We start from the raw sequence: 57,671 nt of genomic DNA on the forward strand, positions 1-57,671 counted from the left end.
GTAGGGCATACGGGAACTCTTGGGCTAGACCCAATAAACGCTTGGGGAGAGAAGACCTCTACTTTCTCAGAAGTAATTCTGTCTAAGCAAGTAATCTCCGTGAACCAAGAATCCCCGTACCTTTAGGTCGGGGAGTGTCAACAAATTAAGGAAAGATTTAAGATAAATCCAGGTAAAACCTCTTCTCCGGATAAGCTGGCAGGATTATCTAAAATTTGTTTCTCTTGTCCCTGACGATAAACTTCTACTTGACGGTTTTGGGGGTTAATGAGCCAACCTAATCGGCAACCATTATCCATATATTCCTGCATTTTCTCTTGTAGGGGTTTTAAGGAGTCGCTGGCAGAGCGCAGCTCAATGATAAAATCAGGACACAGGGGTGGGAATTTCTCTTGCTGTTCTGCGCTCAAAGCTTCCCATTTGGCTAAAGGTATCCAAGACGCATCCGGGGAAAAAGTCGCCCCTTTAGGGAGCTTAAAGCAGGTGGAAGAATCAAACCCAATTCCAGTGCCATCCCTATCTGTCCAATTGGCGAGTTGTTGAGCAATTTTTAAATTGCGGTTTCCCGTTCCTCCTCCAGTCGGTGGCATAATGATGAGGTCTCCTTTTGCCGTTCGTTCTAGTCGCAAGTCACGGTTAGCTGCACAAAGTTGATAAAATTGTTCATCGGTAATGGAGGCGGTTTCGGGATTGTGCAAAATCAATGCAGTCATAGTTTTGTACAGCGCTTTGCGCGGTAATGGGTTCTCTTAAAAGTCCTCATTTATAAGGTTTATTCTATTCGGTAATGAGTGCGTGACTGCAAACCAAGGAGTGCGAGCATCTTGCTCGCTGTTATCTACCCTAGGGAGTGGAGAAAACCAAGGAGTACGAGCATCTTGCTCGCTCTTATCTACCCTAGGGAGCGGAGAAAACCAAGGAGTGCGAGCATCTTGCTCGCTCTTATCTATCCTAGGGAGCGGAGAAAACCAAGGAGTGCGAGCATCTTGCTCGCTCTTATCTATCCTAGGGAGCATCTTGCTCACTGTTATGTATCCTAGGGAGCATCTTGCTCACTGTTATGTATCCTAGGGAGCATCTTGCTCACTGTTATGTATCCTAGGGAGCATCTTGCTCACTGTTATGTATCCTAGGGAGCGAGACGCTCGCTGTTATGTATCCTAGGGAGCGAGACGCTCGCACTCCCAAAAACCTAAAGTCTAAATCCCTAGGGCGAAGCGCTATAAATAGCGACTAGCCAACTGCATTAAATCAGCAATATCAATATCTCCATCCCCATCTGCATCGAGTAAGCGACTCAAAACGGGGTTTTTTTCCGCTTGACTGGCTCCCATTTCCACCACTTTTAGCACTAAGGGCACGGCGGTGGGTAAAACTGATTCAATGGTACTCGCGGGTAAACCGGTTTTATCTGCGGCTACCTGAATTAAACTTTGCAGTTGGGGCAAACTGAAGAGCGCTTGCACTGCTAGGGGATTGGCAGAAAGTCCGCTATACTGATTGACGAGATTCTGGGCTTGATCTGGTTCTTGTTCTTTCAAGGCGGACTGGGAAAAGTTGGCAACGACGGAAAGGAGCGATCGCATCTGCCCTTCATCTGCTCCAGTATCATTGGATAATTGCTGCACTGTATTCACCAGTCCACCGAGCTGCCCTAAACCGCCCTGCTCGCTGACTGCACCCACCACCTGATTCAACCATCCCATAATCCTTTCCTCCTAAACTTGCTACCCTAGACGTATTCCCCTACCCTACCAAGGAACAGGGAGTAAGGTAATTTGATTTTTAATTTTTAATTTTTAATTTTTAATTCCTAATGCCCCTGCCTCGCCTCCTGATTCTGATTGTCGGTATTACACTGGTCTTAGGGCTGATGCTGTGGTTCATTGATGCCCTACGCTGGTTTTACCTGCAAATTTCCTATACGTCCCCGCTCTTGGGAACGGTGGTTTTATTGTTGATTGTTGCCCTGTTGGGGGTGTTACTGACAGGTGTTGTTTATTATGCCTGGATGTTCCAAGGGGGCAAAACCACCAAAAGCCGCAGTCAAAGGGTGGTGAAAGTTCCAACGGAGAAAAAGGAAGCAGCAGCCGAAACCCTGAAGGCGGTTAGGCAGCAGATGGATAAGATTCAGGATCGGGTGGCGCGGGAAGCCTTACTGGAGCGATCGCGGCAAATTGAATCGAGTCTCCAGGGTCGTAATGTGCGGGTAGTTGTCTTTGGTACGGGGTCATCAGGGAAAACTTCGGTAATTAATGGCTTGTTGGGGCAAATGGTGGGTCAAGTACAACCCACTATCGGCACGACGCAAGAGGGGCACACTTATCATTTACCCTTGAAGGGATTAAACCGGGAAATCTTAATAACGGATACCCCCGGCATCCTGGAAATTGGGGAAGCGGGGAGCGATCGCGGGCAAATGGCTCGCCAGTTAGCCACCCAAGCGGATTTACTGCTATTTGTGGTCGATAATGATTTACGGCAGTCTGAATATGAACCCCTGCAAGCCTTAGCCCAAATTGGCAAGCGTTCCTTATTGGTGTTTAATAAGACCGATTTATATACGGAGGAAGACCGGGAGCGCATCTTAAGCGAACTGCGACACCGGGTACAGGGACTGATGAGCAGTGGTGATGTACTGGCGATCGCCGCTAACCCCCAAGCCGCCGTTCTACCCTCCGGCGATTTAGTGGTTCCAGACCCGATTATTTTACCCCTAATCCGCCGCCTAGCCGCCGTTCTCAGAGCCGAAGGCGAAGATTTGGTTGCCGATAACATTTTGATGCAAGCCAGCGCCCTAGGGGAGGATGCGCGGCGGATTTTGGACACCCAGCGCAAACGGCAAGCCGATCGCACAGTGGAACAATTCCAATGGATCGGAGCCGGGGCGATCGCCGTCACCCCCCTACCCGTCGTCGATCTCCTCGCCACAGCAGCCGTCAACGCCCAAATGGTGGTCGAATTAGGGCGCATCTACGGCTGCGAATTAAACATGGAACGGGGACGAGAATTAGCCCTCTCATTAGCTAAAACTCTCACCAGTTTAGGCATCGTAGAAGGAGCGTTAAAATTAGTCACCACCGCCCTCCAACTCAATGTCGCCACCTTCATTATCGGCAAAGCCATTCAAGGAGTCACAGCCGCCTATTTAACCCGCATTGCTGGGAAAAGCTTTATCGAATATTTCCGCCAGGATCAAGACTGGGGAGACGGAGGAATTACGGAAGTTGTGCAGCGTCAATTCAAACTCAACAAACGGGATGAATTTGTCAAAGCCTTCATTCAAGATGCGATCGAGCGCGTCGTCCATCCCCTAAGCCAAAGTGAATCAGAACCCTCAGAATACAACGATTCTACCGCTCCTTGGACTCCCCCCGTCTCTATCGTCAAAGCGCCCGAAGCTCTCCCCCCCAATTTCCCTGAAGGTGATGATTGGGCTGAAGATTCAGTATCAGAACAGGATTGGTAAGATCTCCTTGACACCATAATTAAAAATCTAGGGAATAATTAAAAATCTAGGGAATAATTAAAAATCTAGGGAATAATTAAAAATCTAGGGAGCGAGACGCTCCCACTACAGCGTTTTGCACTGTAACAGGTGCAACATGGCATCAACTAGGCGATCGCGCTCCATGGGCATTATTTCTTTACCCTGGAGCATCTCCTGCACAATCATATAGTGTACTAATGCCCCGATCCAAATCCGAGCAGTAGCTTCAGGATCGGGTAAATCAAGCTCCTTAAAACTGGATAATTGGCGGGTGAGGGTTTCGATTCCCGGTTTGGCTAAGTGCTGGGCAAAGGTTTGGGCTAACTCTGGAAAGCGCCCAGATTCGGCAATCATGAGGCGGATAAAGGCTTGATAGTCGCTGTCGTGGATTAGATTGTCGAGCATCGTATGGGCCATATGTTCTAACACTTCCCGTAAGTTATGGCTGGGGAGCTGCTCAGGAGAAATGAATAAACGAGCAAATTTTTGTTGCGCTAACCGTTGCACTAGGGCCGCAAATAATCCCTGTTTGTCGCCGAAATGACTGTATACTGTGGCTTTCGAGACTCCTGCCGTTGCCGCTACCCGATCCATGCTCGTGCCCGCATAGCCATTAACTAAAAATTCTTGCATCGCTCCCTTGAGAATCTGCTCGGCTTTGTCAGATAAGGGTTTGGCCGGGGTGGAGTCGGTGGACATGATGGGAATTTCCTCCAAATCGGGGATCTAAGACTTGATTATACTACTCCGTTTAGTCTATACTAAATTCAGGCTAAACTAAACCGTTTAATCTAGGAGTTCGGATCATGGTACGAGCAGAAATGGGTACAGAATCGGCAAAATCTCGGAAATTCGCTCTTTTGACGACGACTCTTCTCGCGGTTGGGAGCGTCGCTGGGTATGCCTTAGTCTCGCAAAAATCGTTTATATCCCAACCTGAACCGGTTGCCACCCCGATCGCCACTGCTCCAGAACTGCAAACCGTAACCGCCGTGGGTTGGCTCGAACCCAAGGGCGAAGTGATCCAACTTTCAGCATCCGAAGCCGCTCAAAGCAGCCGAGTTGCTGAACTGCTGGTAGAAGAAGGAGACTGGGTAAATCTTGGGGATGCGATCGCCATTTTAGATAGCCGCGATCGCCTGCAAGCCGCCCTAGAAAGCGCCAAAGCACAGGTAGCAGTCGCCGAAGCGGGACTCGCACAAGTCCAAGCGGGAGCCAAAACCGGCGATATTAGCGCTGCTTCCGCCCGGTTTAGCCGCACCCAAGCGGAGCTTGAAGGACAAATCAGTACCCAACGGGCGGCGATCGCCACATTAGAAGCCCAACTCGAAGGCGAAAAACAAGCCCAACAAGCCACCATCAACCGCATCGTCGCCGAACTCAAAGACGCTCAAACCAACTGCCAGCGCTACCAAAGCCTACACGCCGATGGAGCCGTATCCGCCCAAGATCGCGATAGTGTCTGCCTCCAAGCCGACACCACCCAACAACGGCTCCAAGAAGCCCAAGCCAACCTCAACCGCATCATCACCAGTCGCACCGAACAAATCAACGAAGCGCAAGCCAACCTCAACCGCACCATCAACACCGTAGAACGGCAAATCGAAGAATCCCAAGCCAGTCTCCAAGCCATCTCCGAAGTCCGTCCCGTAGACATCCAACTCGCCCAAGCCGAACTCAGCAGCGCCCAAGCCGCCGTTCGCCAAGCCCAAGCCGACTTAGAACTCGCCTATGTCAGAGCCACCCAACCAGGGCGCGTGATTGAAATTCACACCCATCCCGGCGAAATGATCGATCCCCAAGGGATTGTCGAACTCGGACAAACCCAAGAAATGAGAGTGATTGCCGAAGTTTATGATAGCGATGTCCTCAAAATTCGCCCAGGACAAACCGTTAACATCACCAGCGACGCATTGCCCGAAACCCTACAAGGAACCGTTGAAAAAATCGGCTTAAAAGTGAAACAACAAAGCGCCCTAGAAATCAACCCGACTCAAAATGTCGATGCCAGAGTTGTTGAAGTGGAAATTGCTTTAGATCCCGCGTCTAGTGAATTAGCTGCTGGTTTGAGTAATTTACAAGTTTTAGTAGAAATTGAACTGTAGCACTTCGTGCGGTGGGGGAATGGGGGGATGGGGAGATAGGGAGAGATTTATGGATACGAATCAGCAACAAAGCCGAAAACTGTTGATTAAAACTCATGAAGACTTGGAGGTTTATCAGATGGCATTTAATGCAGCAATGAATATTTTTGAATTATCTAAACAATTTCCAAAGAAAGAAAGATACTCATTAACTGACCAAATTAGACGCTCTTCTCGCTCGGTTTGTGCGAATTTAGCAGAAGCTTGGCGTAGAGGACGTTACCAAGGCTCTTTTCTCTTGCGTTTAAATGATGCTGAAGCCGAAGCCGCAGAAACTCAAGTCTGGCTAAAATTTGCAGTCAAATGCCAATATCTCAATATAGACACAGCCAGAGACCTTTACCGTCAATACAATCGAATCCTAGCCTTAATTGTTACCATGACTAATAATCCTCATAAATGGTTATTAAAAAACAAATAACTCCCCCATTCCCCCACTCCCCCATTCCCCCACTCCCCCACCTCCCACTCCCCCACCTCCCATTCCCCCAAACAACCATGTTACGCTTCCTCAAAAACCTAACCCGCCGAACTCCCCTTGGATTTCTCCAACTGAGTCACGATAAAACGCGCTTGTTAATCGCCATTTCCGGCATCGCCTTTGCCGATCTCTTAATCTTTATGCAACTGGGATTTCAAGCGGCACTTTATAACAGTAATACCAGACTGCATAATGCCTTAGATGCTGATATTGTCCTGATTAGTCCCCAGGCAAAAAATTTAATTGATTTAAGTACCTTTACCCGTCGTAGATTATATCAGGCAATGGATGTGCCTGGGGTGGCCGATGCTCAACCCCTTTATGTCAATATTGCTGACTGGAAAATTCCTGGAAGTGGTCGTGCGACTAAGATTTTAGTGTTAGGCTTTAATCCCGATCGCCCCCCCTTCAAGATCTCTAGTTTAAATAAATACAGCTCTCTCATTAAATTACCGGATACCGTCGTCTTTGACAAATCCGCACGGGGCAACTATAGCTACGCCATAGACCGAGTTCTAGCGGGTGAAACGGCTACAACAGAGGTAGAAAATCATCAGATTGAAATCGCGGGATTGTATCAAATTGGCGCATCCTTTGCAGCAGATGGGACGATTATGACCAGCGATCGCAATTTTCTCCGCATCTTTTCCCCTCGTCGGGATGCGGGAGGAGTCAATGCAGGGTTAGTTTATTTAGAACCCGGAGCCGATCCGCAAGTCGTAGCCGATCTGCTGAAAAGCCGCTTACCCGAAGATGTACAGGTGTTAACCCATGAGGAATTTATCGCCTTTGAAAAAGAATATTGGTCAACCAATACCGCCATTGGCTTTGTGTTTCGCGTCGGCGCAGTCATGGGCTTTTTAGTCGGCTTAATTATTGTCTATCAAGTGTTGTCTACAGATGTGGCCGATCACTTGGGAGAATATGCCACATTCAAGGCTATGGGTTACCAACAAACCTATTTATTAGGCATCGTCTTTGAAGAGGCTATAATTCTAGCAGTAATCGGCTTTTTTCCCGGTTTAGTCGTTTCCATGGGCTTGTACCGTCTCACCCGTCAAGCGACCAATTTACCCATGTATATGACCCTTTCGCGAGCGGTATTTGTCCTGATTTTAACGATTGTCATGTGCAATTTGTCCGGAGCGATCGCCACCCGGAGACTAGAAGCAGCCGATCCAGCAGATTTGTTTTAGTGTGATGGGGGAATGGGGGGATGGGGAGATAGGGAGATGGGGAGATGGGGAGATGGGGAGGAGTGCGAGCATCTTGCTCGCTAGGAGTGCGAGCATCTTGCTCGCTCATTACCCATTACCCATTACCCATTGCCCATTACCCATTACCCATTACCCATTACTCATTACCCATTACCCATTACCCATTACCCATTACTCATTACCCATTACTCATTACCCATTACCCATTACCCATTACTATCATGTCTAAACCTTCTGTAATTACGATTAAAAATCTTGACCATTATTTTGGTAAAGGTCATCTACGCAAACAAATCTTATTTGATATTCAGCTAGAAATTAAGGCCGGTGAAATTATCATTATGACTGGGCCTTCCGGATCGGGAAAAACCACCTTATTAACCTTAGTGGGAGGGCTGCGATCGGTGCAGTCGGGAAGCGTGGACGTTTTGGGCGAAGAATTTTGTGGCGCATCTGCGCGTAAACTGACGAGAGCGAGACGCAAACATGGGTATATTTTCCAAGCTCATAACCTGCATCAAAGCTTAACGGCGCTGCAAAATGTGCAAATGGGGCTAGAAGTGCATGGAAAATGGTCATCACAGGAGATGAAAGAGCGATCGGCAGCCATGTTAGAACGGGTAGGATTAGGAGAGCATTTACACTATTATCCCGATAATTTATCCGGGGGACAAAAGCAACGGGTGGCGATCGCCCGCGCTCTGGTTAGCCATCCTCCCCTGGTGCTTGCTGATGAACCGACTGCTGCCCTCGATAGCCATTCTGGACGCGCCGTAGTGGAGTTAATGCAGACCTTAGCCCAAGAACAACACTGTACCATTTTGATGGTCACCCACGATAACCGGATTTTAGATGTCGCCGATCGCATCATCCACATGGAAGATGGACGGTTGTCAGATGGCGATCGAACCAGTATATTAGAGACGGGTTAATGGGTAATAAAAGCTTTTATAGTTACATAAGAGGTTCTAGAAGATGATTTCTTTTTTGATTAATTTATCTAAAGGAGTCTTTCACAATCGCCCGATTTTAGATGTTCAACTATCCTCACCAATTCAGGAACCTTAACCGTTGAAAGTATTTGACCAACCCATCCCCCAAGAAAAACTAGATATCTTGTCTAAAACCCGGTCTAATCCTTTCACTTGGCGCGGTCAGTTTTCCCCTCAACTTATTGAAGTAATTTTAAATGCCTATTGCTTGCCGAATTCGATGATTCTAGATCCATTTGCTGGGAGCGGAACCGTTCTGCTAGAAAGCACGAGGTTTCACGGTCAAGCTTACGGTTTTGACGTTAATCCGGCCGCTTATATTTTGAGTAAAATCTATGAACTTATTAATCTAGAAAATAGAACTAACTTAATCAAAAGAATTAGATATATTATCGATCGAGAATTTACCTTTAGAATATTTGAGCATCATGAAATTGAAAATTTAGAGAGCAAGTTAACAGAGATCAGAAGTGAATTAGACCCAGAAATATTGAAAATATTTGATGCCCTAGTCATTTTATTAGATGTGGCTAACCATAAAGTCACTCATGAGTTGATCCAATCAAAATTTAATTATTTAGTCGATGTAATTGAAAAACTACCTTACTCCGATCGCCCCATAAACGTGGGTTTATCCGATGCTCGTTCTCTTCCGATTCCCGACAAATCTATTGATTTTGTTATCACCTCTCCACCGTATATAAATGTCTTTAACTATCATCAAAACTACCGAAAGTCAACTGAACTTTTAGGATGGGATTTATTAAAAATTGCCAAGTCAGAAATTGGATCAAACAGAGCGAACAGAAGAAACCGATTTTACACCGTGGTTCAATATTGTCTCGATATGGCTGATACCCTGAGAGAAATTTCGAGAGTCACCCAATCTCAGGCTCGAATTGTGTTTATTGTCGGACATCAATCCAATGTTCTTGGCATACCTTTCTATAATGCTGACATCATTGAAAAAATTGCCGTAAGATCTAAGCTTTTTCATAAATGTTTAAGGCAAAAAAGAGAGTTTAAAAATAAATTCGGCAAACTGATCCGAGAAGATATTATTAATTTTTACAATCTCAACTCTAACCTTAGCCAGCCAACCCTTGAAGAAATTGCGAGAGAAGTCGCTGATGAAATCTTAAATCGTAATCTTCCTTTGGTGTCCTGCCAAAACAAAAAATTACTTGAACAGGCCATCGATCAAGTGCATCAGATCAGCAGAACGCCAACTTTAGACCCCCAACAACTATGTGTACTCCCCCGCTCAAAAGAGTTAAGACTTAATCACTCACGTTCAATCTATGCCTGAATTTTCTCGACCTCATTATACTAAGTTAACGGCTTGTCTGCATAACCGTCGCTTACCTGATTCAGATCGAGAACGGTTAGAAGAGGCTATTAGACAGTATCATCAATGGATATCGGCAATGGAATCTATTGAAGGAGGTCAATCGGATGTCGTCGAAAGATTAGTGGAAGTGACAAATCGATACAAGCGATTTATCGAGCTAGATTTAATCTTTGATAGCTCAGAAAATTTTTTATATCGACAAAAAGGACAGCTTAAACTAGATAACACCATTCTAGAAGAGTTTTTGCCCCAAGTTATTTTCCGGAGTTTGCGGGAAATTGATGATTCTTTTGAGTTGGGGCCAAGAAATACCTTCGCTGGACTGAGTTTTTTATCTTCTTTAGGTAATCCAGGTCAAGGAGGTGAACCGAGTATGAGAACGAAAGACCAAGATTTTATCTTGGGAAAGAAGTTATACTTAAAATCATCATTTAATTCAAATTTTGAAGATCATAAACACCTGGAATCCTATCTCGGATATGTTTGTGCAGAATGTAAAACCAATCTCGATAAAACGATGTTTCAGGAGGCTGTAGCTACCAGTCGAGACTTAAAAATAGCAGTTCCTGGATCGTTGTATTTTCTGGTTTGCGAGTTTCTAGATATGACTCCAGTCTCCATCCTCTCTACTCAGATTGATGATGTTTTGATTGTCCGCAAGACTAAGCGTATGTCTTCAGCTATGCGTCAAGAATATCGAACTCCATCAGAACGGCAAATTCATCGACAGGAGTATGTGGATTTTTTGGATGCATCTCAATACTATGCTGATGTATTTCAAAGAATGATCGATAAAATTCAAGCTCTGATCGATCAAACTAAACCCTCTATTGAGAATGTTCTCAATCAAGGTCATTTTTAAGAACTGGATACCTGGAGCCGAGTTTAGCTAAGATAGGGATCAGAAGACTCGATTGATAAACTCGTAATCATTCCCTAATCAGTGTTGAACCGTTCTCCAGCTTTTTCCTTATTCCTCATTCTAGTGGCGATCGCCCCTTTGACTTCCTGTGCGAATAGCTCTGGAGGGCAAAGTGTAGAGCAACTGCTTGCACCCGATCCCCAATTGCAATCAACTCCCGCAACTCCTGCTCCCCAACCTTCTCCCCAACCTTCCGTACCTCCGGCTCCCGTTTCTGCGATCGAGCTTCCGGAGGACTTTCCTGCTGCAATTCCCCAATATGCCAACGCTACCCTAGAATTGGTGTCTCCCCTCACCTCTGGAGAAGAAGGGATGATTACCCGTTGGTTTAGTGCTGACTCGACGACGCTCGTTAGACGCTATTACCAACAGCAGTTACAGGAGAATAATTGGGAAATAACGAGCGCTCCTGATGCATCGGATCTGGCTGCACGTCGGGAGGGGTTGCAACTGACTCTGAGCTTTGCTCCGCCGACTTCTGGACAAACGACTTATACTTTGACCTATCGTCTGGATGATACGTCAACGGCGATCGCCACTCCATCCCCTTCTCCCTCTCCATCCCCTACTTCCTCTCCCAGTGCGGCTCCAGTTTCCTCCTCTCTCTCCCCAGAAGTGCAACAATTGATTACCCTGGGAATTACGGGTGATGCCTCGATAGAAGCCTTTCAAGCCAATGAAATCATTACTCGTCGAGAGTATGCTCGCTGGTTAATCAATGCCAATAATCAGATCTATGCTGACGATCCGGGTAAACAAATTCGGTTAGCCTCTTCGACGGGAGAGCCGGTATTTCAAGATGTCCCGAAAAGTGACCCAGATTTTCAGTATATTCAGGGATTAGCGGAGGCAGGGTTAATTCCCAGTAGCCTGACGGGAGAGGCAACAGAAACTCGATTTCGTCCTGATGCTCCCCTGACAAGGGAAAATTTAATCGGTTGGAAAGTGCCGTTAGATACTCGATCCGCTCTGCCGAAAGCGACGATAGAGGCGGTCAAAGATACTTGGGGATTTCAAGATACGAGTAAAATTAACAGCCAAGTTTTACCGAGTATTTTGCTGGATTTCCAAAATGGCAATAATGCTAACATCAGGCGCATTTTTGGCTATACTAGACTGTTTCAGCCGCAAAAAACGGTGACACAATTGGAGGCAGCAACGGCTTTAACGTATTTTGGTACACAGGGAGAAGGGCGATCAATTAAAAATTAAAAATTAAAAATTAAAAATTAATTATGGTAATGGCTAGGGAACAACAGATCTCCGTATCCCCATTCCCCCACTCCCCCATTCCCTCACTCCCCCATTCCTTGATATGCCTCTCGATCCATCCTTAATCTTATCTTTGCTACAAGTGAAACGCTCGGAGTTTAAGGGCTTAGAGTCCCAAGTTTTCGAGAAACTTCGGCCCTATCGCCAGGCGCTTTTGCACGGTTCTAGGGAGGTGATAGAGGGAGTAAAAACGGTTGAATTAACTGATGAGTATGATTCTATTTATGCGGAACCTTTGGAAAAAGGCGATCGCGGTTGGATTGTGAAATCTAATTTAGTTTGGCAAAATCGAGAACAAAGCTTACAGTGGGTGCGCGATCGCCTCACGGGAATTCCCACCTTTGCCGTTGATGGTTCCCAAATCTATCCCAGCAAAGACTTTTCGATTCCCATCGCCGTGATTCAAATTGGCTGGTTTGAAAACTTCCATCGCGGGGATGGAGACTATGAAAAAGATGTCGCCGTAGATTTAATTACCCCCAATCAATTTGCCGCTCTCGGAAAAGGGGAATCCCTCGATCGCCTCGTTAACCGTCGCCGTCTAGAACTCGAAGTGCGCCGCATCATCGACTACATGCAAACTCACAGCCATCAATCCTCCCGTCTAGCCTTCTATGATGGCTCCCTCATTGCCAGTTTTGCCGAAACCTTCGATCGCCCCACCTATGAATGCTATCTCAAAACCCTGCGTCAACTCCTTAAAAGCAGTCAACAGCATCAAATTCCCCTCGTTGCCTATATCGATACCAGTGCCGCCGAAGATACTACGCAAATGCTGCAACGGGTGTTAGGCTTGCCCCCCATTTCCGGAGTAGGCGATCCGCAATTGCTCAATCCGCTCATGGAATGGGGCGATCGCACCCTTCTCTGTCGCTGCTGTCGTCCCGGTATCCTCAAAGACTACCAAGAACAAGCCAATCAAGTCACCTTTACCTATCTCAAAACCCATGCCGGATACCCCGTACGCCTCGAATTACCCCTCTGGATCTTTGAAGCAGGGTTACTCGAACAAGTGATTGACTGGGTACGCGCAGAAGCCATTATTGGACGCGGCTATCCTTATGCGATCGAAACTGCCGATCAAGTCACCGTCCTCCGCAGCGAAGACCGTAAACTCTTTTACCGAATCCTCCAAGATTGGGCAGAACAGGAAGAAATTCCCTTTCGACTCTCCCGGAAAATGGTCAGCAAAGCTCAACGGCGTTAAGATTCCTCTCCCCAACTCCCCATCTCCCCAACTCCCCAACTACCCTCCTGGCGATGGGTTGCTCTATCATGCCTTTGTCTACTGCTTTGACGATCAACTAGAATTTAAACTATTCCCACTCTCCGAACCCAATTAAGTTCATGTACGTTTATTGCACAGATCAAGTTCAGCAGAAAGCCAAGCAGCATAATTTGCAGAGCCACATTAATCGATTCTGTGATGAACTATGGCCTCAGAGTGTCGATCAAGCCCAAGCTCATTTTAAGCGCCTGTATCCTTATCTCAAGCGTAAGGTTGACCATAACTATCGCTTGATTGCTCGGATGGTGCGGGTGCAGGGGGAAAGCCTAGGGGATGGTGTGGATATTTTGGCGTTGCTCGACATCCTCAAGCGCGGATCGAAGGACTATGAGCATTTTCTCAGAGACCGGGAAGGGTTTGGGCAACAGTATCTCGATCCTCAGATTCAGCCTGGGGAATTAGAACATTGGGTTGTAAATCAACAAAACTTAGCATCTGTTCCCCATCCGGTGCGGCCATTGGTGCAGGAAAACCCGGATTTATTGCCTTGGTTAGAACCTCCAGGATGGAAACGGGAAAACCAGGGGCCGTTGATTTATGAGAGTGAAATTTGGGCTGGGGAGTTAAATAGTGCTGCCATGCGATCGCACGCTTCCCAGTATACCCAATTGGTAGAGGTCATTCAGAGTCCCCAACCGACTGAACAGAGGACGCAGTGGCCGGGGGTGTTATTGTATGGAGAAGGCGATCGCTACATTCTCTTTAGCCGTATTCTCTCTTCCGAGCGCTCTCCATCGATTCTTTTTTTACTCTGTCCCTTTTCCCATTATCCTACACCCGAAGATATCACCACCATTGGCGAGCGTACCTATCTCTATAATCAAAACGCCAATTATCTCAATGGTCATTTTAACCTCAATTCGATTACAGCCCTAGCTCGTCGAGCCTATCCCAATTATTTACTCGCCCATGAAGATTGGTTGATTCTTGAGGGTTCCCCCAAGGTCAATTTAGCCCTGTCTGCGGAAGAGGAGAGCTTATTAAACTTCGTCTCGACCCCCGGAAATCATGCCCTACCCTTGTTTTTAAACGGACAAGCAGGAAGCGGAAAATCCACCCTACTCTTCTATCTGTTCGCGGACTACTGCTATCGCAAATTCTATTATTATGGCGATCGCCTCTTACCGGGCAATCCCCTCTTCTTAACCTACAATGAGCGCCTGTTAGAAGTTGCCAAAGACCGAGTACAAAAATTATTAAAATTCCATCATCGGTTTGTTTCCCAGCAAACGGATAATACACCTATCCCGAATATTGGGCACTTTTTCAAACCTTTTCAGCGTTTTTTGCTCAATCTTTTACCCCCAGAATATACGGAAAAATATGCCTTAGACCGCTATATTTCTTTTCATAAATTTAAAGTCTTATATCAGCACTGTCCCCTACCTATTGCCCAATCCTATTCTCCAGAACGCTGTTGGCATGTAATTCGCACATTTATCAAAGGATATGGATTAGAAGAAATGACCTTAGAGGACTACGAGTTTGAAGTCCCTCGTAAGGAAAGAACGGTTCCCATTCAGGAGTTTAAAGATATTTATACCATTTGGCAAAATTGGTATCAGCGAAAAGCAGAAGAATTAGGATATTGGGACGATCAAGACCTAATTAAACAAGTTTTACAATTGCCCCTGGATTTGGCCCGCTATACCGCCATTTTCTGTGATGAATCTCAGGATTTTACGCGAATTGAGCTACAATTAATTTTAAGGCTCTCCATTTTTTCTCGCTACGATCTGGGCTATCAAACCCTAGAAAACTTCCCCTTTGTATTTGCGGGCGATCCGTTTCAAACCCTTAATCCTACGGGGTTTCGTTGGGATAGCTTTAAGGCAGCTTTTTATAGTGAAGTGGTGATTCAACTCGATCCAACGCGCCAATTGGGTCTAGAAATGAATTTCCAAGAATTAGAATGTAATTATCGATCCTATGCCCCAATTGTAAAGTTTAATAATTTGATTCAGTTCTGGCGCTATCTCTTGTTTAATCACCGAGATCTTAAGCCCCAAAGAGTGTGGAGACAAGGGCAACTCTTACCGGAAAAGTTTATCTTAGAAGATAACTTGGAGAGGGAAACCTTTAAGGAGTATATCCAAAATACGATTATTATTATCCCCTGTGAAGAAGGGGGAGAAATTGCCTATATTCAAAAAGATGAAGTCTTGTCTGAAGTCGTTGAAGGATGGAGTGAAGGGGAACCGCCGAAAAATGTTTTGAGTGCGATCGCCGCTAAAGGTCTAGAATTTAAGCGGGTGATTTTGTATAAATTTGGTGAAGCCTGTCATAGCCGCTTCTGGACTCTTCTAGAAGCCGATCATCCGGAATTGAGCATTGAAGTCGAATACTTCTTTAATAAGCTCTATGTGGCATCAAGTCGCGCCATTGAGCGGTTATTTGTGGTCGATACTCCCTTGGGCGATCGCACCCTATGGCATCAAATCAACAATCCTCAGCAAGTAGAAACCCATTGGGAACAAGTAAAAAATGCTTCAGAATGGCAACAACGGATGCAATTTTTGCAAACTGGAACCGATGAAAGTGCTAAAGAGTTACAAGAAGATGATCTGCCTTCCATTGCCCTAGCGTTCCAAACCCAAGGCTTAAATGCCCAAGATCCTAAGCTCCTACGACGAGCTAAACAATATTATCAAACCATTGGCAATTTAGAAGAAGGCCATCTCTGTGAAGCTTGGGCACTCAAATTTGAACAGCAGTATCAAAAAGCCGGGTCAGAATTTTGGCAACTCGGAGAAGAAGAAGAAGCCTGGGATTGTTTTTGGCAAGGCTCCTGTTGGACAGATCTGTATCAATGGTATCAAGATGTGGCCGATCGCCCAGAACTCGGCGATCGCCATAGCCTCGAACAACCCCTCATTCACTTCATGGTCTCAGCATTTGATCCAGAAGCCATACAAACCCTCACTCAAGCCCTACAAGTCTATCACCATAACCAGACCCAAGTTTTGGAACAACATCGCTTTAGTCCCCAGTGGACAACTGCGATCAAAACTTATCAGCAGAAAATCGAAGAAATAACCGAAGAAACAACCCTACAACCCGCCCTCTGGTATAGCCTTGGTGAAGTATTACAAGCCTTATCAGATGCTGGATATCCCAATTTACTGACGAGCGCTGGACTCTGTTTTTATCGCGGAAAAGCTTATCAAGAAGCCGTAGATTGTTTCACCTCAGTTGAAGCAACAGGACAACGGGAATATTATCTTGCCAAAGCCCAATTAGTCGGATTTCCTGAAGGCTTAGAATATCTGAAACTGGCCTCTAATAGCCCACAATCAACCCAAGCCAAAATCCCTAGCGATTTAGAGAATCTAATATTTAAAGCTTGGCAGGAAGCCGGAGCGCCCAAAGATTCTGCTTGGTTACGCTATGTAGCCCCGATTTTGGAAAACCAGAACGCTTACCATCATGCCTTTATGACCTATCTGTATTTAGAAGATACAGAAGCCCTAAGTCGCTGTTTTGACCAGATCGAAAATACCAGAGAACAACACCAAGTTTTACCCCTATGGCTACAATATTTGATCCGTCGGGAATCTTGGTCAGAATTAGCGACAGTTTTTGAACAATGCACCCGCCAGTTATTAACCGATGAAGTAGAAAAGACTCAAGTTTTGTCATTAATTATTTATGACTTAGCCCATTCTAATCTCCGCCCCGATCGCCTTTCTATCTCCGATCGCCAACGCTATGAATATTTGATTAAAGAGCAATTCCTCAACCAACCTAACTGGCAAAATTATCTGTTAATGGAACAGGTGGGTATTGCTCTGGAAAAAATTGGCGGTTTGGGAGTCACCCTAGAATTTTATCAAACCTTCTGTGAAGGAAATTATCCCACCAGTACCCAACAATTTGCCCGCACTCGTTGGTTAGCCACCAAGAAAAAACAGGAAGACTATTACACCACTAAAGGTAAAACCAACCGTCTGATCCGCATTCGCTCCGAACTCGCGCAAAAATCCCGGAGTTGGAAAATCTCTCTAGATAGTCTTTCTGCAACCCCTCCCTCTCCTCCCCAACATCGTCCTTCTCCTCCCCAACCCCAGCAGAAAAACCGCCCTCTTATGCCAGAGTTGACTCCTACAGAGGCTGAACCCGAATCGATTGGAGTATCCTTAGATACGCTTCCTACTGCCAATCGTCATCAGCACAAAGTTCAGATTTTCGGGTTACCCAAAGATGTACAGGTGAGGCAAATTAGCCATGGGGTGCTATGGTTCCCGATTAAAAATCTGGTGATCAAGGTGAATCCGATCGTAAAACAAGTATTGATTGCGGATACCCTCAGTGGCGATCGCCTGCGGGTGGATTTGATCAACTTTACCCTATTATTCAAAACCATTGTGATGAAAGGCACAGGCAAGGAACCCCTCCTCTTTAGCTGCTTTAATGCCAGTTATGAAGGGCGTTTAGAACCTGGCGATGATCCCCAACTATTCCTCAAAATTGCTGAACATCAAATTCGCTTAAAATTTTGATGGATCAATTACAGGGCTTCGCGCTGTATTGGGGGAATGGGGGAATGGGGGCTGTAACCCAAAAAAATCCTTCTCTAGAAAATAGAGAAGGACTAGGGTGAAGAAAAGGTTAATCTTTTAACAGTGACGTTATTTACGGATAGGAGTGCCGCAAGGATATGTTGCCACTGGAGCAGTCGCACTGATTGCTTTTGGTGCAGCGACGATAGGAGCCTTTTGTTGTGCCTGATAATCGGCTTTCAGGTGGTCTAAAAGTTCCTGACGGCGATCGTACAACCGTTTCAGGGGGCGAGGGGTAGATTGTTTACTCACATAGGAGCTAATCAACGGTAAGGCGATCGTGCTATCGGTATAGCAAACAATACTATTAGGCAATTCATTCGGGTCTACTTTGCCCCAACTCACCGCTTCTGAAGGGGTGGCTCCCGATAATCCACCCGTATCGGGGCGAGCATCGGTAATCTGGATAAAATAATCATGACCCCGCTCTTCTAAGCCCAAAACCTCATGAATCTGCGGTTGGGTTTGTAGCAAGAAGTTTTTCGGCGAACCTCCCCCAATCATCAACGCTGCACTTCTACCTAGAACATCTGGAATCCCCGAATTGCGAGCGCCATAGACAATAGCAGCCGTTTCATTCACATCAATGGCTGGATCGAGCATTAACTCCGATCCTTCTAAAGCCAAAGCTGCCACATTCATCCCAATCGAACTATCTCCAGGAGAAGAGGTATAGATGGGAACGCCACATTCATAGGCAGTCGAGAGTAAGCAAGGATTTTCAATGCCTAAACGCTGTTCAATTTCCCAGATATACCGCCCCAAATGATAATGAAATTCAGCCGTTCCCATCCGCTTCTGGAATTCGGGCGCTTTCAAGGTTTGGCGGATAAAGGCATCGGTTTCTAACAGCACATCGTAGTCGAATACGATGTCATAAATGCGGATATGCCCCTCTTCTCGCAATTTCACATCATCTAAAAAGGGGCTGCCTGCATAGAGGCTCATGCCCAAGCCATAATGCAAATCGTGATATAAATTAGCTCCCGTGCTAATCATCCAATCAATATAGCCTTGCCGCATTAGGGGGGCAAGAATCCCAACTCCAAATCCGGCGGGAGTCATGGCTCCAGAGAGACTTACACCGACAGTTACTCCTGGTTGGATTACTTTCTGGGTGAGCAAGTGGCAAATTTCCCGCAGTCGCGCTGAATTGTACGCGGTGAAGTAGCCATCAATCAAATCAACGACACTAATTTCTGTGGGTAAGGGCGCGGGAGCAATTTTATTTTTGAGTAAGCGGGACATGATGGATTCTCCTATTTTTAAATCGGCTTGATAGGACAGCAGTTCTCTGTTACTTCATGGAATCGAAATGATCGAGAATGGCTACACAAAATGAGACCCCGCCAGGTTTTTTTTCTGACTGAAAACTGACCCAAGCAGTAGTGTCTAGCCATGAGCTTCTAGATTACTCTGGGTTGCTTTCCCTGGGTTTTATAAGGATCTTCAAAGTTTATCGAGTTGGAATTTTAAGCAACTCAATAACTATCGACTAACGTTGGACTTTTTGCCCAAGAGGTCATTTTCAGAACTTATTGAGCTGATTGACCGGCCCAGTTTGCCTATGTTATTTGAGGATAAGGCAAACCTAAATAGTTACAGACCGGTCAGATCAGACTAGGGGGTTCACAGCCATCCACCCAGGAGATTGTAGGGTCACACTTACGTCTACGTTTGAGTTGAATTTCCAGATACCAAAAGCCTTGCCAGGGGTATCCAGTCAAGGGAGGATAGTTCAATTGTCTTCTTTACACCTATTAGAGATCGCTATTTCTAATGGTAGCAGAAATTAAAGAAAATTGTCGATTTTTTAAAGTTTGTTGTCTCGATCCCTAGGTAGGGGTGATTTAGGGAGTATGGAGCAGGGATAAGACGGCCATAGATCCGGATAATTTTTACCAAGATTGAGTCAAAATTAGGTTAAGAACGGGTGAATCTTTGAATAGATTAAGTTTACCTTCTATGAAGGTAATCACGCTTATTTTCCAAATTTCAGGGCGATCGCCTGTTTCGGAGTAAAGACTTTCCGCACGGCGATCGCGATCCGACTCAGATCCTGATCGAGCAACGGCGGCCAAATGACACCTGCTTGTTTATATTGCATAAAAGCTTGGCGAGAATCCATAGCTAATAGATGCAGGGCGCAAACCAAGCGCCGATCTAAGTGTTGCTGCTCCTGGGATTGTTCAGCAATAATACTGAGTGCCAATAACAAAGACGTGACTTGTCCGGGAACGGGGGGTTCTCCTGCTCGCAGACGGAGCAAAAAAGCATCAGGATTTTCGCCCGTTGGTAACCCCTGGGCGATCGCAAACTCACAGGCGGTTTTATAGTCCATCAATCAATACTCTCCGAAACGATAAATTTTGATATCAACATCTCACCCACTCCAATGATTTGCCACTTTCTATCCCTTAATGCCAAACTCGGAAAAGACTAAACTTGCGATTTTCCTTAGCGAATGAACCCATCCTCTGCAACCATTCCCTTTGTGGATCTCTCGATCCAACACCAGCCCCTGAAAACTGAGTTCGATCGAGCCATGTTAACCGTCCTTAGACAAGGGGACTTTATTATGGGGCAAGCGGTCAAAGACTTTGAAAGCGCCTTTGCCGAAAGATCTGGGGTTAAGTATGGTGTTGGAGTTGCTTGTGGAACCGATGCGATCGCCCTCGGCTTAAAAGCCTGTGGCATCCAACCCGGAGACGAAATCATCTTACCAGCCAACACCTTCATCGCTACCCTAATCGGCGTTCTCCACTCAGGAGCAACCCCCATTTTAGCCAACTGTGACCCCCAAAGTGCCCTGATCGATCTACAAGCTGCCCAAAAGCTCGTCACCGCCAAAACCAAAGCCATTCTCCCCGTTCATCTCTACGGTCAAATGGTCTCCCCCGAAGCCCTCCTAGACTTTGCCCAAACCCATAACCTATTTATCTTTGAAGATGCTGCCCAAGCGCATCTCGCCCATCGAGAAGGTTATAAGGCGGGTTCTGTCGGTAAAGCCGCAGCCTATAGCTTTTATCCCAGTAAAAATCTAGGGGCATTTGGGGATGGGGGCATGGTCTTAACCCACGATCCAGAGGTAGCCCAAACCCTGCAAACCCTGAGAAACTACGGAGCGCCTCGCAAGTATTACCACACTGAATTGGGAACCAATAGCCGGTTAGATACTATCCAAGCGGCGATTCTGAACATCAAATTACCCCACCTGAATACCTGGAATCAACAGCGCAATCAAGCGGCGCAAGAATACGATCGCCTGCTTGCTCCCTTAGCTCAATCCGGACTCGTACCCATTACCAACTTCAGTGGCTCCGGCCATGTTTATCACCTCTATGTGATTCGCCTCTTAGAAAACTGTGCCATTAATCGGGATACCCTCCAAGAAAAACTCCAATCCGCCAATATCCAAACCGGCATTCACTATCCCATTCCCTGCCATCTCCAACCCGCTTATAGCCATCTGGGTTATCATGCGGGGGACTTTCCTGAAGCCGAACAACTGTGCGAGTCAATCCTGTCTCTACCCATGTTTCCAGGGATTACCTCAGAACAAATTCAGCGAGTTGTTGAGGCGATCGCCTCAGCAATTAAGACAGACTAACCCTATTCCCTAGAAAACCATGACCCAACCCTCCTCCTTCCCCAGTTCCATCCCCAAATCTTGGGTAAACTATGCCCTCCTAGCCCTCTTTATCCTTCTGTATGCGCCCCTACTCTTCCATTGGTGTGACGGCTGGATTCATAAAAGCATTAGTATTGAACATGAATATTTTAGCCATGGATTAATCGGCCTCCCCTTTGCCCTCTATATCGCCTTCTGGGAAAAACGGCAGCAATGGACAGAACTCCCAGACACTTTCCATCCCCTAGGAGGCTTTTTCCTCGGACTTGGTGGAGTGTTTTACATGACTGGATTACCCGATTTGGTTAATCTCTCCTTTCCCCTGATGCTGATTGGGGTCTGTCTGTGGTTAAAAGGCATACCTGGACTCAAACTACAAACCTTTCCCCTGATTTTAGTTGCCCTAGCCACTCCCACAGAAGTACCCTATTTAATCGAGCCTTATATTCTCCCCTTACAAAGCTTTATTTCGACCATGGCAGGATTTCTCCTCTCTGGTATCGTGGGAATGGATGTCACGGTTAACGGCATTTATCTCTCCACGGGAGGAAGACTGGTTGAAGTGGCTCCCCACTGTGCGGGCTTGAAAATGCTGTTTACAAGTCTCTATGTAGCCTTGATGCTACTTTACTGGACGGGTGCGATCGCCCAGAAGCGTAAAATTATTGCCTTATTAGCCGGATCGATTGTCATTAGCGTGGTGGCCAATATTATCCGCAATGCCCTACTCACCTATTTTCATGGCACAGGCAATGAACCCATGTTTGATTGGTTACATGAAAGTTGGGGCGGAGACCTCTATTCCGCAGGTATGTTAGGTTTGGTGGTGCTTCTGTTGAACTGGATCAATCGTGATGACTCTTTAGAATCAGAAGAAACGGATGAAACCCTTAAATCCCTCAACTCCGATGAATGATGCCCCCCCTCCCCAGATGAGAAAATTGTCTTGGCCTCTATGGGTATTACTGGCATTTTTGTTGCTCCTTTTGGCCCTAGGTGCGATTCCAGGATACCTGAAGGGGTCATGGGAATGGCGATCGCCGCCCAAAGTCGTAGCATTAAAAGAATTGCGACAAGTCCGCAAAACCGGATTAACCCTCTCTGGTTGGGAAACCCTTGAGCAGATGGAGATTAATCTGGGGGGTCATCGCTGGTCTTATCAGCAACTTCAGGGAGACGGGGAAAAACCAGCGATTCTGTTGTTTTTGATCCAAAATTCTGACCTAGACCAACCTAGGGTGGAATGGGTAGATGTGAATGGGTTTGTGCAACAGATTTTTAGCAATTGGAAAACGGATTCTCACCAAATCAAAACTTGGGAGGTCAAGACGGATTCTAATCCAGGGGTGAAAGTGCGATCGCGATTTTTTCGCGGCTGGAATCCCGTGCAAACCTATGCTCTGGTGCAATGGTACGCTTGGCCCACTGGGGGAGATCCGGCTCCGGTGAACTGGTTTATCGCCGATCGCCTAGCCCAAACAAAAGGCGATCGCGCTCCTTGGATAGCCGTGTCTCTCCTCATTCCCATGGAACATCTGGGAGATTTAGAAGACGTTGAAGATATTTCCCAGTCTCTGGTGCAAACCATCCAAACCACCCTCATCGAAACCGTCTTTAGTCAGTCCCCTGTGCAATAAACTCCCTATGGCTAACTCTCCGCATTTGCGTATTACCATCAGTTTGACATTAGGTATGGGATTGTTCCTCCCTTCCCAAGCCAAGGGACAACTGCCCCCCATTAATGTGGATCAACCCACCTCCGTCGATCAACTCCTCGAAGACGCAAGAGAGAGACTCAGGAATCGAGGGGAAACTCTAGAACTCGACAACGAATTGCCCACCGCTCCGGCTCCAGAATTTGACGTTTATCGCCTAGGCCCCGGAGATTCAATTACGGTTAATGTCAGCAATTTTCCTGACCTCAATTTTCAAGCTCTCATTGATTTAGACGGAAATATTATTGTCCCCTTAATGGGACGATTAGCAGTTACAGGCTTAACCCTACCTGAACTAGAGGAAAAAATCCGCTTTGGTTTAAATCAATTTGTCATTGAACCCAAAGTCTTAGTCACTCTGGGGAATCGTAGAGCGGTAGAAGCGATTATTACCGGTGAAGTCTTTCAGCCCGGAACCTATGCCCTAGGTTTTGCCCCTTTCCCTGTAGTCTCAGATGCTCTCGTATTAGCCGGTGGAGCGACCCAATCGGCTGACCTGCGAAATATTATCATTCGTCGAACCTTAATCGATGGTTCAGTCCTAGAAGCCTCCGTCGATTTGCTCACTCCCCTGAAATATGGGCAACGAGTTCGAGACCTACGCATTGAAGATGGAGATGTGATCATTGTCCCTAAACTTGACTTTCAGGATCTCGACTACGATCATCAGTTAGCCGCAGAATCCAATTTATCTCAAGCCACGATTAATATTGATGTAGTGCGCTATACGACCAACAATGTAGGGTCAATTACCTTACCCAATGGTAGTACCTTTGCTGATGCAATTGCGGCGATCGGGCCCAATTTTGAAGAAGCAAGATTGAGTAAAGTGGGGATCATTCGCTTCGATCAAGAACAAGGACGAGTGGTGACCAAAATTATTAATGCTCGCAGTGTGATGTTAGGGGATATTTCCCAAAATGTTCGCTTGCTAGATAATGATATTATCGTGGTCAATCGGAACCTATTATCGAGACTCAGCGTAACCCTCACCCGCATTACCAGACCCTTCCAAGATGTCCTCACCTTCATGCTCTTTTGGCGACAATTCCGAGATAATGTCAACGATGTTTTTACGGTGGATACGAACCTTAATAATTCCTCACCCTCCCCCTCTCCAACTCCTACTCCCACCCCAGGAACGACTCCCAGCCCAACGCCGGGAACGACTCCGAGTCCAACACCGGGAACTACCCCATCTCCCTCTCCCTCTCCCTCTCCGAGTCCATCCCCTGCACCCTCCCCAGCGCCTGCACCCTCCCCCTCTCCCAGTCAGTAAGATTGACGATCGCTAATCCTTTGAATACAATCCCCTTAAACAATAGCATTTAAATTCAATGTAGCTAAACCTAACTCATGCCACATTTAATTACTAATCGTGCCCGACAACATAATTTTATGAAAGACTACCCTGCCGGACACCTACATTTTGCTTGGGAATCAGTCAATGCCATTCTTTACATTGTAGGTGGATTAGCTTTTATTGTGGGCAGTGTTTTCTTTTTGCCAGTTTATGAAAGACTAGCCAGCACGGGAGTATGGATTTATTTTTTTGGATCTTTCCTATATTTGATTGTTACCCTTCATGATTTGCTTGAATCCATCAATCATCTGAGAAGCCAGAACCCTGTTAAGGGGATGGATTTATGTGAATTTTTTTCAGCTATGGTCTACACTAGCGGCACATTCATGTTTATCCTAGGGTGCTTCTTCTTTCTTCCACAAATTGATTTAATGGTATTGGCTGCTTGGTGTTTCATCATAGGCAGTATATGCTTCTTGATCGGGGCTTGTATTAATGTGTTACAAATCATTCAAGCTGGAACCTTATTGAATCTACAGTTATTGAATGCAACTGCCATATGTTTTGTGGTGGGATCTACGTTATTTCTTGTGGCATCAATCCCCTACCTCTGGAAAATTGTAGATCCACAAATTCAAGTTGAATTGTTCACCTATATGGCTTGGGAATATATTGTAGGAAGTTTTCTCTTTTTCCTGGGTGGAATATTTAACTATTATCGAATTATTAAGGTTACAATGCACTACAAGAAAATCGCTTTTATGACAGGAATATAATGAAGCGTCGATCGCGATCGATCGGCAAGTAAGGGATGTGCGAAAAGGCCCGGATGGGATACTCTATGTACTGACAGACAGATCAAAGAGCCAACTCATCGGCCGCCTGGAGCCTGATCGCTAAGGTTGGGGATGGGGAGAGCTTTAGCCATCATTTCCATTGGCCTAGGTTAAAGTAGACATATGGGAATTGTTTTGTAAGTAGCCTGGATAGAACCATGACTTCACCCCTGATCAAAAAATATAAACTTGCCTTTGAGAAATATTGGTTAGCGATTCCCATTGGCCTGATGGTAGGGGCGCTTGGAGGGGGAGGATTTGCCGTACTTCAACCCGCACCGGGTCTTCCTAGCTATAAGTTTCAATCGGTCTTACAAATTACTACTCCTCCCGTAACCATTTCAGAAACAGGAACGGCAATCCAAGCCCAAAGTCAACAACTAGAAAAGAATGCCCAAGAGTTGCTCTTAACCGGTGATGTGTTACAAAAAGTGGCAGAGCATCCGAAAATCAGGATCAATCCTAGGGAATTACAGCAACAGGCTTCAATTCGGGATAACTCGAAAACGCCTTCTCTTTTATTTCTCTCTTTAACTTGGGATACTAAATCTCAAGGGCAACAAATTACTGAATTGTTAGTGCAAGAGGTGATTCAACAAAGTCGTAGCCTGAATACGAGTCGCTTGCGATCGATTATTGAAACGTTGAATCAGCGTTTACCCAAGGTGGTGGAAGAGCTACGCAAGGCAGAAAATGAGCTAGAAGTTTTTATTCGCCAAACGGAATTTGCGGAAATCAAACGGACTCAGTTGCCCGGTGCAATTACACAAAATGAACAGCAGCAGCGACAGTTGGAATTGCAAATTGAAACGGTGGGCACTCAGATGTCGAGTCTACAACGGCAGTTAGGTTTGAATCCCGATCAAGCCTATGCTTCAGCCGCTTTAAGTGCCGATCCGATTATTCAGAGGTTGCGGGGTCAGTTATATGAGTTAGAGTCTCAAGAATTGTTGCTCAGTCAAACCCTGCGCCCGGATAATCCGCAAATGGTGGAGTTAAGGCGACAGTTAGCTTCGGCAGAGAATTTATTAACGGCACGAGCGGCTGAGGTGATCGGGGGTGATGGTATGGCGGCTCCGTTGCAAAGTGGCGAGCAAATTCGTAAGGATAGTAGCCTCGATCCAGCTCGGCAGGCGATCGCCCAAGAATTGGTAGGTCTAAAAACTCAGAAAGAAACCTTAGAAAAAGAATTGGCAGTGGCAAAAACTATTGCGGCAGAATTGAAACAGGAATATGCGGGATTGCCCAATACGCAAGCAGAACGGGCGAGATTAGAGCAGCAAGTGGTATTGACCAAACAGTTTTATGACACCATTCAAGCCAAACTGATTGATGCCCAAACTGCTGAAGCGGAAACCGTAGGTAATTTGAATATTGCCCAACCGCCTAGATTAGCTGAAACCATTACTCCCCCAGCTCCTTTACCGATTTGGTTGCTCCTACCTGCTGGAGCTATTGGTGGTACAATTTTGGGCGCTGGAGCGATTTTTGGCTTGGGTATAGTATTTGCGACTACGATGCAAACCCTGGAAGATATTCAAGCTTTTGTCACCGAACGGGAAGTACAAATTTTGGGAATTTTACCCTGGGTAGAAGAGTGGGATGCCTCCGGAGCAGAAGTGCCCCTGATGCTCTCTAGATATTCCCCCTATTTGGATACCTATGAAAAGTTCCGATCTACTTTGCGCCAAGTCGAGGAAAAACCGAAAGTGGTATTGGTGACCAGTTGCGATCGCCAGGAAGGAAAAAGTGTCACCGCCTATAATTTGGCGATCGCCTCCGCCAGAGCTGGAAAACGCACCCTCCTAATTGAAGCCGACTTACGCAACCCCTCCAATGCCCACACCCTCAAAATCCTTCCCGATCCCAATTCTCACTTAGAACCCCTACGCTACTATAGCCAAATTAGCGACTGTATTCGCCTGGTTCCCAACATTGAAAACCTCTACATCGTCCCCAGTTTCGGCCCCTACGAATATGCAGCCGCCGTCGTTGAATCCGCAGAAATGCGCCTTCTACTCCAAGATGCCCGCAAACGATTTGATTTTGTCGTCGTTGACGCTTCTGCCCTCAACCTCTGTAACGATCCTCTCATCCTAGAACGCTATACCGACGGCGTAATCCTCGTCACCCGCGCCGGTTATACCATCAGCGACCATCTAGCCGATAAAATTGACCTCCTAGAAGAATCCGAAGACTACAGTCTATTGGGCATCGTCATCAATGCCGAAGAACTCAACATTGGGCCCCTACCCCCGCCCCCCATTGTAGAAACCCCCGATCTCAATAGCGAAACTGACTCCGAACCTATCCTCAACGGTCAAAATGGTTATGCCCCCCAGAATAACGGGCATAACGGGCATAATGGGCATAATGGTAATGGTAAAACACCCATATCAAAGCCTGGGCGAAAAACGACCCAACCCTAACCGATGACTCAGAGCCAGCGCATCTTCATCTGTACCCTAGTCGCCCTAGCCTCCAGTGGCTTCGGTTTTGCTGCGGGAGGCAATTTGCAATTCCAATCTCAAATGAAAACTTGCCAGGACTATTCTTGGCCCTTCAAAAACCTCTGTCAACTTTGGGTCGGGCCAACCGCTTGGCTACAAGGGAGTACCACAGGAGCATGGGTTGGCATGGTTTTAGGAGGGTTTGTTGCTGGTTTAGCCACCGCTAAAAAAAGCCCACAACAGCAACCTCAGTCACTTGAACCAGCCAATCTCGAACAAGTCTTATCCTCTCTAGAAACACAAATGCCTGAAGTTCATCAGTTAAGTGACAGAGAACGACTCATTTTAGCTTTAGGGATGCAATTGAGCCAAAGTGAACCAACAGAAGCCCTCAAGTTACACGCAGTTAAGCAACTCGTTGCCAGTTTGGAGCCAAGTCTAGAGTCCAGGAAAATGGAGATCTCAGAAGAGGATCAAGACGAGATCGGTCGATGATTGCTCACCTCATTTTATCGATGTTAATCACCGTTGCTCTAGCCATTCTGGGCATTTGGTTTGCAGGACTACCCGGTTATTTTGTCGTTTGGCTCTCCCAACCCTTTATTCGGCTTTGTTTTGGCCAAAGGGCGCTCTCCAGCTTAAATGCTGAAGAAAGTTTTGCCGCCGTTTTTCTGGTTTCTTTATTTTGGGGATTTAATGTTCTCCCTGGCTATTGGGTGGCGTTTGTTTGGTTTAAGGACTTTTCCCTAATGAGTCAAATTCCAATTTTTGTGGGTGTGGTGTATGTAGGCAGTATGATTGTTGCTCTAGTGAGTTATGGTTGGGTGATGGGAAAATAACAGCTTTTACCACTTAAATTCCTCAATTTGGGCAAAATGTTCCTGAATGAGTTGATGGGGAAATTGATAGCGATCGCCACTTTTCTGGATCAATGCCTTACTACTGGCATAATTCAGAAAGCGCTGATAATCCCAAGGCATCAGATCTTCTCGATAGAGGCGATAGCGCAGCATGAATTTGGGCAATAACCGCAAGCTAAAACTTAAAATCCCGATCGCCGCCAAAACCGCACCGACGATTAACCCCATCATTAAGCCTAAGCCTAATCCTTCGACTAAAGCCGCAATGCACCCGCAGATAATGCCAAATAACAAAGCGGTGGCACTACCGAGTCCTACTTGATAATCTCGATTTTGTTCCAGAGTTTGAAAATAACCCCTATTCACATCAGAGATGACAAAACTGGTGCGATTTTCCTTTTGCATCCATTTAGCCAAAGCGATTAACCAATGTTTGGTCTCTTCCGGTTTGGGCTGTTCCTGGGAACGATACCATTGTCGTTGGTTCTGGGGAATTTCTTGAGCTAACAGGCGACGTAGATAGGCATTGAAAAGATAGCGATATTGTTGCTCTGAATCAGAAATTCTTGCCCAGGCATGGATTAAAATTTCTTCATCTGCTAGGGTCATGAGATTTAAAAATAAAGGGGTTTTGGCTAACATCATGAGGGACTTATCTTCGCTCAAGTTATGCCATAATTCTCTGCTTCTGGCCTGGAATAAATACTCTTTGATCTGGGTGGCGTTGAGCGGTTTTAACCAAACTGCTCCCTGAAGTTTAAGCCGAGTAGGACAGCGCTTATAGGAATCAATTCTTGACCCTAAAACGAGATTCAGCGCTTCTTGAGTATTCGCCCTGAGTTCCTTAATCGCTTGTAGAGTTTGATTTTGGCGATCGAAAGATAGGGTATCTAGATTATCTAATATCGCTAGAATTTTACCTTGATAAAACCATTTTTTAGCTAATTTACGAGGTAATTCATAGTGTATAAAACATTGATCAATTAACCAGGTATTTAAGGTATTTTTTTGCCATTGAGATAAATCAAAGATCAAGGGAATAGGTTGATGGCTATAGGTTTGGGCCCTAGCAACTGCTTCATCTGCCAATTCTAATAAGGTAGTGGTTTTGCCACTGCCAATATTGCCCAAAACCACCCAAATGCCCCCTGTTCGATCAAAGAGGTTAAATAGGCTGGTGGTGGGGTCTAACAGGGTAGTGGGTGAACCACTCAGTTTTACCTGAATATCCCCCGGCCGTCGGACTCCTGACGGGTTCGGTTCATTGCTCAAAGTAGTGAGTACCTGATGATGCAAAGACTGGCTCAACTGAGCCTGAACATCATGGCGTACCCTAAGAAGAAGCTTATGTCGAATCCGAGTCTGCTGGCGATCGCCAAAAGTCATGATCTTACTAAGGTGTCGCAAAGACAGCGATAGGTTTTAGTTATCCTACCAGGTCTAATATCAATTACCTGTCGGAATACCTCAATCAAGGCCATCACTTGAACGGCCGTCAAGAATCTGAATTTGAGTTTTGATTATCCCCTATCGGCCGATGACCATTGGGAAGGATGGTTGTCCGATCGATAATAGCATCTGTAAGATCGCTATTTTCTGCCCGAAATAAATCACACCGCTCTAAACTGGCCCCCTGGAATTGAGCCGATTTCAGTTTTGCCCCTCGAAGGTTCACCGCGTAAAGATTCGCTTCCTGTAGATTGGCATAGGACAAATCTGCATTTTGCAGGTTAGCATAGGATAAATCCGCACATCTTAAATCCGCATAACGAAGATTAGCCCTAGACAGATTAGCCGATCGCAGTCGAGCATGAGATAAATTAGCCCCATGAAGTTGAGTATCGCTCAATAAGCTCCCTTCTAGATCAACTGACCCTAAATTAGCTTGGCTTAAATTACTATAGGGCAGGTAAGCTTGAGTTAAGTTACTCCCTTGAAAATTAATTTTTCTTAAGTCAGCATCAAATAAGTTCAGTTGCTGTGCCTCAATGCTTTCAAAATCCCGTCTTCCCTGTGCATATTCTTTGAGTAGAGCGTCTGAGCTGATTTTCTCCATATTGGTTGTTATCTTGGAAACAGTGCATGATTTACTGCTGGATTCTAGAGAACCCTAAATTAATAAGTAAAAATGCTTATTGAATTGCTAAAATAACTTACCCTGGTTCTGTGGAAATCTTAAGGTTTCATAACTTTTTTTTAAGATTTGTAACATAAATTCCATTCCTGTTTAAGATTACCTCACCAACAACCGCCCATGTCTCAAACCAACTCTTCTAGCGACTCCATCGCCAAACACTATCATCAACGCACCAAATACGACCCCGAAACCATTAGTCAGAAAAGCCAGGGACTCAACTGGGAAGATCAACCCATTCCCTTCAAAGAGTATAAACTCGGAACCTCCATTGACCTCAAACCCTATCTAAGTCCGGATACCCCAGAGCGAGAATGGCAAAATCTATCCCGGTTTCTCCTCTGTAGCTATGGCATTACGGCTAGGGTTCCCACACTTATGGGTGAATCCTTCTACCTCCGTTCCTCCCCTTCTGCCGGGGGATTATATCCAGCCGAAGTGTATCTGATCTCCCAAGGCTCATCCCGACTCAAACCCGGCCTCTATAACTATCAGTGCAAAACCCATAGTCTAGTACACTATTGGGACAATCCAGTTTGGGAGAGCCTACAAGAAGCCTGTTTTAACCATCCTGCCCTCAATCAAACCTCTGTTGCGATCGCCCTCACCGCCATCTTTTACCGCTCTTCCTGGCGCTATCAAGACCGAGCCTATCGCCGAATTTGCCTCGATAGCGGCCATCTCCTCGGCAACATCGAACTCGCCGGAGCCATGTACGGATACCGCCCCTATCTCATCGGCGGATTCACCGACAATCGCATCAACGAACTCCTCTATCTCGATCCCGAAAAAGAAGGAACCCTCGCCATTCTTCCCCTAGTTCCCTACCCCAAACCCGACATTCCGCCCCCCTCTCCTCCCAGTGCCCTACCTTCTGAGATCCAAACCGACTATCCTCCCCTTCCCGAAGGCAAACTCTTAGCATACCTCCATCAAAGCACCCGTATTCCTGACAACCCTCCCCGCAAAGCCGATCCTACCCCCCTAGACTTAGAGGATAAATACAACTTTCCCTTTTGCTTAAAAGTCTCCACCCTCAGCCTTCCTCTCAACCTCGGAGACTTAGGCACTACCCCCCCTCGTGCCACGGATGACACCCCTTCCCTAGAAAACACCATCCTCCAGCGTCGCTCCACCCGTTCCTATACTGGAGCCGACCTTTCCTTAGCGGAATTACAAGCGCTCTTAGACTTTACCTATCAACCCCAACACTATCAAGAGCAGTTTCTCGATCCGACTCCCGACTATTTCGATCTCAGTTTATTAGAAACCTTTATCGCTGTTTCTGGGGTGAGTGGGTTAGAAGAAGGTTGTTATTATTATGCGCCCAGAGCGCAAGAATTGCGGCAAATTCGCTTTAAGAACTTTCGCCGAGAACTGCATTATCTATGCTTAGGACAAGACTTAGGTCGAGATGCCGCCGCGATTATTTTTCATACGGCCGACTTAGGGAAAGCCGTGGCAAAATATGGCGATCGCGTTTATCGTTACCTGCATATGGATGCTGGCCATCTCGGACAACGGCTCAACCTAGCCGCTATTCACCTGGGCTTAGGAGTCAGTGGTATTGGTGGATTTTTTGACGATCAAGTGAATGAAGTCCTAGGCATTCCCGTAGATGAAGCGGTCATCTATATCACTACTCTAGGCCGTCCCCGGCGATCGGGTTAACGATATTACTACAGATAGCCGAGTGGATGCGTAGCTAACCGTAGGGGCAGGTTTCCACTTCGTGGACATGAAACACCCAGGTTTAGGAATCCCCACCATGCGATTAGTGAACCTGCCCCATTCCCCTTTGCATCCTGGTGGGGGGCGGGTTTAGGAGAGCGATCGTTTTTTTCCTAAATATTGGTGAAACCCGCCCCTACAAATATCGATCATTGGATTAGGCATACAGTAATTGATTTCTAATCTCATCGGCGGTTAAAGCTTTGACTAAAACAGAAATCCTTTGGGCAACTTCATAGGGAATTTTCTGAGGAATAACGATAATCCCACTATGGGTTTGATCATTTTCCATATACTCAAGATGCAATCGCTCAAAATCAACACGATTATGGGTCAAAAGACATCGATTTATTGAGGTGGCAAATTCGAGTTGTTCGCGATCGCTTTTACCTAGTGTACCTTGTTCGGGAACTGTCGTCACGTCTAGCTCTTGTGCTTTCAACAGTATCGCCACCATTGCAGACATATCTTCATCGGTGTACAGTAAGGCAACAGTAGTCATTAGATATTCAACTGGGATCTGACCACTGGATGTACATAGTCATCAGGGACTTGATTTTTCTCAATATACTCATCAATTCCTGCTCGATGATCGCAGTAAAAGCTTAAAGCATCAAAGACTTGAGCTAACGTCAGATGAGGCAAATGATCTAAGATTTCTTCAGGTTGAATATTCATCTTCCAGAAACCAACGATAGCCCGCACGGAAGTCCGAGTACCGATAATAATTGGCTCTCCCCCTAGAATTTCAGGGTTGCGAGTCACGTAGCGTGAAATGGTTTGAGTAGACATAGGATGATTCATATTAATTTATAAGTTTACCATATTTGTATCCTGGTGGGGGGCGGGTTTAGGAGAGCGATCGTTTTTTTCCTAAATATTGGTGAAACCCGCCCCTACAAAACCCGATTTAATTGTGTTCTATACCGTAGTTTCAAGCGACACTCACCGAAGAAACTCAACAGTGTTTGCTGCCTTTCTCTAGGGAGCAAGATGTTTGCACTCCCGGACATCTAATACACCAAATTATCTGTAACAGTCTACTACTCTCAGATAGAGTGTTAGCAATTCACCATCGATTCCTCAATTACAAACTCCAACATTTGCCCTTGGGAACTGCCAAACTTAATTCTTTCCCCTGATTTTAAGGGAATTTCTTGGTGGTGAATTTTTTGCCAATTACCCGATCGCAACACCAAAGTTCCAAACCGAGAAAAATCCCGTAACCAATAAGTGGCGCTTCCCTGGTTCGACTCTAACGGTTCTCGGCGAATAATTTCCGCGTGCCGTTGAGAAACCCACCGTTCACTAATCACAATATCATTCTCTTCCCGTCGCCCCACACGCATCAGCCCCCCATGAATTTGCCAAACCTGTGTCGTTTCTTCTACTGAACGCAAAGAGGCAACCGTGCGGGTTTTTTCATGCCAAGTGACCGCCGTATCAGGTAATTCCGTAATCCCTTCTGGGGCAGGGACTAATAATTGCCCATTAAACTCTGGATGCATATATAACACCGGCAGCGTCCAAGCAGGTTGATTATACTTATAGAGTGTAATTAACCGTTGACGGGCTACTGCCGTTGCTTCATCGATGGGTAGACGCTTGGCTAAAGCTTCAGCAAAAGCTTCAATGAAACTCAAGGCTTCGCGATCGGCGATCGCCTCCCGCATCCCCAAAACCGCCGGAATTCCATGATGGAGCAGCACCTCCGCCAAACTACTCCGAGGCAAAAGACGATGAGCCATTGTATCCCCTGAACTCTGTTCATCCGTATCTCCCTTAGCACTCCAACAAGTATTCAAAACCGCTAACGTCACCTGTCCCCGTACCAAAACATTAGCAAATTCCGTTCCACTCAGAGTCGTTTCTGGCTGCAAATACAACAGTCCCCCATCCGGAGATGGCACACCATGGCCCCCATAAAAGACAATATTGTAAGTCTTCGTTTCCAAAGCAGCGATCAACTGAGCAGCATCCGGTTGAATCAATGTATCCACATAACAGGGAACCGATGAAGCAATAATACTGGGCAAGGTTTGATCCGGATGACTACAATTTTCCCAAATTCTCGCCAAAGTATCCGCCTCTGCTTCCAATTGCAGATGCTCATCCTCCAACCATTCAGAAGCAACAGCATCCGCACCCACGGTTGCCCCAAAAACCAATAAAATATTCAGTTCTCGATCCGTTCGTTGAGGAGGAAGGGGATCAACATCACTGGTAGTGCGGCTAAACAACAGGGTAGGAGAAACCGAGATCGCCTGTTTTCCCGCCGATTGTTGCATAATTTCCCAAGGTAATGGAATCAGATCTGGGTCTCGGATATCCAAGCGCACCCGTAAGGGTTTATTTTGTCCTAGAGCAATCCCTTGGCTTTGGGATAAACAACTTTGAATCGGGCCATTAAAGATCCATTGCCACAAACTCATCCCCAATTGCTGCATCAAACGACTACTATAAGACCCTTTTTCCTCTGGAGGAAAGGGCAAAGTATCCATGTTGGGTAAATTAGACTCTACCGCAGGAATGGCTAGAGAATAGGAGGGTTGGGAGGGAATTTGAAAGAGATCTTGCCATCCTTCCCAAGTGAGAGTCAGAGTATAGGGCCAAATGCAGTCATGATGAGTATATCCTCCTGGATAGGAAGCCCGAATCACCCAAATGGCAAAATGGGCAGATGGGTTTTCATCCGGAGCATGAGACTTACCACTGCCATCTGTGGCTGAACAACCAACTAAGCGGGCAATGGCAATACTGAGACAAGGACAGTCAATAGCAGACATTTAAGAGCCTTGATATCACGGGTTGAGTGTATCCCATTTCTTCTAGTTTATCGGATTGCATGGGGAGATGGGGGGATCGACTATTCCCTATGGGCCATAATTTTTAATTGTTCGTGGGACTGGGACTAGAGCTGGGACTAGGAGAATTAAGGATTGGTGTTGGGGGAAGGGTTTGGGGAGGGGTCGATCGCCTCAATAAGGGCCAGAAAAAATACCCCATCACTGCTCCCAAAGTCAATAAGATCGTTATTCCCAGTAATAATCCAGGAATAGAAATTCTTTTGTTTGTGGGGTTTGAAGTTGAACTGCCTTGGGTTACTCGTGTGCCTACAGTAAGCAATTGGGTCTTCATGGACTCCTTGGCAGAAGATTTAGAGGTTTGATTCATCTTAGTAATGGGATCAAATAATTCTGTTAAGGGTTCAAGGGTGATTTCATTAGCCTTGACTTGATAATGGATCAGGCCGATGGTCACATTGTCATGGCCATTGAGGGTATTGGCTAACTCTACTAATTTACTCGTGGCACTGGCCACATCTAATTGACCGTCTAAAATGGGTAAGAGTTGGCTTTGCCAATGATGTTCGACGCGATCGCCATCACTGAGACCATCGGAGCAAAGTAACACAATTCCATCTTCATCTAAAATTAATCGTCCTACAGTTGGATGTAAGTGGTTTGACTCTGCCATCCCCAAGGCTTGCACCAGCGCACCCGCAGCCCGATTTTGCAGTGCTTCACGATATAAGCGATAACCTAGACGCACTTCGCGAGAGGCTAAATCATCATCTAAGGTAACTTGATGGCATCCCTGCCGGGTGACCCAATAGATCCGGGAATCTCCCACATGGGCAATATAGAGTTCATGGGCCCGATCTACAGGAGGGGGAACGACTGCCATGACTAGGGTAGTCCCCATGCGCTGCCGTTCGTGGCGATGTTCTTGGTCGTTGCGATCGCTAATGACCGTATTGGCATGACGAATAAGCCGCTCGAGTAGATCGGTGATTTGCTCAACTCGATCCGGGGGACTCTTTTGGAGGGAAATCTTGTCCCAGTTTAAAGACTCTAAAATACTTTCGATCGCCTGTTGAGAAGCCACTTCTCCCCCAGCATGACCCCCAATACCATCGCAGACGATCGCCGAGAGGGGAGCAGAGTTACTTTCTGAGGAAACCGTTTTCCCTGGGGGAGGTTGCACTGGATAACAGGCATCTTCATTATGGGAGCGACTGGGCCCCTTATCTGTGGCTGTGCATAGGGTAAAGTGGGTGGTTTGAGACTGACTACAATAGCTTAAGGCGCGATCGAGTTCGGCGATCGCCCGATCTATGGCAAAAATTTGTCCATCACTCAAACTTTGAGCTAAATCTTGTAAAAAGCGCCCGATCAGGGGATTGGCCTGTTTAGCCAAGGGTAACCACATTTGCCCTAACTGGGATAAGTCCATAGAATCTTGGGGATCGGCCCGCAATTCTCGAACCCGCACAACCGGCCCTTCAACTCGCAAGAAGTGATGATCCAGTAGAGAATTGGCTACTCCCAAAACCTTGAAGGGTTGCCAGAGATGGGCGATTTGCCATAACCAATGGAGTTGACGCATGGCAGAGGCAGCCTGCCATTGCTGTTTGAGCATTGGCATTAGGGGGGGGTTCAGGAGAGCTTGAGACAAGAGCGATGGGTCGATGGGCGCTCCTTCTAGGAGAAGTACGGGGGGTACAGTCGGCTTTAGGGTTAAGAGTTCGTAGGGTTGGGGGAGATGGAGTCGATAGGGAAAGAGTTTGAGGTAGGTTTGTACGCAGGTGGAGATTTCTGAGGGGATAGGGGGGGGAACCCCTGGTTTGAGATCGAGGAAAATCTGATTACCTTTGTAGAGATAGCGATCGCCAATTCGTTTCCCTGCTTCTAGGAAGTCTAAAGCTTGGCCCAAAGGTCGCAAGTCAGGAGAAGTTGCCCACAGATACCGCTTGATTAACCGAGTGCCGCAACTGTGGCAATATTGAAGATCTTCTGAGTTAACTGCCTGACAAGGGGGATGGGAACAGTGAAGAAATGCGGTGTCGGTTGGCATAGGAAGTCCTCGCGCCTGTAAATGGAAAGACAGTGTATAGCTCTACCACTGCGGTTCTGGCCCAATCGAGGGGTTCAGAATAGAGCTAAGGCCGATCGCCTAGAGCGATCAGCCTATCCAGCACTGCCTGAGAAGCAAACCCAAATAGCTATAATTCTAGTTTAGTGAAGACACCCTGAGTAATTGGTATTTGGCAAAATACCTGACAAGAAAAGTAGGTTTGACTTATATTCTGCCTATAGGATCTTGCAAGCTTTTCTCAAATTATATGACTATTTCTGCGACTCAAAGGGCCAATTATCCGGTTGATCCGGTGGAATATCTGAGCTGGAACTGGCGCGGATTACACATTCGTTATCAGCACACAGGTCAAACGGGGCCGGCGGTGTTGCTGATTCATGGATTTGGGGGATCGGTCGATCATTGGCGTAAAAATCTCCCGGTTCTGGGTCAATCCTGTCGCTGTTATGCTTTAGATTTAATTGGGTTTGGGGGTTCGGCGAAACCGACTCCAGGAGCGGAAATTGAGTATACCTTTGCCACCTGGAGCAAGCAAATTATCCAATTTTGCCAAGAGGTGATTGGTGAGCCGGTGGTGTTGGTGGGCAATTCCATTGGCTGTATTGCGGTGATGCAAGCGGCGGTGGATGCTCCAGAGTGGGTTAAGTCTGTGGTTTTGCTGAATTGTTCTTTACGGTTATTACACGATCGCCGCCGAGAGAATTTACCGTTTTATAAGCGCTATGGTGCGCCCTTGGTACAAGATCTGCTTAAGATTAAGGCGATCGGCCATTGGTTTTTCGCCCAAATTGCCAAACCCAAGGTGGTTAAACAAATTTTAGAACAAGCTTATGGGCGATCGCAAGCCGTCACCGATGAACTCGTCGATTTACTCATCGCTCCAGCCTTCGATCCCGGTGCAGCCGATGTCTTTATCGCCTTCACTCGCTATTCCCAAGGCCCCCTACCCGAAGACCTCTTAGCCACCCTTCCCTGTCCAGCCCTCATGCTCTGGGGAACCGAAGACCCCTGGGAACCCATCGACCAAGGACGCAAATTAGGCGAATTTCCATCCGTAAAGCAATTTATTCCCCTCCAAGGAGTCGGTCACTGTCCCCAAGATGAAGCCCCAGAATTAGTCAATCCCCTGATCCTCAATTGGGTATTAGAGCATACATATAGCGCTTCGCGCTAGGCAAAAGGCAAAAGGCAAGAGGCAAAGGAGGCTTCGATCTTTCTGAATATCCTGCTGTGCGAGCATGGCTCGATCGCATCTCCACCCACCCCCGTCATCTTACCCTGTCTTAACTGTATCTATAAAAGGGACAAGTAGCGATCGCTGATAATGACATCTATCTATAATTGCATGGAAAGCCCAAAAATTAACCTTAAAATTGGCATAATTGATGCATCATGTATCCTCATAAGCTCAATTTATTTAAAACGTTAATATAATCATGGCTATTCCTGATTTTCAAGCGATTCTCCTACCTTTATTAAAACTGGCGGGCGATCAAAAGCGTCATTCTATGCAAGAAGCGATTCAGTACCTTGCTAATACTTTTCAGCTTACGGATGAAGAGCGTAAGGAATTGCTCCCTAGTGGAAAACAAGCGGTTTTTGATAATCGAGTGGGTTGGGCTAGGACTTATCTGAAAAAAGCTGGACTGTTAGAATCTCCAGCCCGGTCATTTTTCCAAATTACTAATCGAGGGGTGGACTTACTCCAGACCAATCCGAGTAAAATCAATACGGCGTTCCTCAAAAAGTATCCAGAATTCCGAGAATTTAAGATGGGGAATTCTTCAAAAGATAAATCTGCTTCAGATAATGATACAAATCTATCTATATCTGAAGGAGAAGATCAGGGTTCTAATCAACAAACGCCTGAAGAGATTTTGGAGTATTCTTATCAAGAGCTTCGCAGTGCTTTAGCTCAAGAACTTTTAGAGAAAGTCAAATCTTGCTCGCCTTCTTTTTTTGAACGTCTTGTGGTTGAACTGTTGGTTAAAATGGGGTATGGTGGCTCGATTAAGGAAGCGGGACGAGCGATGGGTAAAACTGGGGATGAAGGAATTGATGGTATGATTAAGGAAGATCGTTTGGGATTAGATCGGATTTATATTCAAGCTAAACGTTGGCAAGATTCAGTGGGTCGGCCAGAGATTCAGAAATTTGTTGGTGCTTTAGCGGGTCAAGGGGCGAATAAAGGAATTTTTATTACCACTTCTAAATTTACGGAACAAGCTAAAACTTATTCGCCCAAAAATGACACGAAAGTGGTTTTAATTGATGGCGCAGAGTTGGCGGAGTATATGATCGATTTTGACTTAGGAGTATCTACGGTCTCAGAGTATAAACTGAAGAAAATAGATACGGATTATTTTGAGGCTGATTAATCCAAAACTGGGAAAAACTTAACTCACAGCAAACCCATTATAGGGACGTATGAAGGGTTCATGATAAGCCAAAACAATGCGATCTTTGGGGATTCCCCGTTCTGTGAGTTCATTGGCGACTCCAACTTCAGTACCATCATACTCAATCCAAATTTTGCCGTTTTTAATGTCAATATGAATCAATGCACCATAAACGCGCCGTTTGTTCATCCATCCTGTCCGCACGACTTGATAGCGATCGCGCTCTACATCAAAGATAACGCCAATTTCTACTGTGCCAAAGATTGGCTTAACCTGACTATGGCGCAGTAAAATCTCTTGAACAATTTCACGGTAGGTTTCTATTTTATCCATTGCACAATCCTGATCTCTTCTACGTTATAAATAAGCAAATGTAGTTGATATTCGCGTACTCCCTCTTCAATAAATCGGAGACGAAAGAATTCATCATAGGTTGGATGGGGTACGGCTAAATATAGGGTGCGAGAGGGATCTTGCACTCTCAAAGCTCGCCGATAATTGAGATATTGACCGACGGCTGTGTGAAATTCAGAGATTGCAGAGGGGTTGATAAAACTCTTCACCTCTACAGCAATTTTCTCCCTATCTCGTTCTGCCGCCAAGAGGAATTCAGCACCCAAGTCAATTTGCATTTGTACCTCTCCATACTCAAGAGGAAATGGATCGTGGGTAATTAGCCACCCTTGAGCAACTAAGGCATCTTTTACCACAGAGTGAAAAACATCTCTAGCCATAGCAGGGTTTTGTCTTACTCTTCGAGCTTTCTCTATATAGTAATAATAGCACTTCATTGAAGCTCAATTTGAGATGAAGCACTATTACTTTTTGCTTTAAATTGAGCCGCTTACTTCATCGGAGGAAGTCCATTCTAGAGTGTCACCAATTTGTTCGCCGGTGTGGTAAGCAGCGAGGAGAATTTCTGAGGTTTTACCCCAGGCAATTTGACCGGTTTTGTCAATTCCGATCGCCCCTAAATCCCGTTGATTGGCTTTAGATTCGCTCATGGTTTTCTCAAAAGCCGCAGCTAAGGACATGCCATCGGTGACGCGGACGACGATACGAGCGGCGATACATTCGTTGATGATGTCTTCGCCAATGCCGGTACAGCTAATTCCTGCATCAGAGGTGGCATAATTTCCGGCAGGCATAGCCGAATCACTGACGCGCCCAATATATTCAAATCCTTTGCCTCCGGTGGAGGTTCCAGCCGCAATTTTGCCTTGATTATCGAGGGCGACTACGCCAATGGTTCCGGTTCCGGGAGCGGGACTCGCCAGTACATTAGCCATACTGCGTCTAAAGTTATCTTTGCGGTCTTCTAACCATTCATTTAAGCGCAAATCGGTTAAGGGATTATGAATGGGAACTTGCAGTTCTCGCACCAGTTCCATGGCTCCAAAATCGGAGAGAATGCGATCGCTCTTTTCTTGCAGAACTTTAGCTAAATCAATGGGATTTTTCACCCGCGAAACGTTGATGACACCACTAAAGGTTTGCGTCTCTCCATTCATCAGAGAGGCACTCATACGGATTTGACCATCAGATTGCAAAACAGAGCCAGTTCCAGCATTATAGCGGGGATCGTCTTCGAGTAAATGACAGCCTTGAATCACCGCTTCTAGGGCTGGTGTTCCCGCTTCTAAGCTGGCATAAACTTGTTTGAGAATTTCATAGAGGGATTGGCGGACGGCTTCAACGCCTCCTTTACCTTGTAGGGAGCTGCCTGCACCTCCGTGAATGATCAGTTTGGGTTGAGTCATAGGTAATGGGGATAGGGGGATAGGGGGATAGGGGAAATGGGAGAATAATAATTTAGAGTGTCTCAATTCTCCGCATTGCCTCATTTCTGATGCTACTACCGCGTATAGCTTTAGCGATCGCGGCGACAGCGTTCAGAACAGTATTTTACCTCATCCCAACATTTAGCCCATTTCTTGCGCCAGGTAAAGGGGCGATTACAAACAGGACAGATTTTGGTGGGCAGATCGGATTTTAATCGATGACGAGCCATGGTAATATCAATTAAAAATTAAAAATTAAAAATTAAAAATGGATTGTAGTACACCTTTAAGCATGTCCAATTAGCTTACTATATTAACGGATGAACGATCGCTCCCATCTATCAGCCATTAAAATCATTTTAGTCGAGCCATCTGGCCCCCTAAACGTGGGATCGATCGCCCGGATCATGAAAAATATGGGCTTAAGTCAATTGGTGCTAGTTAATCCCCAATGCGATCCCCACAGTCCAGAAGCGAGACAAATGGCGGTTCATGCTCAGGAAATCTTGACTTTTGCCCAGGTAGTCGGGACTCTACCCGAAGCCTTACAGAGTTGTCAAAAAGTAGCAGCCACCCTGGGACGCACCATCAAGTTACCGACAGCATTGGAAACCCCCCATACCTTGCTTCCTTGGCTTCTCGGTGGTGAAAGTGCCCTAGTTTTTGGACGCGAAGACCGGGGATTAACCAATGACGAACTGAATTTAGCCCAACGCTTTGTGCAAATTCCCAGTCATCCCATTTATCCATCCCTGAATTTAGCCCAATCGGTAGGTATTTGCTGTTATGAACTTTATCGGTGTACCCTGGAAACGCAGACTCAGGATTTCAATTCTGGGGCTGGCGATCTGGCCTCACGGCAGGTTCTAGAAGCTTATTACAATCATTTAGAATCCCTGTTATTACAGATTGGCTATCTTTATCCCCATACCGCTCACCGACGGATGGAAAAGCTCAAACGATTTTACAATCGTGCTTATCCCACAGAAGCAGAAGTGGCGATGCTCCGGGGAATACTTTCTCAGGTAGAATGGGCGATCGCCGACAGTTCCCTATCCCAGGGTTCATCAGGAGAGACTTAAAGAAGATCTCCAGGGTGGGTTTAAAGACAATCACAGACAACGTAGAATAATCCAGGTTTGCTATTTTTGACGAGTGGGGTAGCCAACAAGCAAGGAAATACCCCGATCGCCAGCGAAAGGAACAAACCCTATTCCCGGTCTGAATCAAGTAAAATCAGCAACAATTCCATGGATGCTTTGATTGTGGTGGGTTCATTTACATTTATGATCCGTGTGACAAGGAGTCGTTGATGGCGAAATCAGGAGAAAGAAAGGGAGTGCGTCGCACTCAACGTCTCGGATCTGCTCAAGGTGCAACGCCTCTACCGAAAGGGGGAGCGAGTCAGCCTCAACGAGCTGTAGCTCTGCCAAGGCAAGGGAAACCGAGGTTGAAACGCAAACGGCGATCGCCTTTGCCAAGAGTCGTTTTATCCATTTTGGATCGGATATTACCCGGCGGTAAGAGCGATCCCACAAGACACAAACCGACTAGAAATACAAGGCAAACAGGGCGATCGTCATCAAGCTCTGCACCGCCAATCCCACCCTTGACAGTAGACCGCAAACTAGACCGTAATCCCTTGGTTTCCCGTTTGCAGTCGGGCAAACCCCAACCCAAATCCATCAGTTGGAGAAAGGGAAATTTATCTTCAGCAGCCCCCAGTACCTCGGCTCGCATCTCTTCCGATCCCAAACGTTCCCTAGGGAACAAGCTAGGACAGAAGACTCCAGCGAACCCAAACCCAGTGCGACTGTCTCAACCGGTACGCAAGCGTCAGTCTCGATCGATTAACCGTCCACAACCCCGTCCGATATCGCCTTTAGTTTATGCCACCCGATTTTTAATTCTCGGTGTGGGGATCTGTGCGATCGCCGGAACTCTACTCTCAGCCTCCGATCCCGAAAGTATGACCTTTTTAGGACTCAAATTAGCCTCCAACGAGAGCCTCTCGAATCCAACTAACCAACCTGGTGATACCACGGATGCCTTATTACGGGAAAATCTATCTAACCCAACCTCCTCACCCATAACTCGCCCAGCTCTTCATTTAGAAACAGAATTACAAGAGCTGAAAAGCAACATTCAAACTTTAGCCAGTCAAAGCCCCCAGTTTAAACCGGGAGTGTTTGTTTTAGATTTGGATACGGCTAGTTATGTCGATATTGAGGGGACGACTGTTTTTTCGGCGGCTAGTACCATTAAACTCCCTATTCTCCTAGCCTTTTTTCAAGCCGTCGATGCCGGTACAATTCGACTCGATGAAACCTTCACTCTCAAAGAAGAACATCGAGCTGAAGGATCGGGGAGTTTGCAATACGATCCCGTAGGGACTCAATATACGGCCCTAGAAGTCGCTACTTGGATGATGACCATTAGCGATAATACGGCCACTAATATGATTATTGAGCGTTTAGGGGGAATCCCTCAAGTTAATCAAAGCTTTAGCCGTTGGGGACTTCAGCAAACCGTCCTGCGGGATTGGTTACCGGATTTAGAGGGTAAAAATACCACATCACCGCGTGAGTTGAGCCAGGTGATGGACATGATTCATCAAGGGGATGTGGTGTCCTTAAAATCCCGCGATCGCATGATCGATATTATGCGCCAAACCCAAACTAGCATCCTCCTCGAACAAGGGTTAGGAGCAGGAGCTTCTATTGCCCATAAAACCGGCGATATTGGTAAACTCTTAGGTGATGTCGGTCTCATCGATCTACCCAGTGGCAAACGGTATATTGCTGCCGTCCTAGTCGAACGCCCCCATAATGATTATGGAGCAGCCGATCTCATTGGTGAAATTTCTCGACTCACCTACGAACAAATGAAAGTGCCCACCATAACCCCCAGTGTTAACCCTGGCCCATTAGAAGAACTCCCCGTTGAGTTCCCTGAAGCTACCGCTCGGCGCTATCGGTAATCTTGCTACTGCCATGACACAGCTAAAATAGTGCCTTAGCGTAGGGTGGGTTAGGCGGCTAAAACCTAGACTCTGACAGCAATCTATCAATCCGCCGTAACCCACCATTTTAGGGTTTTCACTACGGTGTTGTCAAAAGTAACATTTTTACGAAAAGGTGGGCAAAGTATGCTAGTATAATTTCAATTGTTTGACTCATGCTCTTGCCCAGCCTACGATGAGTTGTAATCATAGTGAATCGGGCTTGATATGATCTTAGAGTGAGTACCAAAATATCTACAACGTCCTATGAACAAAACCACTCAACTCCTCCTCAGCCTACTGACGGTATTCACCTTCACCCTTGTATGCCCGATCCAGGCTCAGGCTGTAGATTGTAGTGAGTTAGGCGCTCTAGCAGAATTTGATTCTCGCTGTGCCCAAGGTTCCGGTTCTGCCACGGGTTCTACTCCCTCCCCGGAGGAAGGTATCCGACTTTTGCAACAGGCTTTTCAGAATCAACAAAGTGATGTTCAAGTCAGAGCAGTCGGTGAGGTGATTCGCGTTCTTGCTGACGATCGCGAAGGAAGTCAACATCAACGCTTTATTGTGAGAGTCGCTTCCGGTCAAACGCTCTTAATTGCCCATAATATAGACTTAGCACCTAGGGTAAATTCCCTATCTGTTGGCGATCGCGTCGAATTTTATGGCGAATATGAATGGAATGCTCAAGGTGGAGTGATTCATTGGACACATCACGATCCGGCCGGTCGTCACGTCGGCGGATGGATTCGCCACAACGGCAAAGTTTATCAGTAATGACCGGGAAAAACCCGAAAACTTGCTTGCTTCTAATTTGAAGTGGTGATACAATTCTTAATAGTAGAGGAACAGTTAATGTTGGCTCTACCGACTGCGGGGAAACCTAGTAACAGGTAAGCAAAGTTGCCAGTTATACGGGTATCTCCTATAGGTCTCTGGCTATTTTTAATCATCGATGCTTGAAGTCAAAGCGTTCCATCCCTTGGAGTCGCAAGATACTTTGGGCCATTACTTCAGGTTGCTCTCGTTTAACCCCAGAGGGATAACGGATAGGGTTTTGTCCTTATCTCTCTGTACGGTTGAAGAACTAGCACAACCCGGATAGATTGCGCTCCAGAGTTTTCTTATGGTGGACATCATAGGGAAGATTAAAGCGCGACTGGCTTCACGCGATCGTTTTTCCAACCCATGATTTTTTATTCATCACCACCTCATCTGGAGTTGCTGCGGATCTATGTATTTAACTGGTATTTTCTTGACTCAAAACCCTAAAGTTTTAACAACGACTTGGTTCTGGAATACCTTAATTTCTATGGTTAAAGGTTGGATCTTATTTTGTCAATATTCTTGGCTGATTTCGCCTCTGAAGTGTCTTTTAGCCAGTTAGTTTTTTTAGCACTAAAATTTATTTTATACTTTTTTTCAAGCGTTAACTATTCATCAATTAGGTATTGCTGGATGTCCTCTGAATGTTAAGAAAAATCTCTAAACTTCAAGGTTGATTGCAATTTAGGGGCGATCGCGCACCAAAAGGAAACTCTGGTGATACCCTGAGAAGACAAAATTCATCAGCAGTCACTCTCGTTGCGCTCCTTTTATGTATCATAAGCACTCTGATTCCCATTGGCTCGAAGCGATCGTTACCGGCAGTATTGGTGCAGGCATTGTCACCTCTTTTGCCGTTAGCCAAGGACAACATCCCCTAGTCGGTTTAGCCATTACCCTATTTGCAGGTATCTCCGCTTGGTTAATCGATCGCGCGATGAACTAATTGACACTGATTCAATCCATGTTTACCTTCCTATTTCCCTGGGGGACACCCGTCTCTTCGGGTTCTCGCTTAATCCAAACCCTACTCACGATCGCTCTGATGATAGGATCGATAACCCTTGAAGTCCAAGGGCTGGAAATGGGAGAAGATGGGCCAGAAGTACGGGAATTACAGCAACAATTGCAAAATTGGGGATACTTCAATCTCCAGCCCACAGGACTCTTCCGAGAAGCCACCAGAGATGCCGTCATCCGATTTCAGCAAGACCAAGGTTTAATTCCTGATGGCATTGTGGGAGCAGAAACCTGGAGTCGATTGCGTTCAGGAGGAACAGAGGGATCGAGCTTAAGATTAGGCGATCGCGGCCCGGAAGTGAGCCAACTACAAGCACAATTAAAGGCAGCCGGATTTTATGATGGCCCCGTCACTGGGGTATACGGAGAGTTAACCCTAGAAGCCGTAAAAGTCTATCAACAAGCCCAAGGCTTAACCCCAGATGGCATTTATGGCAGCCGCACTCAAGCGAGTCTCGAAGGGAGATCCCCTAGCGATCAGTCCTTAAGTTCAAGGTCAGATCCCCAGGTTTTAGAATTACAGCGCCGCCTAAAAGCCAGAGGATTTTATGAGGGCCCCCTAGATGGCATTTTAGGCCCCCAAACCCAAGAAGCGATATCCAGAGCGCAAGAAAGGTATGGTATTAGCCCGGAGGATATTCGCTAAAAATCAATGATTCGGCGATTTCGAGTCATTTTACTGCAAAAGATAGCCTAAAATAGGGGCAACCTGGACATCTGGATTAAGATCCCCCAATTTCTATGGACTCTCTAGCCTATCTCCATCTAGCCCTAGCCTATCAAGATTCCACCGACACTGAAGCGATCTTAGGAAAATGGATCGAGGAATTTTGGCAACGGTGGCTGTCTAAACCCATTTCTGCTCGATTGATCCTGCGATTATTCTCTTTAGGCATCACCCTACTGATTTTGACCTTAGCTCAAGTTGCTCTAGCCCTACAATCCGGAGATTCTGGCCTGGAGGTGGCTCAACTTCAACGAGATTTACAGCAGTTGGGATACTATCGAGGCCCCGTAACCGGATACTTTGATGAAGCTACCGATCGAGCCGTGAGAACGTTACAAAGCTATGCGGGTCTGACTGTAGATGGTATTGTCGGCCGCAATACTGGACTAGAAATCAGTCAACGTTTAACCTTTGGCAATCAAGCCGCCCAATTACCCTTCGTCACTCTACCCCCTCCACCCCCAATAGCCGGTTATAATCCGCCAATATCACAGGTGATGTTTAGCGAGCCTCTTCCGGGTCAATTGGGTTATAATCAGCAATCTCGGACAATTAATCCTACCCTAAGACGAGGCGATCGGGGTTGGGACGTTGAATTACTACAAAGCCGGTTAGCGGATTTGGGCTTTTATTTCGGAGATATTGATAGAATTTACGGCGAACAGACAGAGCTTGCTGTATCGAGGTTTCAGCGCTCTAGAGGTTTATTTGCTAATGGCATAGCCGATGCTGAAACCCTACAAGCTTTAGATATCAATTCAGGAACTAGAGGAGATCCTTCGTTTATGACGGTAACCCTTAAAGGATATGTGGTCGTTATTCCCACGGGTAATTATCTTATGGTTTCTCAGGTGCAGTCTTTCTATCCCAGTGCCATAGCAGCCCGTAATCGTCGAGGACGATATGTTTATATAGGCAGCTATAACAATCGCGCTCAAGCGGAGAGTCAGTCCGCTTTATTGCGATCGCAAGGTTTCGCCAATGCCAGAGTCGTCCATTTCCGTTAATCTCTGGATATGCACCCCAGCAGGGTGAGCAGGAGAAGAAGCAATCCAATCCAAATTGCACAACGATACCCTGCCCACCCGACCATAGCTACTTACAGCAATTTTCGCTGCTATGCGGTACATCTCGATCCCCCCAACCCCCCTTAAAAAGGGGGGTAGTAAAAGTCCCCCTTTTTAAGGGGGATTTAGGGATGGAATTGATTGGGTCATTGTTGGCGGTGAATCAGGTAGTAAAAGTCCCCCTTTTTAAGGGGGATTTAGGGGGATCTGTCTGGCTGTACCTCACAAGATCGCGAAGTGCTGTATTATTTTGTAATTTTTAATTCATCTAACAACCCTTCACAGGCATCCATAAGCAAATCAATCACCTGATTAAACCCTTCTGGGCCGCCATAGTAGGGGTCTGGCACTTCCGAGAAATTGGGGTGACGAGTGCAAAATTCACACATTAAACGCACTTTATCTTTGTAGCGATCGCCCCGATCCAGGTAAAGGATATTACGGTAATTATCCTTATCCATAGCCAGAATTAAATCAAATGCTTCAAAATCTTCCCTCTGAAACTGACGCGCTCTTCCCTTAAGCTGAATCCCTTGTTGAGCTGCTGCGGCTGCCATGCGGCGGTCGGGAGGACTACCAATATGATAAGCACCAGTTCCCGCCGAATCACAAATCACCTGGTCTTCTAACCCTCGTTGGGCGATCAAATGATTCATAATATTTTCCGCAGAAGGCGATCGGCAAATATTACCCAGACAAACAAACAACAACTTATACGGCATTCTTTTACAAACTTCATCGACTCACGACAAAATGGGGTAATGGAAATCTGTTCACTTACCGATCGCAGACCCATTAACCCCTCATCGAGCATTATCCCATGCCAGGCAGATTTAAGCCTTCAGTCAAGGCTTCCATCCTCTCTTTCATCGTCGCTGTAGATTTATTGTAAGCATCCTTCATTGCGGCCGTAACCAAGTCCGAGACCACCTCAGCCCCTTCCCCCAGAACTTCAGGTGCAATGGTAACGCGCTGGGGATTTTGATTCCCATTCATCACCACCTTAACGAGTCCACCACCCGCTTCTCCCTCAACTTCGAGTTCCTCTAACTCTTGTTGGAGTTTTTGCGCTCCCTCTTGAACCTGTTGAGCTTTTTTAAACGCTTCGGTCAGCTCTTTCATTTTTCCTAAACCGAAGCCAAATCCCTTTCCTTGTGACATAACTGATTACTCTAATTTGGGTTGTTCTGCTTTTCTACGCTAATTTTACCCACAGTTGGCTCTGGCACAACCAAAACTGCTCGAAAAAACTCCAGCTCAGTTCCAAAAGCCTCACTGGAGTTTTTGATCTCAGAGGTTAAAATTCCCTAAAATTTTAACCTCTGGTCTCAATTGGATCGACCATCGTCGAGCCACCTGTTCCTGAACTGTGTGAATCAACTGATAAATATCACTGGCTTTAGCATTGCCGCAGTTGAGAATAAAGTTGGCATGAAGTTCAGAAACCTGGGCATCCCCTATTTTATAGCCCTTCAGCCCAGTTTTTTCAATTAATCGGGCAGCTTTTTCCGGTTCAGGATTGCGAAACACACTGCCACAACTCGGTAGATGATAGGGTTGGGTCGCATGACGTTGATGGAGATGGGTATTGGTGGTGGCTATGACTCTCTGGGGATCGTGGGTCGGCTTGAGTTGGAATCGAGCCTGAGTAACCGTATAGTTAGACCCTTGTAGGATAGAAGACCGGTAACCATATTCCAAGTCAGCATTCGTTAAGGTTTGGTGAATCCCATTACCCGATATCACTTGAATATCCATGAGGACATCGGCCATACAGCTTTTGTGCGCCCCAGCATTCATCACCACAGCGCCCCCAACCGTTCCCGGAATCCCGATCGCCCATTCCATACCCGACCATCCTCGGCGAGCCACTTGCCGGGCTAAATAGGCCAAGGATACCCCCGCATCAGCTTTCAGTTGTGCCGTGCGCTCATCATACTCTAGGCTCCTCAGATTGCGAGTCCCGATCGCCAGCCCTGGTAATCCTTCATCACTGATTAACAGATTTGATCCTGCCCCAATCACCGTTATGGGCAAGGATTTAGCATTCGCCCAAGCAAGACAGGTGAGTAATTCCGATTCACTTTGAGGGGCTGCATACCATTGAGCTGGCCCACCTACCCGAAACGAGGTTAATCCAGCTAAGGATACCTGAGCTTGAATCATACTGGGTTGACTGGCCACCTCCGTCGCTTTCAGTTTCATGCCTTCAGAGGCAATTGGAGTGAGGCCGCAAGCACTTTTGAGTCTAGGGGGATCGTAGGAAATTGTCATGGGTTTTCATCAATGGTGTATGGGCAGGTGGAGGGGGTGGGGAGCAAGTGAGGGATTAGGCTGAACGAGCAGTAAGCTTAGGAATAATTTGGTTTAAGTTCCCTGCTCCTAGAAAAACAGCATAATCTCCAGGCTTTAAAGTGGTTACCAAGTAATTTTCCACATCTTTGAGGGTGGGTTGATAGCTGACTCGATCGTGATATTCATGAATTGCCTGAGCTACTGTTTCACCCTGAAGATCTTCTGAATTGGCTTCACCAGCACTATAGATATCTGTTACCACCACTTGATTGGCTTGTCCGAAGGATTGAGCAAATTCCCTGAGAAATATCTGGGTTCGACTATAGCGGTGGGGTTGAAAGATGGCTATCACGCGCTGATCTTTGGCTCTTAGACTAGCTGCGGCTAAGGTAGCTTGGATTTCACTAGGATGGTGAGCATAGTCATCAATGAGTATACAGCCATTAAATTCTCCTCGGTATTCAAAGCGTCGTTTGGCTCCCTCAAAGGAGGATAAGGCCTCCTGAATGGTGGAAAATTCGATTCCTAAATGGCGACCTACGGCGATCGCCGCCAGTGCGTTGCTCAGATTGTGCTGACCTAATAAAGGAATTTCAATATTCCCTAAAACCTGGCCTTGCTCCCATACCCTGGCTTGGGTTCCTTGGGAGGTATAAACAACCCGATCGACACTATACGCTGCCCCTGACTCTAGATCTAAACTATAGGTAATCGTTGGATGAAGGCGATCGCGCACAGTTGGGCAATCGATGCATCCCACTAATGTTTTACACTGTTTCTTAAATATTTCAAAGGTTTCAATCACCTGGTCGAGACTTTGATAGTGATCCGGATGATCTAACTCTATATTGGTAACGACTCCAATTTCTGCTGCTAATTTAACCAGAGAACCATCTGATTCATCTGCTTCTGCAACTAAAAATTCTCCTTGGCCAAATCGAGCATTACCCTCCCAAGCTTTGACTTCTCCCCCAATAATAATCGTGGGGTCTAACGCGGCTCTAAGCAACAGATAACCAATTAAGCTACTGGTAGTGGTTTTACCATGGGTTCCGGCAACGGCTACACTGCGATAATCTTGGATCAGGGCGGCGAGGACATCAGAGCGATGGAAGATAGGACAGCCTAATTCTAGAGCAGCTCTATATTCTGCGTTATTGGTGTTGATGGCCGTCGAGCAAATCACTTGAGGTAAGTGGTGGGTAGGGTTTAGGTGAGTTGTCTTCAGGGCTGTGGAGCTTAGGTTTTCTTGCTCTGAGTGACAGTTGGCTAACTGATGATAGATCTCCAAATTTTTGCCCTCTTGAGAGCCAAAAATCCGCGTCCCTAATTCCTGTAAGCGTTCGGTAATATGGGATAGACGAATATCTGAGCCAGACACCGGTAGATTTCGTTTCGCTAATATATACGCTAAAGCGGACATCCCTATCCCACCTATCCCTATAAAATGGAAGGGTTTGCCGCCGAAGTCTATGGGACTTAGCATTTTTTTCCTCACACACCACACCAATAACACGCGATATCATATTGCAGCATTTGCTTGCATGGCAATACTATGCCACAAAATCCCCAGATCGGTTGATGAAAATCATCCTCGGTTTACCTTCTTCCATCGCGGTCTGCAAGCAACATAGATCGGTTTTGATTTTTGTGATATAATCCACTACTTTTTATATTCTCTCTTCTGGTCTTCTTGACCCCCCCGCAGAAATTAAACCGGATTGGGTAAAGAACTCGGTTCCCTTTTATGGTATCTTCAGATTGAACATGCTTCCTTGTTCCATTAAGGGCGATCGCCACTAGGTCAACCCCAAAGCAGTAGCTTTTTCTACAATTTGGGAGGGGTCAAGTGGTAAATGACTGTCTATTCGATCCCTAATCCGGATCGAGTAAGATTTAGGAAAATGGGAGCAAGTTCTGTAGAGCAATTCAACTCGATCGGTCGTTTTCCAGTCGAGTTAAAGTCAAAATAAACATTCAGCATTTGCTTAAAAATACTTGGTTGAAGAAATAGAGGGCAAGACGAAGTGATTAGAGTAGCAATTAATGGTTTTGGTCGGATTGGACGGAACTTCATGCGGTGCTGGGCAGGCAGAGAGAACAGCAACCTAGAAGTTGTAGGTATTAATGATACTTCCGATCCCAGAACAAACGCTCATTTGCTTAAATATGACTCCATGTTGGGTACATTTAATGCAGAGATATCGGCGGATGAAAACTCCATAACGGTCAATGGTAAAACCGTCAAATGTGTTTCCGATCGCAACCCCCTAAACTTACCCTGGAAAGAATGGGGAGTTGATCTAGTTATTGAATCGACAGGTGTATTTGTAACCGAAGAAGGAGCATCAAAGCATATACAAGCGGGTGCGAAAAAGGTTTTAATTACGGCTCCTGGAAAGGGAGGGGGTATAGGAACTTTTGTTGTGGGTGTGAATGACTCACAATATCGGCATGAAGATTATAAAATCGTGAGTAATGCCAGTTGTACCACCAACTGCTTGTCTCCCTTTGCTAAAGTTCTGCATGAGAACTTTGGGATTATTAAGGGAACCATGACCACTACCCATAGTTATACGGGTGACCAACGGTTATTAGATGCTTCCCACCGGGATGTGCGTCGCGCTAGAGCAGCAGCTCTGAATATTGTGCCCACCTCGACTGGAGCGGCAAAAGCTGTGGCATTGGTGATTCCTGAACTCAAAGGAAAACTCAATGGTATTGCTATGCGGGTTCCCACTCCCAACGTATCTGTTGTAGATTTGGTGGTGCAAGTGGAGAAAAAGACCTTCGTAGAAGAGGTCAATGAAGTGCTGCAAGAGGCGGCGGAAGGCCCCCTGAAAGGAATTCTGGAATATAGCGATCTCCCCTTGGTTTCTTGTGACTATCGGGGTCATGATGCCTCTTCTATTGTGGATGCCAGCTTAACCATGGTCATGGATGGCGATATGGTGAAAGTAATTGCCTGGTATGACAATGAGTGGGGTTATTCTCAACGGGTTGTGGATCTGGCTGAAGTGGTAGCCAAGAATTGGCAAGCCTAGAACGATTTACTCCATTGCTCATCGACTCCATAACTTAATTAAAATGTTGGAAACCCCAACTCGACCTTAGATCGAAGTTGGGGTTTTGTTTATCTTCTGGGGTTGAATCATCAATCAGTTCAATGCGATCGCCAGAAATCAGTTCTCCAATAATAGCGGCATCTTCTCCGAGTTGCTCGACAAAAGGATGGGCGATTTCTGGAGATAAACACAGGACTAACTCAAAATCTTCTCCCCCATACAACGCCCAATGGCGAATCTGTTCTGGGGAAAGCACGGCGGTTAAGCCGTGAGCAGTGGGAATCTGATTCAGATGAATCCTCGCGCCTACTCCACTAGCACGACAAAGTTGCTCTAAGGCATCCGCCAAGCCATCACTACTATCCATTCCGGCGATTCGTTGGGGATTTAAATCCCAGAGGAGCGGTAAGACATCGAGACGGGGTTGGGGATATTGATGAGCTTTAATTAATCGTTGGCGATCGCCGGGTGACAAGGCTGTAGACCATTCGGGATTTAACAAACATTCTAAGCCAGCGCGGGAGGCTCCATGAACCCCGGTGACGACAATCTGATCCCCAGGTTTTCCGGTATGGCGTTGACAGAGGTTATGGGGTTGGACTTGCCCCAAAGCGGTAATACTGAGGGCAATAACGGGCGATCGCACCACATCACCCCCTATAATCGCAGTTTCATAGGGTTGTAAACAGTCACTCATCCCTTGATAAAGGGACTCTACCCACTCTACATCGACCTCCCCCATCAAACTTAACCCCACAGCGATCCCAATCGGAGAAGCCCCCATCGCCGCTAAATCCGATAAATTCGCCGCCACTGCTCGCCATCCTACGGCATGGGGGGGGGTGGTGCGATCGCTAAAATGGACTCCATCGACCAACACATCCGTTGTCACCACCATCCTATATCCCGGATCGAGATCCACCACTGCCCCATCATCCCCCACTCGATGGGCAGCGCAAAATCGGAAGAGACGCTGCAAAAGCCCCTGTTCTCCTATTTCTTTAACCTTCATACCTCGTCGTAAACTATTAAAAGCGTCTTCTATACTTTAAACCCTGACATGATCGGCGAAAACCCTGCCTTAACTCCCCTACTGATTCTCACCCTGCTGTTGTGTATTGGTCTCTTCTTCTTTATCAGAGCATCTGTTAAAGAGCGCACCGAAGAAATGACCTTCATGACTAAGGCTTCTGAAGAAGAACTGCTTCCCCAACTGCAAGACTATTTTGACCGCCGAGCTTACCAGGTTACCGCTCTAGACAGTCAAACCCAGAAAATTACCCTAGAAGGAACCGTTAAACCCAGTTGGTTTTTGGCCATCTTTCTCTCTTTTTTAGCTGCCCTGGGCCTGCTTTGTGCTAACCTAGTTTTTTCAACCCTCTGGTCTAACTTTCCCCCAATCCTGTGGATGGCTGTCTTGCTTGCCCCTGCTGCGGGCCTTTTCTACTGGAAGGGCGCTTATCGCACCGAACAAGTAGAACTACAAGTACAACCCCTGGAGGAGCCAACTCAAACGGCCCAAAATCTCATTGCTGTTAAAGCACACCGAGATGAACTGGCTGAGTTCGAGAAAGCCTTCCATTCTTTGCTCTCTGAGTGAGGCAGAGTTTGATCGAAAACTCCGCCCCATCAGAATCTCTGATTGACCTGAAGCTTGACACGCTGCTATCCGATCGGATAATGTTTATCAGCTTATTTGGCTTCAGTTACGCGGGTTCCCAGCAGTATGGATGAGGGTTGAAGCTCATCGGGATGTTTGAGACTGGGAAACAGAAAATGGTTTTCCTCAACATATTGAGCGCCAAATAAACCTTTTTCTGCCCAGAAATACCGATCTGTGGTATGCTCGTTCCGCTTGACCAACAATAAAGCGGGTGGGATAATCCCTTGGGCACGAATGAATTTTCGTGCTGCTGTTACGGGTTTATCTTCGCCGCTTTCAATGCTATACTGAGGAACTTGTTCGAGGATGCGTCGCCCTTCTTGACGACGACGGCTTTTGCGCTTACGTCTCCTAGCCAAATGTCCTTACCTCCCCTTTTAGCAGACAGATGTAGTTGTGGTTACAAAATACGTGCAGATTATATCGGTTTATATGAAAAAAATCAATCAGTCTTAAGATAAATCAACAAAGTTCCCTAATCATAGGGGTTTGATCCCTGTGAAGATCCCCATTAAGTCTCCCCAGTTAATCCCCCTGAAAACCCCTAAGCGACTACAATAGGAAAGAAGGAATTGCGCGTTAGTCGGACTGAAGTCTCTAATGTTGTGGATTCCTAACGTCCCTGTTTAAGTTCTATTCCTCATGTTAAGGCCTGCCAGTTCGGAATTTATTGAACTGTGTCGATCGCAAATCTCCTTGCTGACCCAGTGCTTGGGAGCATCTTTAAGTGCAGTTTATCTAACGGAACACCATTTAGACCGGTCGTTTACCCAACCGATCCCGATCGCCGCTTACCCGGATCGGTCAACCCTCTGGAAAGAGTTGGCTGAGATCCCGTTGCTTCCCTATGAGGGACAAGGACTGCCTTCTTTGCCCGATTCCCTCAATCCTAAGCCAGAATCAGCCGACTCTGAAGTATTGCCCCAATCCCACCAATTGATTCTCCCGCTCGTCAAACAAAAAATGTTGATGGGCTTTTTAGTCACTCAACGGCAAGATCGGCAATGGAATGACTTAGAGCGAGAACAGATCCAACAAATTACGAATACTCTGGCGATCGCCTGTTTGTTAGATCAACGGGGACAATGGTCTGAACACCGCTATCAACAGCAAACCGAGCTACAAAGCAAGCGTCATGAACTCTTTCATAATTTTCTGCATCAATTCCGCAACCCCTTAACGGCCCTGAAAACCTTTGGAAAACTGTTGCTGAAACGATTGCCTGCTGCCGATCCCAATCGGGCGATCGCCGAAAATATACTCCGTGAAACGACTCGCCTCCAGGATTTGCTGCACTATTTTAACCAATCCATAGATGCCCTAGAACTATCCGGTAACCGCCTTGATGGGGATCGTCCATCAGAACAGCGACTCTTGAGCGCAACCCCTGCCCCTGTGGCTCAACTTCCACCTTCTCTGGGGGAAATCTCCCTCAAGCTTGAATCTTGCGCGATTGAAGAGATTTTAGCTTCTCTGTTACCTTCAATTGAGGCGATCGCCCAAGAGAAAGGCCTCAACTTTAATTGTCAGATTTCACCTGATTTACCCCTAATTGAAGTCGATCCTACCGCGCTAACGGAAGTTTTAAATAACCTCTTAGAAAATGGGATCAAATACACCCCAGCACCAGGAACCCTTTACCTACAGGTGACCGCTCACAACACCCAAAATCAACTGTTAATTGCCATTAGCGACACCGGCCCAGGCATTCCCCCAGCAGATATTACAGAGGTCTTTAAGCGCCATTATCGCGGCGTTCAGAGCCAGGGAGCAATTCCCGGAACCGGTTTGGGTTTGGCGATCGCCAAAGACTTAACCGAACAAATGCAAGGGACAATTAAAGTCTTTAGTCCAGCCGCCTATCCACCTCAAGCGACTCAAGGGACAACCTTTGTAGTCAGTTTACCCATTCCCTAACTCAATAATAGAGGGATCTTAGGTTGAGTTTTTTTGCTCTTGTTTAGCTAGTTTCTTCTGGTAGAGATTGGAGTAAATCGCCCCAGCTAAGGAAGAGAATAACGCATAGGTGGCGATCGCCCCTACCATTCCCGGATCGGTAAAGTTAGCCGCAGCAATAGTCAGGGCAAGTCCCGCATTACGAGTGCTATTCGCCACAGCAATCGTCAGACGGCTTTCCGGTTCCGGCCCCCCCAGGAAATGTCCAATCAGCAAACAGGAGGCAGCAAAAAGCACCGCACCCAGAACCGGCAGCACCCCTGCGGTCAGCACTTCCGGCAACGCAATTGTTAGAATGACGAGCAACATTCCTAGAAGTAAAAAGCTACCTAGTTTAAAGACCGGTTGCTTCAAATCCTCCGCCAAATCTGGCAGCCACTCGTGAATGGCCAAACCTACCGAGATGGGAATAAATTGAACTTGTGCCACTTGCTTAAACACCGTTGCCACATCAATCGTTACATTAGCTGGGTAGAGAGCTGAAATCCCACTCATCCAGATAGGGACAACTAGAACAGCCAACAGAGCTGTAGTCACTTGAAAACTACCCGCCAAATCCGGCAGAGCGCGACCCTTGAGCAACTTACGGTAAATCATCGGTGCGCCAGGACAAATGGC

Annotated in this window: 54 protein-coding genes and 1 pseudogene (1 of these 55 running past the window's edge); 33 read left to right on the forward strand and 22 right to left on the reverse strand. The window is 46.4% G+C overall.

The genetic code is table 11. The features are described from left to right. A pseudogene (locus PMG71_RS23970) lies at nt 1-126 on the forward strand (RNA-guided endonuclease TnpB family protein); the annotation flags it as partial. An 11-nt stretch (nt 127-137) separates the two neighbouring features. On the opposite strand, the gene PMG71_RS15030 reads toward PMG71_RS23970, so the two are convergent. Then, nucleotides 138-713, reverse strand: coding sequence for a Uma2 family endonuclease (locus PMG71_RS15030; protein ID WP_283754520.1), 576 nt, complete (start codon nt 711-713; stop codon nt 138-140). Nucleotides 714-1,220: 507 nt separating this feature from the next. Beyond that, nucleotides 1,221-1,706 (reverse strand): DUF937 domain-containing protein, encoded by a 486-nt coding sequence (locus tag PMG71_RS15035; protein WP_283754521.1) that lies wholly within the window; start codon nt 1,704-1,706, stop codon nt 1,221-1,223. A gap of 110 nt (nt 1,707-1,816) precedes the next feature. Between PMG71_RS15035 and PMG71_RS15040 the strand changes: the two genes are divergently transcribed. Further along, nucleotides 1,817-3,469, forward strand: a complete 1,653-nt coding sequence (locus tag PMG71_RS15040) for a YcjF family protein (RefSeq protein ID WP_283754522.1) — start codon at nt 1,817-1,819, stop codon at nt 3,467-3,469. Between the two features lie 105 nt (nt 3,470-3,574). On the opposite strand, the gene PMG71_RS15045 is transcribed toward PMG71_RS15040, so the two are convergent. Next, nucleotides 3,575-4,189, reverse strand: a complete 615-nt coding sequence (locus tag PMG71_RS15045) for a TetR/AcrR family transcriptional regulator (RefSeq protein ID WP_283754523.1) — start codon at nt 4,187-4,189, stop codon at nt 3,575-3,577. Between the two features lie 107 nt (nt 4,190-4,296). Here PMG71_RS15045 and PMG71_RS15050 point away from each other — a divergent pair, with 107 nt between their 5' ends. The 9 genes from PMG71_RS15050 (at nt 4,297) to PMG71_RS15090 (ending at nt 17,656) form a co-directional block, all read left to right on the forward strand. Then, nucleotides 4,297-5,595, forward strand: coding sequence for an HlyD family efflux transporter periplasmic adaptor subunit (locus PMG71_RS15050; protein WP_283754524.1), 1,299 nt, complete (start codon nt 4,297-4,299; stop codon nt 5,593-5,595). 49 nt (nt 5,596-5,644) lie between these two features. Continuing rightward, nucleotides 5,645-6,055: a four helix bundle protein gene (locus PMG71_RS15055; RefSeq protein WP_283754525.1), complete on the forward strand. Its 411-nt coding sequence runs from the start codon at nt 5,645-5,647 to the stop codon at nt 6,053-6,055. Nucleotides 6,056-6,132: 77 nt separating this feature from the next. Then, nucleotides 6,133-7,311: an ABC transporter permease DevC gene (devC, locus tag PMG71_RS15060; RefSeq protein WP_283754526.1), complete on the forward strand. Its 1,179-nt coding sequence runs from the start codon at nt 6,133-6,135 to the stop codon at nt 7,309-7,311. A gap of 242 nt (nt 7,312-7,553) precedes the next feature. Continuing rightward, the gene (locus tag PMG71_RS15065) at nt 7,554-8,264 is read left to right on the forward strand and encodes a DevA family ABC transporter ATP-binding protein (protein WP_283754527.1); all 711 of its coding nucleotides are present in this window, start codon (nt 7,554-7,556) and stop codon (nt 8,262-8,264) included. 139 nt (nt 8,265-8,403) lie between these two features. Further along, nucleotides 8,404-9,633, forward strand: a complete 1,230-nt coding sequence (locus PMG71_RS15070; protein WP_283754528.1) for a DNA methyltransferase — start codon at nt 8,404-8,406, stop codon at nt 9,631-9,633. Continuing rightward, entirely contained in the window at nt 9,626-10,537 is a 912-nt protein-coding gene (locus tag PMG71_RS15075; RefSeq protein ID WP_283754529.1) for a Bpu10I family restriction endonuclease, read from the forward strand. The genes PMG71_RS15070 and PMG71_RS15075 overlap by 8 nt, the downstream gene beginning before the upstream one ends. Before the next feature lie 84 nt (nt 10,538-10,621). Further along, nucleotides 10,622-11,809 carry an S-layer homology domain-containing protein gene (locus PMG71_RS15080; RefSeq protein WP_283754530.1) on the forward strand — a complete coding sequence of 396 codons (1,188 nt, stop codon included), beginning with the start codon at nt 10,622-10,624 and terminating at the stop codon, nt 11,807-11,809. Nucleotides 11,810-11,912: 103 nt separating this feature from the next. Next, on the forward strand, nt 11,913-13,076 hold the full coding sequence (locus tag PMG71_RS15085; protein WP_283754531.1) for a DNA double-strand break repair nuclease NurA: 1,164 nt from the start codon (nt 11,913-11,915) through the stop codon (nt 13,074-13,076). 140 nt (nt 13,077-13,216) lie between these two features. After that, nucleotides 13,217-17,656, forward strand: coding sequence for a hypothetical protein (locus PMG71_RS15090; RefSeq protein ID WP_283754532.1), 4,440 nt, complete (start codon nt 13,217-13,219; stop codon nt 17,654-17,656). Nucleotides 17,657-17,785: 129 nt separating this feature from the next. Here PMG71_RS15090 and PMG71_RS15095 read toward each other — a convergent pair whose 3' ends face one another. Then, nucleotides 17,786-18,964 (reverse strand): homospermidine biosynthesis protein, encoded by a 1,179-nt coding sequence (locus PMG71_RS15095; protein ID WP_283754533.1) that lies wholly within the window; start codon nt 18,962-18,964, stop codon nt 17,786-17,788. A 733-nt stretch (nt 18,965-19,697) separates the two neighbouring features. Next, nucleotides 19,698-20,057 (reverse strand): Dethiobiotin synthetase, encoded by a 360-nt coding sequence (locus tag PMG71_RS15100; protein WP_283754534.1) that lies wholly within the window; start codon nt 20,055-20,057, stop codon nt 19,698-19,700. A gap of 123 nt (nt 20,058-20,180) precedes the next feature. Between PMG71_RS15100 and PMG71_RS15105 the strand changes: the two genes are divergently transcribed. The 9 genes from PMG71_RS15105 to PMG71_RS15140 all read left to right on the forward strand — a co-directional run bounded on the left by PMG71_RS15105 (nt 20,181) and on the right by PMG71_RS15140 (nt 28,490). Further along, nucleotides 20,181-21,326, forward strand: coding sequence for a DegT/DnrJ/EryC1/StrS family aminotransferase (locus PMG71_RS15105; RefSeq protein ID WP_283754535.1), 1,146 nt, complete (start codon nt 20,181-20,183; stop codon nt 21,324-21,326). Nucleotides 21,327-21,345: 19 nt separating this feature from the next. Then, a complete protein-coding gene (gene crtB / locus PMG71_RS15110; protein ID WP_283754536.1) occupies nt 21,346-22,263 on the forward strand; it encodes a cyanoexosortase B in 918 nt (305 codons plus the stop codon). Further along, complete coding sequence (locus PMG71_RS15115; RefSeq protein WP_283754537.1) at nt 22,256-22,984, forward strand: cyanoexosortase B system-associated protein; 729 nt, start codon at nt 22,256-22,258, stop codon at nt 22,982-22,984. The genes crtB and PMG71_RS15115 overlap by 8 nt, the downstream gene beginning before the upstream one ends. 7 nt (nt 22,985-22,991) lie before the next feature. Continuing rightward, nucleotides 22,992-24,341, forward strand: coding sequence for a polysaccharide biosynthesis/export family protein (locus PMG71_RS15120; protein ID WP_283754538.1), 1,350 nt, complete (start codon nt 22,992-22,994; stop codon nt 24,339-24,341). 77 nt (nt 24,342-24,418) lie between these two features. Further along, nucleotides 24,419-25,141 (forward strand): YrhK family protein, encoded by a 723-nt coding sequence (locus tag PMG71_RS15125; protein WP_283754539.1) that lies wholly within the window; start codon nt 24,419-24,421, stop codon nt 25,139-25,141. 16 nt (nt 25,142-25,157) lie between these two features. Further along, on the forward strand, nt 25,158-25,265 hold the full coding sequence (locus PMG71_RS23975) for a hypothetical protein (RefSeq protein WP_347179299.1): 108 nt from the start codon (nt 25,158-25,160) through the stop codon (nt 25,263-25,265). A gap of 94 nt (nt 25,266-25,359) precedes the next feature. Further along, nucleotides 25,360-27,630: a GumC family protein gene (locus tag PMG71_RS15130; protein WP_283754540.1), complete on the forward strand. Its 2,271-nt coding sequence runs from the start codon at nt 25,360-25,362 to the stop codon at nt 27,628-27,630. Between the two features lie 3 nt (nt 27,631-27,633). Beyond that, the gene (locus PMG71_RS15135; RefSeq protein WP_283754541.1) at nt 27,634-28,146 is read left to right on the forward strand and encodes a hypothetical protein; all 513 of its coding nucleotides are present in this window, start codon (nt 27,634-27,636) and stop codon (nt 28,144-28,146) included. After that, a complete protein-coding gene (locus PMG71_RS15140) occupies nt 28,143-28,490 on the forward strand; it encodes a hypothetical protein (RefSeq protein ID WP_283754542.1) in 348 nt (115 codons plus the stop codon). The genes PMG71_RS15135 and PMG71_RS15140 overlap by 4 nt, the downstream gene beginning before the upstream one ends. A 6-nt stretch (nt 28,491-28,496) precedes the next feature. Here PMG71_RS15140 and PMG71_RS15145 read toward each other — a convergent pair whose 3' ends face one another. Next, the gene (locus PMG71_RS15145; RefSeq protein WP_283754543.1) at nt 28,497-29,897 is read right to left on the reverse strand and encodes an NACHT domain-containing protein; all 1,401 of its coding nucleotides are present in this window, start codon (nt 29,895-29,897) and stop codon (nt 28,497-28,499) included. Nucleotides 29,898-30,006: 109 nt separating this feature from the next. After that, nucleotides 30,007-30,567 (reverse strand): pentapeptide repeat-containing protein, encoded by a 561-nt coding sequence (locus tag PMG71_RS15150; RefSeq protein WP_283754544.1) that lies wholly within the window; start codon nt 30,565-30,567, stop codon nt 30,007-30,009. A gap of 198 nt (nt 30,568-30,765) precedes the next feature. On the opposite strand from PMG71_RS15150, the gene PMG71_RS15155 reads away from it, so the two are divergent. Next, nucleotides 30,766-32,316, forward strand: a complete 1,551-nt coding sequence (locus PMG71_RS15155; RefSeq protein WP_283754545.1) for a SagB/ThcOx family dehydrogenase — start codon at nt 30,766-30,768, stop codon at nt 32,314-32,316. Between the two features lie 217 nt (nt 32,317-32,533). Here the strand turns inward: PMG71_RS15155 and PMG71_RS15160 are convergent, their stop codons facing one another. The 4 genes from PMG71_RS15160 to PMG71_RS15175 form a co-directional block, all read right to left on the reverse strand. Then, a complete protein-coding gene (locus PMG71_RS15160; RefSeq protein ID WP_283754546.1) occupies nt 32,534-32,878 on the reverse strand; it encodes a DUF5615 family PIN-like protein in 345 nt (114 codons plus the stop codon). Then, nucleotides 32,878-33,168 (reverse strand): DUF433 domain-containing protein, encoded by a 291-nt coding sequence (locus PMG71_RS15165; RefSeq protein ID WP_283754547.1) that lies wholly within the window; start codon nt 33,166-33,168, stop codon nt 32,878-32,880. The genes PMG71_RS15160 and PMG71_RS15165 overlap by 1 nt, the downstream gene beginning before the upstream one ends. Before the next feature lie 269 nt (nt 33,169-33,437). Continuing rightward, nucleotides 33,438-35,162 (reverse strand): CHAT domain-containing protein, encoded by a 1,725-nt coding sequence (locus PMG71_RS15170; RefSeq protein ID WP_283754548.1) that lies wholly within the window; start codon nt 35,160-35,162, stop codon nt 33,438-33,440. A gap of 103 nt (nt 35,163-35,265) precedes the next feature. Continuing rightward, nucleotides 35,266-37,233 (reverse strand): PP2C family protein-serine/threonine phosphatase, encoded by a 1,968-nt coding sequence (locus tag PMG71_RS15175; protein WP_283754549.1) that lies wholly within the window; start codon nt 37,231-37,233, stop codon nt 35,266-35,268. 268 nt (nt 37,234-37,501) lie between these two features. Between PMG71_RS15175 and PMG71_RS15180 the strand changes: the two genes are divergently transcribed. Continuing rightward, nucleotides 37,502-38,428 carry an alpha/beta fold hydrolase gene (locus PMG71_RS15180; RefSeq protein ID WP_283754550.1) on the forward strand — a complete coding sequence of 309 codons (927 nt, stop codon included), beginning with the start codon at nt 37,502-37,504 and terminating at the stop codon, nt 38,426-38,428. Nucleotides 38,429-38,690: 262 nt separating this feature from the next. Beyond that, a complete protein-coding gene (locus PMG71_RS15185) occupies nt 38,691-39,632 on the forward strand; it encodes a restriction endonuclease (protein WP_283754551.1) in 942 nt (313 codons plus the stop codon). Nucleotides 39,633-39,650: 18 nt separating this feature from the next. Here the strand turns inward: PMG71_RS15185 and PMG71_RS15190 are convergent, their stop codons facing one another. The 4 genes from PMG71_RS15190 to PMG71_RS15205 form a co-directional block, all read right to left on the reverse strand. Then, the gene (locus tag PMG71_RS15190) at nt 39,651-39,986 is read right to left on the reverse strand and encodes a XisI protein (RefSeq protein ID WP_283754552.1); all 336 of its coding nucleotides are present in this window, start codon (nt 39,984-39,986) and stop codon (nt 39,651-39,653) included. Further along, nucleotides 39,974-40,387 carry an element excision factor XisH family protein gene (locus tag PMG71_RS15195; protein ID WP_283754553.1) on the reverse strand — a complete coding sequence of 138 codons (414 nt, stop codon included), beginning with the start codon at nt 40,385-40,387 and terminating at the stop codon, nt 39,974-39,976. The genes PMG71_RS15190 and PMG71_RS15195 overlap by 13 nt, the downstream gene beginning before the upstream one ends. A gap of 96 nt (nt 40,388-40,483) precedes the next feature. Continuing rightward, complete coding sequence (locus tag PMG71_RS15200) at nt 40,484-41,413, reverse strand: isoaspartyl peptidase/L-asparaginase (protein ID WP_283754554.1); 930 nt, start codon at nt 41,411-41,413, stop codon at nt 40,484-40,486. A gap of 110 nt (nt 41,414-41,523) precedes the next feature. Next, nucleotides 41,524-41,664 carry a DUF2256 domain-containing protein gene (locus PMG71_RS15205; RefSeq protein WP_283754555.1) on the reverse strand — a complete coding sequence of 47 codons (141 nt, stop codon included), beginning with the start codon at nt 41,662-41,664 and terminating at the stop codon, nt 41,524-41,526. A 90-nt stretch (nt 41,665-41,754) separates the two neighbouring features. Here PMG71_RS15205 and PMG71_RS15210 point away from each other — a divergent pair, with 90 nt between their 5' ends. The 7 genes from PMG71_RS15210 to PMG71_RS15240 all read left to right on the forward strand — a co-directional run bounded on the left by PMG71_RS15210 (nt 41,755) and on the right by PMG71_RS15240 (nt 48,014). Continuing rightward, complete coding sequence (locus PMG71_RS15210) at nt 41,755-42,516, forward strand: RNA methyltransferase (RefSeq protein WP_283754556.1); 762 nt, start codon at nt 41,755-41,757, stop codon at nt 42,514-42,516. Between the two features lie 230 nt (nt 42,517-42,746). Next, on the forward strand, nt 42,747-44,414 hold the full coding sequence (locus tag PMG71_RS15215) for a serine hydrolase (protein ID WP_283754557.1): 1,668 nt from the start codon (nt 42,747-42,749) through the stop codon (nt 44,412-44,414). A gap of 288 nt (nt 44,415-44,702) precedes the next feature. Continuing rightward, nucleotides 44,703-45,212, forward strand: coding sequence for a DUF3465 domain-containing protein (locus tag PMG71_RS15220; RefSeq protein ID WP_283754558.1), 510 nt, complete (start codon nt 44,703-44,705; stop codon nt 45,210-45,212). Nucleotides 45,213-45,669: 457 nt separating this feature from the next. Then, on the forward strand, nt 45,670-45,822 hold the full coding sequence (locus tag PMG71_RS15225) for a hypothetical protein (protein ID WP_283754559.1): 153 nt from the start codon (nt 45,670-45,672) through the stop codon (nt 45,820-45,822). Nucleotides 45,823-46,032: 210 nt separating this feature from the next. Then, on the forward strand, nt 46,033-46,206 hold the full coding sequence (locus PMG71_RS15230; RefSeq protein WP_283754560.1) for a hypothetical protein: 174 nt from the start codon (nt 46,033-46,035) through the stop codon (nt 46,204-46,206). A gap of 18 nt (nt 46,207-46,224) precedes the next feature. Then, entirely contained in the window at nt 46,225-46,926 is a 702-nt protein-coding gene (locus PMG71_RS15235; RefSeq protein ID WP_283754561.1) for a peptidoglycan-binding domain-containing protein, read from the forward strand. A 95-nt stretch (nt 46,927-47,021) separates the two neighbouring features. Beyond that, the gene (locus tag PMG71_RS15240; RefSeq protein WP_283754562.1) at nt 47,022-48,014 is read left to right on the forward strand and encodes a peptidoglycan-binding domain-containing protein; all 993 of its coding nucleotides are present in this window, start codon (nt 47,022-47,024) and stop codon (nt 48,012-48,014) included. A gap of 305 nt (nt 48,015-48,319) precedes the next feature. Here PMG71_RS15240 and PMG71_RS15245 read toward each other — a convergent pair whose 3' ends face one another. From PMG71_RS15245 to murC, 4 genes are all read right to left on the reverse strand, one after another. Further along, nucleotides 48,320-48,796 carry a low molecular weight protein-tyrosine-phosphatase gene (locus PMG71_RS15245; RefSeq protein WP_283754563.1) on the reverse strand — a complete coding sequence of 159 codons (477 nt, stop codon included), beginning with the start codon at nt 48,794-48,796 and terminating at the stop codon, nt 48,320-48,322. Nucleotides 48,797-48,887: 91 nt separating this feature from the next. Next, nucleotides 48,888-49,235, reverse strand: a complete 348-nt coding sequence (locus PMG71_RS15250) for a YbaB/EbfC family nucleoid-associated protein (protein WP_283754564.1) — start codon at nt 49,233-49,235, stop codon at nt 48,888-48,890. A gap of 129 nt (nt 49,236-49,364) precedes the next feature. After that, the gene (murB, locus tag PMG71_RS15255) at nt 49,365-50,348 is read right to left on the reverse strand and encodes a UDP-N-acetylmuramate dehydrogenase (protein ID WP_283754565.1); all 984 of its coding nucleotides are present in this window, start codon (nt 50,346-50,348) and stop codon (nt 49,365-49,367) included. Nucleotides 50,349-50,403: 55 nt separating this feature from the next. Further along, the gene (murC, locus tag PMG71_RS15260) at nt 50,404-51,855 is read right to left on the reverse strand and encodes a UDP-N-acetylmuramate--L-alanine ligase (RefSeq protein WP_283754566.1); all 1,452 of its coding nucleotides are present in this window, start codon (nt 51,853-51,855) and stop codon (nt 50,404-50,406) included. Between the two features lie 541 nt (nt 51,856-52,396). On the opposite strand from murC, the gene PMG71_RS15265 reads away from it, so the two are divergent. Beyond that, complete coding sequence (locus PMG71_RS15265; RefSeq protein WP_283754567.1) at nt 52,397-53,413, forward strand: type I glyceraldehyde-3-phosphate dehydrogenase; 1,017 nt, start codon at nt 52,397-52,399, stop codon at nt 53,411-53,413. A 34-nt stretch (nt 53,414-53,447) separates the two neighbouring features. On the opposite strand, the gene thiL is transcribed toward PMG71_RS15265, so the two are convergent. Continuing rightward, a complete protein-coding gene (gene thiL, locus PMG71_RS15270; protein WP_283754568.1) occupies nt 53,448-54,446 on the reverse strand; it encodes a thiamine-phosphate kinase in 999 nt (332 codons plus the stop codon). A 48-nt stretch (nt 54,447-54,494) separates the two neighbouring features. Here thiL and PMG71_RS15275 point away from each other — a divergent pair, with 48 nt between their 5' ends. Further along, the gene (locus tag PMG71_RS15275) at nt 54,495-55,034 is read left to right on the forward strand and encodes a cofactor assembly of complex C subunit B (RefSeq protein WP_283754569.1); all 540 of its coding nucleotides are present in this window, start codon (nt 54,495-54,497) and stop codon (nt 55,032-55,034) included. A 92-nt stretch (nt 55,035-55,126) separates the two neighbouring features. Here the strand turns inward: PMG71_RS15275 and PMG71_RS15280 are convergent, their stop codons facing one another. Beyond that, nucleotides 55,127-55,456 (reverse strand): DUF3155 domain-containing protein, encoded by a 330-nt coding sequence (locus PMG71_RS15280; RefSeq protein ID WP_283754570.1) that lies wholly within the window; start codon nt 55,454-55,456, stop codon nt 55,127-55,129. A 283-nt stretch (nt 55,457-55,739) separates the two neighbouring features. On the opposite strand from PMG71_RS15280, the gene PMG71_RS15285 reads away from it, so the two are divergent. Continuing rightward, entirely contained in the window at nt 55,740-57,014 is a 1,275-nt protein-coding gene (locus PMG71_RS15285) for a sensor histidine kinase (RefSeq protein ID WP_283754571.1), read from the forward strand. Nucleotides 57,015-57,032: 18 nt separating this feature from the next. Here PMG71_RS15285 and PMG71_RS15290 read toward each other — a convergent pair whose 3' ends face one another. After that, a protein-coding gene (locus tag PMG71_RS15290; RefSeq protein ID WP_283754572.1) for a bile acid:sodium symporter family protein crosses the window boundary here: on the reverse strand, nt 57,033-57,671 show its 3' portion. 240 nt of this gene lie beyond the right edge of the window; the window shows 639 of its 879 coding nt (coding positions 241-879); its start codon lies beyond the right edge, outside the window; its stop codon occupies nt 57,033-57,035.

Origin of the sequence: Roseofilum acuticapitatum BLCC-M154 (assembly GCF_030068475.1) — a bacterium.
Classification (GTDB): domain Bacteria; phylum Cyanobacteriota; class Cyanobacteriia; order Cyanobacteriales; family Desertifilaceae; genus Roseofilum; species Roseofilum acuticapitatum.

Bases quoted from the DNA above. Each gene is read 5' to 3' on its own strand.
- PMG71_RS15230 (WP_283754560.1), top strand. From the start codon at position 46,033: ATGTATCATAAGCACTCTGATTCCCATTGGCTCGAAGCGATCGTTACC.
- PMG71_RS15095 (WP_283754533.1), bottom strand. From the start codon at position 18,964: ATGTCCCGCTTACTCAAAAATAAAATTGCTCCCGCGCCCTTACCCACA.
- PMG71_RS15165 (WP_283754547.1), bottom strand. From the start codon at position 33,168: ATGTCTACTCAAACCATTTCACGCTACGTGACTCGCAACCCTGAAATT.
- PMG71_RS15285 (WP_283754571.1), top strand. From the start codon at position 55,740: ATGTTAAGGCCTGCCAGTTCGGAATTTATTGAACTGTGTCGATCGCAA.
- murC (WP_283754566.1), bottom strand. From the start codon at position 51,855: ATGCTAAGTCCCATAGACTTCGGCGGCAAACCCTTCCATTTTATAGGG.
- PMG71_RS15075 (WP_283754529.1), top strand. From the start codon at position 9,626: ATGCCTGAATTTTCTCGACCTCATTATACTAAGTTAACGGCTTGTCTG.
- PMG71_RS15150 (WP_283754544.1), bottom strand. From the start codon at position 30,567: ATGGAGAAAATCAGCTCAGACGCTCTACTCAAAGAATATGCACAGGGA.
- PMG71_RS15160 (WP_283754546.1), bottom strand. From the start codon at position 32,878: ATGACTACTGTTGCCTTACTGTACACCGATGAAGATATGTCTGCAATG.
- PMG71_RS15210 (WP_283754556.1), top strand. From the start codon at position 41,755: ATGAACGATCGCTCCCATCTATCAGCCATTAAAATCATTTTAGTCGAG.
- PMG71_RS15140 (WP_283754542.1), top strand. From the start codon at position 28,143: ATGATTGCTCACCTCATTTTATCGATGTTAATCACCGTTGCTCTAGCC.
- PMG71_RS15155 (WP_283754545.1), top strand. From the start codon at position 30,766: ATGTCTCAAACCAACTCTTCTAGCGACTCCATCGCCAAACACTATCAT.
- PMG71_RS15275 (WP_283754569.1), top strand. From the start codon at position 54,495: ATGATCGGCGAAAACCCTGCCTTAACTCCCCTACTGATTCTCACCCTG.
- murB (WP_283754565.1), bottom strand. From the start codon at position 50,348: ATGACAATTTCCTACGATCCCCCTAGACTCAAAAGTGCTTGCGGCCTC.
- PMG71_RS15170 (WP_283754548.1), bottom strand. From the start codon at position 35,162: ATGTCTGCTATTGACTGTCCTTGTCTCAGTATTGCCATTGCCCGCTTA.
- PMG71_RS15105 (WP_283754535.1), top strand. From the start codon at position 20,181: ATGAACCCATCCTCTGCAACCATTCCCTTTGTGGATCTCTCGATCCAA.
- PMG71_RS15145 (WP_283754543.1), bottom strand. From the start codon at position 29,897: ATGACTTTTGGCGATCGCCAGCAGACTCGGATTCGACATAAGCTTCTT.
- PMG71_RS15220 (WP_283754558.1), top strand. From the start codon at position 44,703: ATGAACAAAACCACTCAACTCCTCCTCAGCCTACTGACGGTATTCACC.
- PMG71_RS15190 (WP_283754552.1), bottom strand. From the start codon at position 39,986: ATGGATAAAATAGAAACCTACCGTGAAATTGTTCAAGAGATTTTACTG.
- thiL (WP_283754568.1), bottom strand. From the start codon at position 54,446: ATGAAGGTTAAAGAAATAGGAGAACAGGGGCTTTTGCAGCGTCTCTTC.
- crtB (WP_283754536.1), top strand. From the start codon at position 21,346: ATGACCCAACCCTCCTCCTTCCCCAGTTCCATCCCCAAATCTTGGGTA.
- PMG71_RS15030 (WP_283754520.1), bottom strand. From the start codon at position 713: ATGACTGCATTGATTTTGCACAATCCCGAAACCGCCTCCATTACCGAT.
- PMG71_RS15100 (WP_283754534.1), bottom strand. From the start codon at position 20,057: ATGGACTATAAAACCGCCTGTGAGTTTGCGATCGCCCAGGGGTTACCA.
- PMG71_RS15225 (WP_283754559.1), top strand. From the start codon at position 45,670: ATGTATTTAACTGGTATTTTCTTGACTCAAAACCCTAAAGTTTTAACA.
- PMG71_RS15085 (WP_283754531.1), top strand. From the start codon at position 11,913: ATGCCTCTCGATCCATCCTTAATCTTATCTTTGCTACAAGTGAAACGC.
- PMG71_RS15115 (WP_283754537.1), top strand. From the start codon at position 22,256: ATGAATGATGCCCCCCCTCCCCAGATGAGAAAATTGTCTTGGCCTCTA.
- PMG71_RS15090 (WP_283754532.1), top strand. From the start codon at position 13,217: ATGTACGTTTATTGCACAGATCAAGTTCAGCAGAAAGCCAAGCAGCAT.
- devC (WP_283754526.1), top strand. From the start codon at position 6,133: ATGTTACGCTTCCTCAAAAACCTAACCCGCCGAACTCCCCTTGGATTT.
- PMG71_RS15215 (WP_283754557.1), top strand. From the start codon at position 42,747: ATGGCGAAATCAGGAGAAAGAAAGGGAGTGCGTCGCACTCAACGTCTC.
- PMG71_RS15180 (WP_283754550.1), top strand. From the start codon at position 37,502: ATGACTATTTCTGCGACTCAAAGGGCCAATTATCCGGTTGATCCGGTG.
- PMG71_RS15135 (WP_283754541.1), top strand. From the start codon at position 27,634: ATGACTCAGAGCCAGCGCATCTTCATCTGTACCCTAGTCGCCCTAGCC.
- PMG71_RS15175 (WP_283754549.1), bottom strand. From the start codon at position 37,233: ATGCCAACCGACACCGCATTTCTTCACTGTTCCCATCCCCCTTGTCAG.
- PMG71_RS15055 (WP_283754525.1), top strand. From the start codon at position 5,645: ATGGATACGAATCAGCAACAAAGCCGAAAACTGTTGATTAAAACTCAT.
- PMG71_RS15065 (WP_283754527.1), top strand. From the start codon at position 7,554: ATGTCTAAACCTTCTGTAATTACGATTAAAAATCTTGACCATTATTTT.
- PMG71_RS15250 (WP_283754564.1), bottom strand. From the start codon at position 49,235: ATGTCACAAGGAAAGGGATTTGGCTTCGGTTTAGGAAAAATGAAAGAG.
- PMG71_RS15235 (WP_283754561.1), top strand. From the start codon at position 46,225: ATGTTTACCTTCCTATTTCCCTGGGGGACACCCGTCTCTTCGGGTTCT.
- PMG71_RS15240 (WP_283754562.1), top strand. From the start codon at position 47,022: ATGGACTCTCTAGCCTATCTCCATCTAGCCCTAGCCTATCAAGATTCC.
- PMG71_RS15050 (WP_283754524.1), top strand. From the start codon at position 4,297: ATGGTACGAGCAGAAATGGGTACAGAATCGGCAAAATCTCGGAAATTC.
- PMG71_RS15205 (WP_283754555.1), bottom strand. From the start codon at position 41,664: ATGGCTCGTCATCGATTAAAATCCGATCTGCCCACCAAAATCTGTCCT.
- PMG71_RS15040 (WP_283754522.1), top strand. From the start codon at position 1,817: ATGCCCCTGCCTCGCCTCCTGATTCTGATTGTCGGTATTACACTGGTC.
- PMG71_RS15185 (WP_283754551.1), top strand. From the start codon at position 38,691: ATGGCTATTCCTGATTTTCAAGCGATTCTCCTACCTTTATTAAAACTG.
- PMG71_RS15035 (WP_283754521.1), bottom strand. From the start codon at position 1,706: ATGGGATGGTTGAATCAGGTGGTGGGTGCAGTCAGCGAGCAGGGCGGT.
- PMG71_RS15125 (WP_283754539.1), top strand. From the start codon at position 24,419: ATGCCACATTTAATTACTAATCGTGCCCGACAACATAATTTTATGAAA.
- PMG71_RS15195 (WP_283754553.1), bottom strand. From the start codon at position 40,387: ATGGCTAGAGATGTTTTTCACTCTGTGGTAAAAGATGCCTTAGTTGCT.
- PMG71_RS15045 (WP_283754523.1), bottom strand. From the start codon at position 4,189: ATGTCCACCGACTCCACCCCGGCCAAACCCTTATCTGACAAAGCCGAG.
- PMG71_RS15245 (WP_283754563.1), bottom strand. From the start codon at position 48,796: ATGCCGTATAAGTTGTTGTTTGTTTGTCTGGGTAATATTTGCCGATCG.
- PMG71_RS15120 (WP_283754538.1), top strand. From the start codon at position 22,992: ATGGCTAACTCTCCGCATTTGCGTATTACCATCAGTTTGACATTAGGT.
- PMG71_RS15130 (WP_283754540.1), top strand. From the start codon at position 25,360: ATGACTTCACCCCTGATCAAAAAATATAAACTTGCCTTTGAGAAATAT.
- PMG71_RS15200 (WP_283754554.1), bottom strand. From the start codon at position 41,413: ATGACTCAACCCAAACTGATCATTCACGGAGGTGCAGGCAGCTCCCTA.